Consider the following 57671-nt stretch of genomic DNA (forward strand, 5'->3'; position numbering starts at 1 on the left):
GCGCCGATGGTAGTGTGGGGTCTCCCCATGTGAGAGTAGGGAACTGCCAGGCATTAAATAAGACGAGAAAGCCAACCCACTGGGTTGGCTTTTTTGCGTTTGGAATTTAGTATTTTTAGAGAATATTAGAGCATTTTTACTGTCAAAAAATTATATAAAGAATAAGACTTAAATAATTCCTTTACTCCAACGTGTAAATTGACTAATTCCCATATGCTTTAATATATAGCAAAACCATACGCTATAATGAGATGGATTATCTTCAATATCTTGATAAAGCGAGTCGAGAGATATCCAACGATAGTCCATAACTTCATCTGGGTTGCATTGCGGTAACTGATCACTGAAACCAAGATACAGATGATCAAACTCATGCTCTATCAGATTATCTGTCACTTTTTCATTATAGAGAATTGTGCCAATGGTCTGCATTTTGTCACATTGCATTCCTAATTCTTCATCTAAGCGACGATGAATTGCCTGTGAAAGTAACTCATTAGGGCGTGGATGGCTACAACATGTATTTGCCCACAAACTTCCTGAGTGATATTTAACAGCAGCTCTTTGTTGGATTAATAGTTGATGTTTTGAATTAAAAATAAAAATTGAAAAAGCTCGATGTAAGGCGCCTATAATATGAGCTTCTAATTTAGGCATTGTACCTAGCTCATTATCATTTATATCTACAAGAACGACAGCGTCTTCCACAAAAATCACCTTAGTAAAATAATATGTAGTTATAGCGGAAATATAGCATGTCTGTATATCAAATAACGATTTATTCTGTCGCGTTTTTTAGGACATCACAATTTTATGATGCCCTATTTTTATATTGTCACCTTTATGGCGTATAATATTGCACACCGATCTTAATCAGCTCTCGACCTTGAGATTTGCGGTATTTATTTGTATCCCGCAATGAATAAATACAGCCACAATATTCTTGTTGATAGAACTTTTCACGCTTACTAATTTCTATCATTCGAGCTGAGCCACCTTTTTTGCGCCAGTTATAGTCCCAATAAGTTATATTTGGATAAACTGATGCCGCTCTTTTTCCACATTCATTTATTTGATTCATATCTTTCCAACGAGAGATACCTAATGAGCTTGAAATAATGGAAAAGCCATTTTCAGCAGCATAAAGCGCGGTTCTCTCAAAACGCATATCAAAACACATCGTACAGCGTATTCCTCGTTCGGGCTCTTTTTCCATTCCTTTGGCTCGTTCAAACCAATTATCAGTATCATAATCTGCATCGATAAAAGGAATATTATGCTTTTCCGCAAAGCGGATATTCTCTTCTTTACGAATTAAATACTCTTTCTGAGGATGAATATTAGGATTATAAAAAAAGACAGTATATTCAATGCCTGAAGCCTGTAATGCTTCCATTACTTCACCAGAGCAAGGTGCACAACATGAATGTAATAATAATTTAGTTTCATTTGCAGGTAATGTTAGTTTTTATCTTATAAGTGTCATCAATATTCCTAGGCTGTTTCTAGATAAACTTATTATTTTTCATTATAAGTAAAAGTGCGTAATTTTTCTGACAATTTATTTTTAATTAAATGAAATCAACTCATTGTTTTATTTAAGTTAAATTTAAATGATAATAATGATTAGATTGATAATATCTATCAGAGAGTTTACTAGATTCATATTCTGATGAGAGGTAAGATGAAATACTAATTCTGCTGCTATTTGTAGCAAAATCTAAAATAAAGGAATTTAGTTATGTCGTCTATATTACCTCGTTCTGTAACCTCTCCAAAAAAATTCTTTATTGGTAGCCAACTACTTGCTTCTGTTGGTAAATACGTTAAAGATTTTGGTAATAGTGCTTTTATTATTAGTGATGAGTTTTTCTTAGACAAAGTAAATAAAGAAGCTATTCCTTCTCTAAAAGAGAATGAAATATCTGCCCTTGTTGAAAAATTTAATTACGAATGTACAGAAGCTGAAGTTAATCGCCTTGGTAAAATTGCGGTTGAGAATAAAGCGAATGTTATTATTGGTATTGGTGGCGGTAAGACATTAGATGTGTCTAAAGCTGTTGCGTATTACCAACATATTCCTGTTATTTTATTCCCAACAATTGCCTCAACAGATGCGCCTTGTACGGCTCTTTCTGTTCTTTATAAAGAAAATGGCGAATTTGATAAGTACCTATTCTTACCACAAAACCCAGATGTTGTTATTGCAGACACAGCGATCATTGCCTCTGCACCACAACGCTTTTTCTCTGCGGGAGTCGGTGATGCGTTAGCGACCTATTTTGAAGCACGTGCTTGTTATCAAGCTGATGGCTTAAACTTAGTTAACCAACGCCCATCACGTACAGGTCTTGGACTTGCACAGCTATGCTTTGAAGTATTAAGTGAAAATATTGATAAAGCAATGGATGCCATTCGCCATAAAATTACAACACCGGCACTAGAAGAAACCATTGAAGCTACCATCTACCTTAGTGGTGTTGGTGCAGAAGCGGGTGGTTTAGCTGCTGCACACGCAGTTAATAATGGTATGTCTGCGGTTGAATCATTGCATCGCGTTCAGCATGGCGAAAAAGTTGTTTTCGGTTTATTAACTCAGTTAGTACTGGAAAATGCACCGCAAGAAGAGATTGATGAAGTTATCCGTATTATTAAAGCGGCTGAATTACCATTAACACTAGAAGATATGGGCATGGAAACGTTCATTGAGAGTGAATGGCGCATGGTAGCGAAAATTGCTTGTGCAGAAGGTGATACTATGGGGAATATGCCAATGAAAATCACTGAAAATGATGTTTATAATGCAATGATTGCAGCTAATGCTCTAGCCCATCGTTATAAATAATATCAGATAAATATATTGTGATATCAAACCCCAAAGTTGTTTTGGGGTTTTTGTTTATTCTAGTGTTGGTTTCATTTCAGCAAGATCAAACGGCGTTATTTGATAAACGTAGTAATTTAGCCAGTTTGCAAATAGTAAATGCCCGTGGCTACGCCATGATGCAATGGGTTTTTTATCTGGATTATTATTAGGAAAATAGTTTTCAGGTAACTGAGGAGCAAGTCCTGCTTTTACATCTCGATGATATTCATCTGCTAATGTATTTGGATCATATTCAGGATGCCCGGTAGCAAATACAACCCTTTTATCTTTCGAAGCAAATAAATAAGCACCAGCATCTTCAGATGTTGCTAGGATTTCTAAATCAGTATTTTGCTTAATATAATCTATTGGAAATCCAGCATAGCGAGAATGAGGTGCAAAGAATGTCTCATCAAAGCCACGAGTTAATAAAGCAAACGGAGAGCATGTTGTATGGCTATATACTCCTGATATTTTTTCTTTTAAGGTATACTTAGGTAGATCATATAAAATATTAAGCCCCGCTTGAGCAGCCCAACAAATAAAGAGTGTTGATGTTACATGCTCTTTAGCCCAATTAATTACCTCACTAATTTCATTCCAATACGCAACATCTTCAAATTCAACTAATCCTAATGGTGCACCAGTCACAATAAGACCGTCAAAATTTTGCGTTTTAATTTGGTCAAAATCGCAATAGAAAGTATCAAGGTGCTCTACTGGTGTATTTTTAGGAACACGGTCGTCGATACGCAATAATTGAATATCTATTTGAAGAGGGCTGTTAGAGAGCAAGCGTAGAAATTGATTTTCTGTTTCTATTTTCTTCGGCATTAAGTTAAGTAACAGCACTTTTAACGGGCGAATATCTTGAATACTTGCTCGACTGGATGGCATCACAAAAACATTCTCTTTTTGTAAAAAGCTCACGGCTGGGAGTTCATCAGGTACTCTAATTGGCATTTCTACAACCTCTACTAAAACATCTGGACATCTAGAAGCCTAAATTTAGCTAATAACCTTTGGAATGTCGAGGTCTTCATATTGTTAATGAAGAATATTCATATAAGTAAAAGCTATATAGATAAAACCCGCAATCCAAATAATCTTTCGTTGATTAATATTTGATCTATTCAGGGTTCCTCTGGTTATTACTGCAAGACTTAAATTTGTACAATAAAAAAACGTCTATGTAATCACATTGTTAAAAAATATTTAAATAAAAATGGAATTCATTTTTGATTTTTGTAAAAACTGCATTAATCTTAATCAGGTGTGTAAAAGATTTTAGGGGAATACAGAATGGCACAAATGTTAACAACAGAAGAATTAAACTTTACTCAATCTTTTGGTAAACAAGAAACTATTATTATAAATCATGATGTTAGGTCTTTTTTGACAGACTTGGTGAATCATTTTTCTGGAAGAAGAGACATTTTATTAAAGGAAAGAAATAATTGGAAATATAAAATTGATAATGGTTCGCTTCCTAATTTTATTTCGGAATCTAATTCCATTATTAATTCAGAGTGGAAAGTAAACCCAATTCCCAATGATTTACAAGACCGGCGTGTAGAGATAACTGGACCCGTTGAACGCAAAATGGTGATTAATGCATTAAATGCTAATGTAAAAGTTTTTATGGCTGATTTTGAAGACTCACTAGCGCCGACATGGGAAAAAGTTATTGATGGGCAAATTAATCTACGAGATGCAGTTAAAGGCACGATTTCTTATACCAATGAACAAGGTAAATGCTATCAGTTAAAAGATTCTCCAGCCGTACTTATTGCTCGTGTAAGAGGATTACATTTACCAGAGAAACACGTGTTATGGCAAAACGAGCCAATCGCTGGTTGTCTGTTTGATTTTGCACTCTATTTTTACCATAACTACAAAGCCTTATTAGCAAAAGGAAGTGGTCCCTATTTTTACATTCCTAAATTGCAAACATGGCAAGAAGCTAAGTGGTGGAGTGATGTTTTTCATTTCGCAGAAAAACGTTTTGGTTTACCGATAGGTACCATTAAAGCAACGGTTTTAATTGAAACGCTACCTGCTGTTTTTCAAATGGAAGAGATCTTATTCCATATGAAAGAACATATTGTAGGTCTTAATTGTGGTCGTTGGGATTATATCTTTAGTTATATCAAAACATTAAAAAATTACCCAGATCGTGTATTGCCAGATAGACAAGGTATCACGATGACTCAACCATTTTTAAGTGCTTACTCTCGCCTATTAATTCAAACCTGTCATAAACGTGGAGCCTTTGCAATGGGAGGAATGTCGGCATTTATTCCAAGCCGAGATCCTGAACAAAATGGCGCTATCTTACAAAAGGTTTATGACGATAAAGAACTTGAAGCGAGTAATGGACATGATGGTACATGGATTGCTCATCCAGGACTTGCAGAAACAGTTTTAGCGGCTTTTGATGCAGTATTAGGCGATCGTCAAAATCAGTTAGATGTACAGCGCAATGACAACATTACGGCTGAAATGCTGTTAGCACCTTGTACTGGCGAAAGAACAGAAAAAGGTATGAGAGCGAATATTCGTGTTGCTGTGCAATATATCGAAGCTTGGATCTCAGGAAATGGCTGTGTGCCTATTTATGGCTTAATGGAAGATGCCGCTACTGCTGAGATATCACGAACCTCAATTTGGCAATGGATCCGCCATCAAAAAACCTTGTCTGATGGACAAGTCGTTACAAAAGATCTATTTCGCAAAATGTTAAAAGAAGAACTAGATGTAATTTGCCAAGAGCTAGGTGAAGAACGCTTCTTGTCAGGTCGTTTTAAAGAAGCTGCTGTATTGATGGACAACATCACAACCCAAGATGAACTGGTCGATTTTCTGACCTTACCGGGTTACCAACTTTTAAATTAAAAAAGATACGTAAACGTATTTATAAACTGCAAACACTATCACTACCGTATTTATAGGAGCTGTTTTTATGACTATTAGTAGATCAGAGCAAATCGCCCAATTAGAGAAAGAGTGGGAACAACCTCGCTGGAAAGGAATTACTCGACCTTATAGCGCTGAAGATGTGATTAAATTAAGAGGCTCGGTTAACCCAGAACATACCTTAGCAAGACGTGGCGCACAAAGGCTTTGGTCATCATTGAATGGAAAATCTAAAAAAGGCTATGTCAACGCACTTGGTGCACTAACTGGCGGACAAGCATTACAGCAAGCAAAAGCTGGATTAGAAGCGGTTTATCTTTCTGGTTGGCAAGTAGCCGCTGATGCAAATACTGCTGCAAGTATGTATCCAGACCAATCTTTATACCCAGTAGATTCTGTACCCAATGTTGTACAGCGTATTAATAATACCTTTAGACGAGCAGATCAAATTCAGTGGTCCAATGGTATTGGTCCGCAACATAAAGATTATATTGATTTCTTTTTACCTATTGTTGCTGATGCAGAAGCTGGCTTTGGTGGTGTGCTTAACGCGTTTGAACTAATGAAAGCGATGATTGAAGCCGGTGCCGCAGGCGTTCACTTTGAAGATCAGCTCGCGGCAGTAAAAAAATGTGGTCATATGGGGGGGAAAGTTTTAGTTCCGACTCAAGAGGCGGTACAAAAATTAGTTGCTGCAAGATTAGCCGCTGATGTCTCTGATGTGCCCACTTTATTAGTTGCAAGAACAGATGCTGATGCTGCCGATTTATTAACATCCGATTGTGATCCTTACGATAGCGCTTTCTTAACAGGGAAACGAACCTCAGAAGGTTTCTTCTGCACTCACGCTGGTATTGATCAAGCGATTAGTCGTGGTCTTGCTTACGCCCCTTATGCCGATTTAGTGTGGTGCGAAACATCAACACCCGATCTGAAAATGGCAGCTAAATTTGCTGAAGCTATTCACGATAAATATCCCGGTAAAATGTTGGCTTACAACTGCTCTCCTTCATTCAATTGGAAAAAGAATTTAGATGATCGCACCATTGCTCATTTCCAAGAAGCGCTCTCTGCGATGGGCTATAAATTCCAATTTATTACCTTAGCCGGTATTCATAGTATGTGGTTCAACATGTTTGATTTGGCACATGATTATGCTCAAGGTGAAGGGATGAAGCACTATGTAGAAAAAGTGCAGGAAAAAGAGTTCGCCTCACAATCTAAAGGTTATACCTTCGCCTCTCACCAGCAAGAAGTTGGTACAGGCTATTTCGACAAAGTTACTACGATTATTCAAGGCGGAACATCTTCAGTAACAGCATTAACAGGCTCTACCGAAGAAGAACAATTTTAGTCTTAGGAATGTGTAGTTATACCTTTTGTGGTGATAATTAAGGAGCAGGATGCTCCTCTTTTTATGAGATTATTTAATGACATCAGAAGATTTGATTGCTCAAACTATTTTACAAGGCTTTGATGCACAATATGGTCGTTTTCTTGAAATAACGGCGGGTGCTCAATATCGTTTTGAGCAAGCAGATTGGTATGGTGTACAACTTGCAATGAAAGAACGTATTCGTTTATACGATAACCATGTTGGTTTAGTTGTGGAGCAATTAAAATGTATTCGACAGGATATTGATAAAGACACGCTTTTTCTGCAAGAAGTTAAAGAGCATTACACTCAACTGTTGCCCAATTATCCCCGTTTTGAAATTGCAGAAAGCTTTTTTAATTCAGTCTATTGTCGTTTATTTCATCACCGTGAGTTGAATAAAAAAAATCTTTTTGTTTTTTCTTCTCAACCAGCGTATCGGTTTACCCATTCTCCAAGGCCCTTATCAAAACAGTTTGTGATACAAACTGATTTATCAACATTATTGCAAGATATTGTCTCGCGCTTACCTTTGCGTCTACCTTGGCAAAATAGAACTCGAGATATCCACGCTATTTGCCAATCACTTAATACTCAATTTTCAGAACAACAGTTAAAAAGTGCAACGTTTCAAATCGCTAATGAGCTTTTTTATCGGAACAAAGCAGCGTGGTTGATTGGTAAAATTATTATTGATGGAAACTACTCGCCATTCTTATTACCTATTCATAATGTTGAACAACAACTCGTTATTGATACCTGTTTAACCACCGCAGATGAAGCCAGTATTGTGTTCGGATTTGCTCGCTCATATTTTATGGTTTATGCCCCATTTCCCTCTGCGCTGGTGGCATGGTTGCGAGATATTTTACCGGGTAAATCTATTGCAGAACTTTATATGTCTATTGGTTGCCAAAAGCATGGTAAAACGGAGTATTACCGTGAATATCTAGCTTTTATGAATTTCTCATCAGAGCAATTTATAGAAGCGCCGGGAGTAAAAGGTATGGTGATGTTAGTATTTACCTTACCAACTTATGATCGTGTTTTTAAAATTATAAAAGATAAGTTTGCCCCGCAAAAAACTATCACTGCAGAGCGAGTCAAAGAGTGCTATCAATTAGTTAAAGAGCATGATCGTGTAGGGCGAATGGCAGATACGCAAGAATTTGAGAATTTTATTATTGAGAAAAAACGGATCAGCCCTGAATTAATGACGATCTTTCAACAAGAGATCCCCAATAAGTTAGAAGATCTTGGTGATAAATTACTGATCCGACATTTATATATGGAAAGGCGCATGACGCCATTAAATATCTATATGGAACAGTGTAATGATAACCAACTTAAAGCGGTGGTTGATGATTATGGTCAGGCATTAAAAGAGCTTATTGCTGCAAATATTTTTCCTGGTGATATGTTATTTAAAAACTTTGGTGTTACTCGTCACCATCGCGTTATTTTTTATGACTATGATGAAATTAGTTATATGACAGATATGAATTTCAGAGCTATTCCACCTGCTCGTTATCCAGAGGATGAATTGGCTAGTGAACCTTGGTATAGCGTGGCGCTAAATGATGTATTTCCTGAAGAATTTCGTTATTTCTTATGTAGTGATAAACAAGTCTGTCGCTATTTTGAAGAGCGTCACAAAGATCTCTTATCTGCCGAATATTGGCAGCAGCAACAGCAAAGAATTAAAGAAGGTTATATTGAGGATGTTTATGCCTATTCACAAACTAAACGATTTAATTGTAATTATAGTGAATAGCTTAAGATTCAAAAATAAAAACAGGTGCAAAGGGTGCACCTGCTTTTTTATAAAATAGTTATTACTTAATAACGTAAAGCGGTTTCTCGTACTACTGAGTAACCAAACAAGTGAATAAAAAATATTAACGTTGAGCGCCAGCAACCGCTTCTTTTGCCAACTCAGTGATACGCTGATAATCGCCCGCTTTTACTGCATCGTTAGGTACTAACCATGACCCACCAATACAAAGTACACTTTCAAGAGCAAGATAGTTACGGTAGTTTTCTGGTGAAATACCGCCTGTTGGACAAAAGCGAATTTGAGAGAATGGTCCAGCGATAGCTTTTAATGCTTTAACACCGCCATTCGCTTCAGCAGGGAAGAATTTAAACTCTTTTAAACCGTAGCTAATACCTAGCATTAATTCAGAAACCGTCGAAACACCCGGAATTAACGGAATAGCGCCTGCAACTGCCGCTTTTAATAATGCTTCAGTTAAACCAGGGCTGATTGCAAATTGTGCTCCAGCTTCAGTGATTTGAGCCAATTGCTGAGGATTGATAACAGTACCAGCACCAACAATAGCGTCAGGGACTTCTTTAGCAATACGTCGGATTGCTTCAATGGCACACTCTGTACGTAGTGTGACTTCTAATACTCTTACACCACCCGCGACAAGTGCTTTAGCAACAGGCACTGCATCTTCAATATTATTAATTACAATAACAGGAACAACAGGACCTGATTTCAGTACAGACTCTGCACTTGTATTCCAATGATTCATCATTTGTATTCCCTAATTATAGAGTGAAAAGCGAACGCTATTCATTCGCTCTTAGTTAGTCGTTAGGCATTAAAAATCGATACAGCAAGCGCCTTGCTCTGCACCTGATAAATGGCGACGTAAGTTAACAAACAACTCACGACCACAGCCAATATTATTAGTACTAAGATCAACGTTAACCTCTGGGCGTGAATTAAGCTCTTGATAATCTACAAGAAGTGTTAATTCACCCGTTTTACCATTAACTCGGATAATATCGCCATCACATATTTTTGCTAATAATCCGCCATTAACGGCTTCTGGTGTGACATGAATTGCTGCAGGTACTTTTCCTGAAGCCCCTGAAAGACGCCCATCAGTAACTAATGCAACTTTATAGCCTTTATCCATTAATACTCCTAATGGCGGCATCAATTTATGCAACTCAGGCATACCATTAGCTTGTGGACCTTGGTAGCGAACGACCACCACACAGTCTTTGTTTAATTCACCAGCTTCAAATTTTGCAGCAATATCATGTTGACTATTAAACACCACCGCGGGTGCTTCGATTATTTTATTCTCTTCTGGTACTGCGGAGGTTTTCATTACCGCACGACCTAAATTACCTTGCATTACCTGAGTGCCACCATGAGGTGAAAACGGTGTATTGATATCAGCAATGACATTTTTATCTAAAGAGCTTATTGCGCCTTCTCGCCAAGCTAGTTTACCATTATTTAACCATGGCTCTTGGGTATAACGTTCAAGACCAAAGCCCGCAACGGTATTTACATCACGGTGGATTAAGCCTTTTTTCAGTAATTCGCGAATAATTAATGCAATGCCGCCTGACGCTTGAAATTGGTTAATATCAGCAGGACCATTAGGATAAATTCTAGCGATTAATGGAATAACTTGGGAGAGTTCAGAAAAATCATCCCAATTAATAATAATGCCTGCAGCTCTTGCCATTGCAACTAAGTGCATCGTGAGATTGGTAGAACCTCCTGTTGAAAGTAACGCGATAATGCCGTTCACAATCACTTTTTCATCAACAAGATGACCAATAGGTAAATAGTTCCCTGAATTCTCTGTTAAACGAACAATTTGGTGCGCTGCGGCTTCAGTTAACGCATCACGCAAAGGTGTATCAGGATGAACAAAAGAAGCGCCCGGTAAATGCAAGCCCATCATCTCCATCACCATTTGGTTAGAGTTAGCGGTGCCATAAAAAGTACAAGTGCCAATGCTATGGTAAGATGCTGCCTCTGCTTCTAACAATGCATCTCGGTCTACCTTGCCTTCGGCATAAAGTTGTCGAATACGCACTTTTTCTTTATTAGGTAAACCACTAGTCATTGGACCCGCTGGAATAAAAATAGCAGGAAGATGACCAAAAGAGAGTGCTGCCATAGCCAAACCGGGAACGATTTTATCGCAGATCCCCAAATAAAGAGCACCATCAAACATATTATGAGATAAGCCAATTGCTGCTGACATGGCTATTACATCGCGACTTAATAGCGATAACTCCATTCCATCTTGACCTTGCGTTACGCCATCGCACATAGCTGGTACACCACCAGCAACCTGACCTACAGCACCAACGGTATGCAATGCTGATTTGATTTGTTGAGGATAAGATTCGTAAGGCTTATGTGCTGAAAGCATATCATTGTAGGAAGTGATAATAGCGATATCATTATGAACCATGTTTTTCAGACGATTTTTATCTTCACTCTGACAAGCCGCAAAACCGTGAGCCAAATTACCGCAAGCGAGTTGAGCACGATGTACGGTCTGGCTTTTTGCTGCTGCAATTTTTTGTAGATATGCATGACGAGTAGGTTGTGAGCGCGCAATGATACGCTCTGTAACTTGTTTTACGGTTTCATTCAGCGGTGCAAAATCGGCATGAAAATTATCTTGGTTTTTCTGGCTCATAGTGATGCTTCCTTTGTTTACACAAGGGAGATGAGCTTATTGATATTTCTCCAACTCATCTTTTGAAACCCTAGCTACAATATTTGTTACCGGTAACATTGTTACGGGTAACAAATAGAGTTGCAATACTATTGACAGTGCAAACGTAACATCTGTGATCAACATCAATTTTTTAAAGCTGAAACGTAACAGTTCTTCAACATTCAATAAAAATTGGCTGATGAATACTTAAAGTGAGTAAATAACGAGAAATAAATAAGGGCAAAAATAGTTTGCAGCATACCTTCCTTACTATTTTTATCGCTATGATAATAAGGAAGGCAATCAATATCAGTCTGTTATACCGCCATATTCACGGCTTATCTGTTTTGCTGCTTTAATAACAAGTGCACCCAATTCAGTAATACGAGAGTCTGTCATGCGCGAGACTGGACCAGAAAGTGAAATTGCAGCAAAAGGCTGGTGGTGTTCATCATAAATGCAGGCTCCAATACAACGCAAACCTAACGCATGTTCTTCATCATCAAAAGAGAAACCTTGTTTGCGAGCTTGTTCTAAATTTTCTTTCAATGATGACGGCAAGGTTCTCGTGTGAGGGGTATAAGCCACCAACCCTTTTTTCTGTAGTAATGGCAGTAATTTATTTTCTGGCAAGGTTGAAAGAAAAGCCTTACCAGCACCGGAGGCGTGCATAGGCAATTTTCCGCCAATAGGTGCAGACATCCGCATTAACGCATTGCACTGTACTTGGTCTACAATAACAGCATCGAATTCAATTTGATCAAGAATTGCCAAATTAACGGTTTCGCCCGAATCTTCCATTAATTGGCGTAAAATAGGGTGTACCATCACGAGCAGGTTCCGAGTTTGCAGAAAACTACTACCGACAATAAAAGCGTGTGTGCCTACAACCCAAAGCCCTAAATCACCTACTTGGCGTACAAAACCGTGTTGTTGAAGTGTGGTTAATAAGCGATGCGTTGTTGAGTTAGGTAACCCAGCTTGGAAAGCAAGATCAGTTAGTGCAATACCGCCCGGAGATTCGGAAATATATTCCAATAATGTCAATCCACGGCTTAATGATTGAACGGGTCCTCCTTGTGCAGTACTTTGAGTAGCAGCTGTTTTCGTCTTACGAACTTTTTTATTTGTAGGGGAAACTGTCATGCATACACTCCAGAAATGCTGTCCATATTAATACCTATTATGAACTATATAGCGTAATAAAACTCCTCTGATCTGTGCACTTTTCAAAACAAAATGTGTGATAAGAAACATTTATGTAATGGGCTTATCGTTAAGTGAAAATCTCTCATCTTTGTCTTCGAAATCTTTATAAAAAGATATGGTAGGATAAAAAAACAACTAAAAGCGAAATAAAAATAACAAAAGCATTCTCTGTTAAGAGGAAACAACGTGGCAAACATAAAGCAACAGCTGACGCAAGCATTAGAAAAACGCATCTTAGTACTTGATGGTGCTATGGGTACGATGATCCAACAATATCAATTGAGTGAAGCTGACTATCGAGGTGAGCGATTTGCTGATTGGTCTTGTGATGTTAAAGGCAACAATGACCTTCTTGTTTTAACACAACCTCAAATTATCAGTGATATTCACGATGCTTATTTTAAAGCGGGAGCGGATATTATTGAAACCAATACGTTTAATGCCTCATCAATTGCCATGGCTGATTATCAAATGGAATCGCTATGTGCTGAAATTAATGAACAAGCCGCTCGTTTGGCAAAAAACAGCGCAGATAAATGGAGTGCATTAACACCAGAGAAACCGCGTTATGTTGCTGGTGTTCTAGGACCCACAAATCGTACAGCTTCTATTTCGCCGGATGTCAATGACCCCGCTTATCGTAATACTTCTTTTGACAAGCTGGTGGTTGCTTATCGAGAAGCAATTCGCGGATTAGTGAAAGGCGGTGTCGATTTAATCATGGTAGAAACCATTTTCGATACGCTTAATGCTAAAGCTGCTATTTTTGCGATTAAATGTGAGTTTGAAGCGCTCAATATTGCGCTACCTATCATGATTTCTGGCACTATCACTGATGCTTCAGGAAGAACATTAACGGGACAAACAACAGAAGCGTTTTATCACTCCTTGCGTCATGCGGATGCACTCTCTTTGGGTTTAAACTGCGCTTTGGGTCCAAAAGAATTACGCCAATATATTCAAACGCTCTCACAAATATCTGAAAGCTATGTTAGTGCTCACCCTAATGCGGGATTACCGAATGCTTTCGGTGGTTATGACTTAGATGCTAAAGAGATGGCAGAGCAAATTAAAGAGTGGGCTCAAGCGGGTTTTTTAAATATTGTGGGGGGCTGTTGTGGAACAACACCTGAACATATTTATGCTATTTCACACGCTGTAAAAGATATTCCACCAAGAAAATTACCAAATATTAAAAAAGCCTGTCGTCTTTCTGGTCTTGAGCCATTAATCATTGATGAAAATTCGCTATTTGTAAACGTAGGTGAAAGAACCAACGTAACGGGCTCAGCAAAATTTAAGCGCTTAATAAAAGAGGGGCAATATCAAGAAGCGTTAGATGTGGCACGTCAGCAAGTTGAAAATGGTGCACAGATTATTGATATCAATATGGATGAAGGCATGCTTGATGCTGTTGAAGCCATGACCCGCTTTCTTAATATGATTGCAGGCGAACCTGATATTGCCAAAGTACCTGTAATGATTGACTCCTCAAAATGGGATGTTATCGAACACGGTTTAAAGTGTATTCAAGGCAAAGGAATAGTGAACTCCATTTCAATGAAAGAGGGGGAAGCGCTATTTCTTGAACATGCAAAATTAGTACGCAAATATGGTGCTGCAGTTGTTGTTATGGCTTTTGATGAAGAAGGGCAGGCAGATACACGAGAACGTAAAATAGAAATTTGCCGTCGAGCTTACCAACTTCTTACTGAACAAGCCAAATTTCCACCTGAAGATATTATTTTTGACCCTAATATTTTTGCAGTTGCAACAGGTATTGCAGAACATAATAATTACGCAGTTGATTTTATTGAGGTTTGTGCAGATATTAAAGCACAACTTCCTTACGCCTTGATTTCTGGTGGTGTCTCTAACGTCTCATTCTCTTTTCGTGGTAACGATCCTGTTCGTGAAGCGATTCATTCTGTCTTTCTCTATTATGCGGTAAAAAATGGCATGGATATGGGAATTGTAAATGCAGGGCAATTGGCAATTTATGATTCTCTACCTGATGACCTACGTAATGCAGTAGAAGACGTTATTCTTAATCGTCATGAAGCGAGTACCGATAATTTATTAGCATTAGCAGAACGTTATCGCGGAACCAAGAGTGATGAACAAAACCATCAGCTCGCAGAGTGGCGGCAATGGGATGTGGAAAAACGTTTAGAATACGCTTTAGTAAAAGGTATAACTGAATTTATTGTTGAAGATACTGAATTATGTCGCCAGCAAGTTCCAATGCCTATAGAGGTAATTGAAGGACCATTGATGAATGGTATGAATACCGTGGGTGACTTGTTTGGTGAAGGTAAAATGTTTTTACCTCAAGTGGTCAAATCAGCAAGGGTAATGAAACAAGCCGTTGCTTATCTTGAACCTTATATTCAAGCATCAAAGCAAGCAGGAAGCTCAGCAGGTAAAATTTTATTAGCTACCGTAAAAGGGGATGTTCACGATATTGGTAAGAATATCGTTGGTGTCGTTTTACAGTGTAATAATTATGAGATTATTGATTTAGGCGTAATGGTACCTTGCGATAAAATCTTGCAAACAGCGATTGATGAAAACGTTGATATCATTGGGCTTTCGGGATTAATCACCCCTTCGCTTGATGAAATGGTTAATGTTGCCAAAGAGATGGAAAGGCGTGGATTTTCACTTCCTTTAATGATTGGTGGAGCAACCACTTCTAAAGCGCATACCGCAGTAAAAATAGAGCCTAATTACAGCCATCCTACGATTTATGTACAAAATGCGTCACGTACTGTCGGTGTTGTTGCGGCACTATTATCTTCAGCACAAAAAGCCGATTTTGTTGCTAAAACTCGCCGTGAATATGAAACCGTGCGCCAGCAACATGCAAGGAAGAAACCACGTACACCACCTGTATCATTGGAGATCGCAAGATCTAATGCATTAAAAATTGATTGGCAAAACTATACGCCACCAAAGCCAAATCAATTAGGTGTTCAAGAGATAACAGCAAGTATTGAAATATTACGTGAATATATCGACTGGACGCCATTCTTTATGACATGGTCGTTAGCGGGAAAATACCCACGTATATTAGAAGATGATGTTGTTGGTGAAGAAGCCAAACGCGTATTTGCAGATGCCAACGCGATGCTTGATAAATTAAGTTGTGAGAATTTATTAACACCAAAAGGTATTGTCGGGTTATTCCCAGCTAATCGTGTCGGTGATGATATTGTGATTTATCGCGATGAAACTAGACAACAACCGCTGTTATATAGCTGTCATTTACGTCAGCAAACAGAGAAAAAAGATTTTCCTAATTACTGCTTAGCTGATTTTATTGCCCCAGTAGAAAGTGATATTGCTGATTACTTTGGTGCTTTTGCAGTAACCGGAGGATTAGAAGAAGATACCTTAGCAAATGCTTATGATAATGCGCATGATGATTACAATAAAATTATGGTCAAAGCATTATCCGATAGGCTTGCAGAAGCCTTTGCAGAATATCTTCATCAACAAGTTAGAACCAAAATTTGGGGCTATAGTCCTGATGAAAATCTCTCTAATGACGAATTAATTAGAGAAAAATATCAAGGAGCAAGACCTGCGCCGGGGTATCCAGCTTGTCCTGAACACACTGAAAAAGCCAAAATCTGGCAATTGCTTGATGTAGAAAATCGTATCGGTATGAAATTAACAGATGCTTATGCAATGTGGCCAGGGGCTTCTGTTTCGGGCTGGTATTTTAGTCATCCTGATAGCAAGTATTTTGCTGTGGCTCAGATCCAAAAAGATCAAGTAGAAGATTACGCTAAGCGTCGTGAAATGAGTGTTACTGAAGTCGAGCGGTGGTTAGCCCCTAATTTAGGCTATGAGACCGAATAATCTAATTAATCATTTAAGTCATTATATAAACCATAGGGATAATAATCGCCCTATGGTTTTTTCTCTGGCAGTTGCGATTAAACCTGTTTAAGCTGTGAGTCTGTATTAGAAAAAAGGATATTATGATGAGCTATACGTTATATCTTCAGCAAACCCCACCTGCTGGCACTGTGTTTCCTTTCCCTGCCTTAGCTAAAGGTACTTATCCATTAAACGAAGTACTCATTAATGCCTTTTTAAATCTGATGCAGTTAACGGGTGCTTTAGATACGGATGCCATTATTGATGAACAAAGCTTTGATAAAATTTGGTTGAAAGCAGAAATGACACCCGCTCGAATAGAAGAAGTTGGTAACTATATTTATCATAAAACACCAACCTCACCCTTGCCTGTTGAAGAAGAGATTCAGTTATTTAAACAAGCAATGAAAGAAGAAGAAACGTTATTAGCCAAAGAGAGTGACAAAGAAGGTTGCATTCCAATTTATAAATTTACTACCAATGATGGTTGGATTGTCACTTCTAACGAGTGTGAAATTATCGCATCCACACTGACAGCTAAACGACTTGAAGAGAACCGTGTTTTTGTTGAAAAAATCGCGAAAATGTCTCATTTAGCACATCGTTCTTTAGAAATTGCCTTAATTGATTTCGGCAAATTTAATCAGTTTGCTAAGAAATGGGGCGGTTATCGGGTTTATTAAAAAATAGAAGATAGGCTTCTTTAAGAAAGAAGCCTATTAGACAAAATTTAGTTAATTTCCGAAGCCATTATTTTTATTTTATCTAGATGATAACCTATCATATTTAGATATTTATCATCGGTTAATTTTAAATGACTATCATTAAGTAAACTTAATTCTTCTTTATATCTATGAGTGGTGTTTTTCATATCATCAATAAACTTATTTAGATTTTTGTCATATATTTTAATTTCTTCTATATATTTTCTAATTTCGGCAGAGTTCATTATACTCTTGTCTTTAATATCATAACTATTGATTTTATTAAGAATGCTAGATTCGTGATTTTTGTATATTTCTTTTTTTTCAAGAAGGTTATTATCTTTTTTGTTGTTGATTTTTTCTATTATATTGTTGAAATAGACTGAATGATTGCTGATTGCTATTTTTAATATCTCCCCAGCATCTTTTATCTTATTAAATAACATTTCATTACTTGCTATAAGATTTTCTTTTGTATTTACTTCACTCTGTTGGCTTGTTTTGTTGATATGCTCTTTTTCAAGTTTATTTAACATAGTGTTATAATGTTTTATCGCAGTTATATTTTTATCTTTACACATGTTATTTATTTTCATTATTGATTCAATACATTTCTCATCTAATAAAGTGTTGTTTTTTATATCATGAGAAAAGGATTTATTGACCTCAATGTTTTTTAAAAAAGAAATAGTGTTTTTTTCTGCTGTTGTATAATTTTGAACTGTATTCTCGATAAAGTTAAGCTGATGTCTTATTTTATTAAGAATAGAATCTGCTTTGCTGGAAGTTATTTTTTCTGCATAATTTTTAATAAGATTACAAACATTATCATGTACTTTCATTTTAATTACTCCATTTAATAAAATTGGATTGTAATTAATAATTAATAAAGTTCTTTAAATTTTGCGTCTTTTATTTAATTAAGATTAAATTTTGAGAGAGATGAAATTTATCTCTCTCTTATAAAGGATGATTATTTAAAACAAGGTTTCATGCAGTTTTTTCACAATATTATCCGCATCTTTGCCATCAACTAATAAGCATAAATTGTGAGTACTTGCCCCATGAGTGATCATGCGAATATTGTAATTTTCTAATGCACCAAAGATTTTCACCCCTAAACCATTTACTTGCGATAAATCATTACCAATCACAGCGACTAAGGCTAAATCGTCTTCAACTTCAACACGGCAAAGCGCTGAAAGCTCAGTTAATAACGCATTAGTTAATAAGCTGCCTGAAGAACTCGTTGTACCGGTTGTATCGAGCGTTAAAGCAATACTCACTTCAGAGGTTGTAATTACATCAACCGAAATATGATGGCGCGATAAAATAGTAAAGATCTCAGCTAAAAAACCACGAGCATGGAGCATTTTTAAGCTATGTAGTGTTAATAAAGTCTGTTTTCTACGTAGTGCAATAGCACGGAAAACGGGTGGATTTTCTGTTTGCGCGCAAACTAATGTCCCCCCTTCTTCAGGGGCTTTACTTGAACCGACAAAAACAGGAATGCCACTACGTACTGCGGGTAGTAATGTGGCTGGGTGCAAAATCTTAGCACCAAAGGTTGCCATTTCGGCAGCTTCATCAAAGGCAATTTGATTAATACGATGTGCTGCTGGCACTATTCTTGGGTCGGTACTGTAAATGCCCGGTACATCCGTCCAAATATCAACTCGGGAAACACCTAATGCCTCGCCAATTAATGCTGCAGTATAGTCGCTACCTCCACGACCTAGGGTTGTGGTTCTGCCTTTCGGCTCTTGACCAATAAAACCTTGTGTTACAATCACCGTTTCTTCTAAACGCGGCTGAATAAGGTTTTGTGTGAGTTCGGTGAGCTGTGCCATATCAGGTTCAGCATGGCAGAATAGATCATTTGTTTTCATTACTTTTCTAACATCAAACCAGTCCGCTTGTACGCCTTTTTCACGCAGTAACTCAACAAATAATAGCGTTGACATTACTTCGCCATGACTCACTAGTTCATCAGTCAATGCATCGGAAGTAGCTAATGCCGCCGCTTCTGACAACATCTCAATATTCTCAAGTAGTCGATTTATTTCTTGAGAGATAATTTCAGGCTGAGATAGTTGGTTGATGATGGCATACTCAATATCACGTACTTGTTTGAGTAATATTTCTCGTTGTGAAGGTTCAGCCCCTGCGGCGAGTTCAATCAGCAAATTGGTAATGCCCGCTGAAGCAGAAAGAACCACGACACGAACTGACTTTTGTTTCAGGATAATATCTGCACATTTTTCCATCGCAGCAAAATTGGCAACACTGGTGCCACCAAATTTCGCAATAGTATATGAAGATGAAGGGAGTGAGGTAGTTGCAGTATTATCAGCCATTGTCGTATTCCTTTAGGCAAAAATGAGATATTGAACACAATTAGGAATATCGGTTATTAGGTAGAGAGTCAATGCAGAGTGAAGAATAATCAATTTAATTAATAATCACTCGATTATTATCGTTTTTACCTATGTTAGTAATTAATACTAGAATTGCTGAATGCTTTTGACCAATATCATTAAATGAGAAAGAATTGACCGTAATTATCAAAATGTCAGGCTACAATCTGATGATATTAGATTGAAACCTTAAGAGAGTATTGTGAATGAAAAATGTAAACCCAACTCATACCTTGGCATGGAAGGCATTAGAAGACCATTTTTTAGTGATCAAAAACACTGAAATGAAAACGTTGTTCTCTCAGGATACATCACGCTTTGAGAGTTTTTCTAGAACGTTTTCAGACCAAATTCTAGTGGATTTCTCAAAAAACCGTATTACGAAAGAAACATTAGAAAAATTGCAGGCTTTGGCTAAGGAATGTGATGTTGCTGGTGCGATAAAAAGCATGTTTGCTGGTGAAAAAATTAACCGCACTGAAGATCGTGCTGTGTTGCACACTGCATTACGTAATCGTAGCAATACCCCAGTTATTGTTGATGGCAAAGATGTGATGCCAGAAGTTAATGCAGTACTGAATAAAATGAAAAAATTCAGTCAGCGCATTATCAGTGGTGAATGGAAAGGCTATACAGGTAAAACAATTACCGATGTGGTCAATATTGGTATTGGTGGTTCTGATTTAGGCCCTTATATGGTAACAGAAGCACTACGTCCGTATAAAAATCATCTCACCATGCATTTTGTTTCTAACGTTGATGGTACACATATCGCTGAAACGCTGAAAAAATGTGACCCTGAAACAACACTTTTCTTGATTGCCTCTAAAACCTTTACGACGCAAGAGACCATGACAAATGCACACTCTGCCAGAGATTGGTTTTTAGCATCAGCAAAAGAGAGCGCTTTTGTTGCCAAACACTTTGTTGCGTTATCCACTAACAGCACTGAAGTTGAAAAATTTGGTATTGATACTGCCAATATGTTTGAGTTTTGGGATTGGGTCGGCGGTCGTTATTCATTATGGTCGGCTATCGGTTTATCTATCGCACTTTCTGTTGGTTATGATAATTTTGAGCAATTGCTCGAAGGTGCTCATGCAATGGATAACCATTTCCAAACGACAGCAGCAGAAAATAACCTCCCTATGATCCTTGCCCTGATTGGCATTTGGTATAACAATTTTTTTGGCACAGAAACTGAAGCGATTCTGCCATACGATCAATACATGCATCGTTTTGCTGCTTATTTCCAACAAGGAAATATGGAATCAAATGGTAAGTATATTGATCGCGATGGTAATGAGGTTAACTATCAAACGGGTCCTATTATTTGGGGTGAGCCAGGGACAAATGGTCAGCATGCGTTTTATCAATTAATTCATCAAGGAACCAAAATGATCCCTTGTGATTTTATTGCGCCTGCGATTAGCCATAACCCATTAAGTGATCACCATGCTAAGTTAATGTCTAACTTTTTTGCACAAACAGAAGCGTTAGCTTTTGGTAAAACGCGTGAACAAGTTGATGCAGAATTTGCCGCTGCAGGAAAAGATCCCGCAACCATGGGTTATGTTGCACCCTTTAAAGTTTTTGAAGGAAATCGCCCAACAAACTCTATTTTGCTCAAAGAAATTACGCCTTATTCACTGGGTGCATTAATTGCTATGTATGAGCATAAGATTTTTGTTCAGGGAGTGATTTTTAATATTTTCACCTTTGACCAATGGGGTGTTGAGTTAGGTAAACAATTAGCTAACCGTATTCTTCCTGAATTAAAAGGTAAGGAAAGTGTTAACAGCCATGATAGCTCAACAAATAACCTAATTAATCGCTATAAAGCATGGCGTTGATAAAATAAACCGAATATATGTAATAGGTTAGATAGAAGGAGGTTTATATGACCTCCTTTTTTTCTTGCCGGGTGTGATTTGATAACTTTTCTTTCTTAACGATTTTTTAGGTTATTTATGCGAAATGTTATCAGCTTTTAACTTCCGATAGTCACATCATGATATCCTTAAGGCATAATGATTCACAAAGTTAGGTCAATCAACACTTGATGATGAAATAATGTTCAAAAATTCAATAATTACCCATGCACCTATCCATTGGTTATCAAATGAGGAACAATCTAATGTCGAACAAGAGACATTAAGTTGGTTAATGGAATTAGGGTCAATGACACGACGTTTTGAGCAGCATTGCCAAAAAGTTACGGTAATGCCTTATCAAGAGGGATTTATCGATATTATTGAACCTGACGATGAAAAAGCCTGTTTACCTCAGAGTCAGCGCTATTGGTTAAGAGAAGTGGTGTTGTGTGGTGATGATGTACCTTGGTTATTAGGACGTACTTTAGTACCAGAAGAGACACTAACAGGTGAAGACCGTAAACTTGTGAATTTAAGAACAGTCCCTCTAGGGCGCTATCTGTTTCAGGAAACAACCTTAAGCCGTGATTTTATTTATATCGGGCAACAAAATGACTATTGGTTACGTCGTTCTCGTTTCCAGCTTTCAGATAAACCTTTATTATTAACCGAGGTGTTTTTACCTGCATCACCAGTGTATGAAAAGTAGTTAGGGGGAGCTAAAAAGTGGAGGGAAGTATGACGCACAATAAATGGCAGGCATATAGCCGTTTAATGCGTATAGATAAGCCTATCGGAGCGCTATTATTACTTTGGCCAACTTATTGGGCTTTATGGATTGCCGCTAAAGGCTTTCCTGATTGGCATATCCTGATTGTATTTACTATTGGTGTGTTCTCTATGCGTGCCGCTGGGTGTGTAATAAACGACTTTGCTGACAGAAAGATCGACGGCAGTGTTGAACGAACTAAAAACAGACCCTTACCTAGTGGAGCCGTAACCGAAAAAGAGAGCAAAATCATTTTTCTTGTTCTGGTTCTTTTCTCATTTGGATTAGTTCTAACATTAAACACGATGACAATTTGGTTATCGGTTGCTGGGTTGGCACTTGCGTGGTTTTACCCGTTTGTAAAAAGATTCAGTAATCTGCCACAACTTATTTTAGGTATGGCATTTGGTTGGTCAATTCCAATGGGTTTTGCTGCTGTTTCTGAAAGCCTACCCTTTGTGTGTTGGTTGCTATTTTTAATCAATATTATTTGGTCGGTAGTTTATGATACGCAATATGCCATGGTTGACCGCAATGATGATTTAAAAATAGGCGTAAAATCTACCGCGATTTTATTTGGTCGTTACGACAAAATAATTATTGGTAGTTTGCAATTGGTGATGTTGGCGTTATTAGTGGCTATTGGTATTATTTTAAACCTAAAAGGTATCTATTATTGGTCACTTTTATTGGTTACAGCACTGTTTATTTATCAACAGAAACTTATTGCAGAACGTGAACGCGCCCCTTGTTTTCAAGCTTTTATGAATAATAACTATGTTGGTTTTGTTCTATTTGCGGGTATTGTATTTAGCTATTTCTAAGATGATTTTTCTGTTAAATATTAGCGTATTGTAAAATTAAAAAGGGATAAGCCATGGCTTATCCCTTTTGTTTTTCATAAGATTGATGTTGTAGACAATATCAATTATCTAAACAATAAATGATCACTCATCAGCTTGCTTAGTAATCTCTTTATCTTCAGGGGTTACTGTGTTGTTATCTTCAGCAATTCCCACACTTTCAATGGTTAGGCGAATTTCAGGTGACATCAATTTGGCAATCACTTGGTAAAGTGCTGAAGCATCTGCTTTTAGGATATCTTCATTATCATTGAGATAGCCTTCTTCACGTAGCGTTGAAACTAATGTTGAGAACACTGCCTTATCAAAGAACTCAGGCGCATTAATACCATGCAACACGGAAAGACGCTGTGCCAAAATACGACTCTCTTTTTCTAGTAATGAACGACTAATTTCTGGTGCGAAGTTCAGTAAAGAGAGTGTAATGCCATAGCGTTGTAAGGTTTCTCTTACGCTTGCAGCAAGCAGTTGTAATGGACGAATACGTGCTGGATTGATACGTAATAAACCATCACTATCACAACAAATAAGACGCTGACGACATAACTCGGCAATCAGTGTGTTAATCACTTCAGGGAGTTCTTCTTTTTCATAACGGATAAATAACTCCGCTTTAATAAGAGGGAAGATTAACTCAACCTGTTGCATTAAATCATCACGATGAATGCGTTCGTGGTGCAGAATAATACTGGCAATCAACGATGGGGTTATCATCAAGTGAATTGTATTATTACGATAGTAAGTCATTAATACTGCGCTTTCACGAGGAAGTACCACAATATCACCTAGACTGTCTTTTTCCACTTGGAATTTATCTGATTGCAGTGCGTGTTCTAATAACGCTTCTGCACTCTTATCAGAGACAATCATATCGGTTGAATAAGGAACGTTGCGCAATAGTTGAAGATAACTATCGACTTGCTCTAACAGTTGTTCTCTGGTGAGTGCGCGCTGACGAGATGCAAGCAGTGCTGTTGAAACGAGGTTAATCGCATTAATAGACGCTGCGTTGTTAATATTTACCATAATGTTATCAGCCAATGAGCTTACCGCTGGGTTTAACCAGCTTGGGCGCTGTGGCTCGATAGGATCAATATCATCACGCCATTGTGGCACGACCTGATTTAGGTATTGTGCAACAGAAATAGGCTCACCAAAGTTAACATAACCTTGACCCAGATTACGTAGTTTACGCAGACCTTTGATCATCTGCATAAAGCCTTCTTTCTCTTTGGTCGCACCACGTAACTCTTTGGCATAAGTTGCCACTTCCATCACGTGTTCATAACCAATATAAATAGGCACGACAGAAATAGGGCGGGTTTCACCACGTAACATGGCTTGAACTGTCATTGAAAGTGTTCCTGTTTTAGGATCTAACAATCGACCAGTTCGTGAACGACCACCTTCAACAAAGTATTCAATAGAGTATCCACGAGAGAATAACTCACCTAAATATTCGCGGAAAATGGTGGAATATAACTTATTACCTTTAAAGGTTCTTCGTATAAAGAAGGCACCTAAGCGGCGGAATATCGGACCTGCTGGCCAGAAATTCAAGTTAATACCCGCAGCAATATGTGGTGGCACTAATCCTTGGTGATAAAGCACATAGGAAAGCAGCAGATAATCCATATGACTACGGTGACAAGGTACATAGACAATTTCATGTCCATCTTGCGCCAATTGGCGAACACGTTCAGCATTGTAAACGTTAATACCTTGATAGAGTTTATTCCATGTCCAACTTAATACACGGTCGCTAATGCGCACAGCTTCGTAAGAGAAGTTGGCTGCAATTTCTTCCATAATATCCGTGGCATTTTTGCGAGCTTTATCCAGCGAGATTTTTTTCGCTTTTGATTCATCTTCAATGGCTTTTTCAATGGCTTTTGATGCCAATAGCTTATTAAAGAGATCTTGGCGTGCTGGCAGTTTAGGACCCACGGCTGCAAGGCGTTGACGAGAAAAATGAATACGAGCAACACGTGCGAGTTTTCTCGCTATGCTGGTATCTGTGCCATGTTCATTCGCCATCTCTCGCATTGAGACTGTGGGGGAGAAACGAACAAAGCTATCTCGACCAAGCCATAGGATCGCCATAAATTTCTGGATCCCATTGAGCAATCTTAGGTGAGGAACGCCATTATGACCTTCTCGACCAGGAGATCGACCAAACATCACAGAAACTGGCAACATCTCAATATCAAGATGTGGGTTATTGCGATGCGCATCGAGATATGCATGGAATGTTTTTACCGAGTCTTTACGCGGATCGGGTGAGTAATAGCGAAAGAGCCTTGGGCCATCGTCGATAAAGACATAGGCAGGCAATTTTGTTCCACTAATTTCGATAGGTTGCAGTGGATCAGGCAAGCCTAAAGACAAACATTGCTGTCGTAATGTAAGTAAGTCAGCCTTAGAATGATAAGGCAGAACATAAAGGAAAGATCGCGACGTATCTAACCCTAATTCTGTGATAGGATCAGTCGGAACTCGTTTGCTTTTTACCAGTAATTTTAGTGGTAAATTCAATGTGTTATAATATAGTTTACGCCAAGCTGACATAAATAGTTGTAGCCTCTTATTAGCAATACTTTGAAAGCATAACAGAAAGTCTTTCTGAGATCTGTGGTGCTGTGACAATATTAATAGAGAAAAGTGGCAAAATAATAGTGTGTTTTCGATAGAGTTTATTATGGCTAATCAAAATAAAGGTTTTACCCGTATCATAAAAGCGGGTGGTTATTCATACAAAGGCATTCGTGCAGCATGGATCAATGAAGCTGCATTTAGACAAGAAGCCATTGTGATGTTGGTAGCAATTATCCTTGCATTCTTCATTGATGTCAGTGGTCTAGAGCGCATTTTACTCATCGGTTCCGTCGTGCTGGTGGTAATTTTGGAACTTGTTAATAGCGCAATCGAAGCCGTTGTTGACCGCATTGGTCCAGAACACCATGAACTATCAGGTCGAGCTAAAGATATGGGCTCTGCCGCTGTTCTCATTGCTATTATATTGGGATTATTTACTTGGGGAACTATTCTTTGGGGACATTTCTTCTCTTAACGATGAAAAAATCAGTTTCAGCCCAAAAATAATCCAAAGATGAGTGTTTTATATTCATTTGTGGTTTCAAATCTGCATATACCTGTATATACTCACAGTCTGACTGTATAAACAAACAGGGGGCGGAATGAAAGCATTAACTGCAAGGCAGCAGCAGGTTTACGATTTGGTTCGTGATCACATTTCGCAAACGGGTATGCCACCAACACGGGCTGAAATAGCTTCCCAACTTGGGTTTCGCTCACCAAATGCGGCAGAAGAGCACTTAAAAGCTCTTGCTCGTAAAGGCGTGATAGAAATTATCTCTGGTGCATCTAGAGGTATCCGTTTGCTACTAGAAGAAGAGCCAGATGGCTTGCCATTAATTGGGCGAGTTGCTGCTGGTGAACCACTTTTAGCGCAAGAACATATCGAAAGCCATTATCAAGTTGATCCTGCATTATTTAAACCGAGTGCAGATTTTTTATTACGTGTTAATGGTATGTCGATGAAAGATATCGGTATTATGGATGGCGATTTACTTGCTGTACATAAAACTCAAGATGTTCATAACGGACAAGTTATTGTTGCTCGCATCGAAGATGAAGTAACGGTAAAACGCTTTAAGAAAAGCGGTAATAAAATTGAACTTCATGCCGAAAACCCTGAGTTTTCACCAATCATTGTCGATTTACGTGAGCAAAGCTTTACTGTTGAAGGTTTAGCGGTTGGCGTTATCCGTAATGGTGAATGGCTGTAAGTTTTACCAAAGTAAGTCAGAATAATTCGTTTCGATAGAATGCAGATGATGTGATAATTCACAAAATCATCTGCATTTTTTATTTCTAATTTGTATGAAAAAACACCATCGCACTACAAATGTCATTACAATATGATGAGTTTTAATTACGGAGGTGCTTATGACAACAATACAAGTTAGAGTAGACGACGAGCTAAAAAAGAAGCTTATCAAGTGTTTGAAAAAATGAACCTATCTCCTTCAGATGCTATAAGATTGTTTCTACGTTATGTTTCTGAAAATGAAAAGTTACCTTTCTCTGAAGTTTCTGTCGTTGTTGGTGAACAAGATGAAGATGAGGATATTTTAGCTGTTGTACGTGAACGTTTGAAGAAACCATGTAAACGTATAAGAGTAAATATTGATGATCTTTAATATTGAGTTTGATAAGCGTGCATTAAAAGAATGGCAGAAACTCGATCAAAGCATTAAAGAACAATTTAAAAAGAAATTAAAAAAATTACAGGAAAACCCTTATATAGAGTCTGCTCGCTTAAAAGGTGATCTCTCGGGTTGTTATAAGATTAAATTACGAGCATCTGGTTTTCGATTGCTTTACCAAATTATTGATTCAGAAGTCGTTATTTTAGTTATTGCTATTGGTAAGCGTGAATAAAGTAAAGCTTATTCATTAGCTGAGATAAGAATTAAAAAGTACAACACATATTAGCCAGCAATTAGCTGGCTTTTTGTATTTTATAAGCTCAACGAGGCTTATAGTCGCCGGTTTTTCTCTGCTTGAGATTCTCATCCATACTATGGTCATGATGACAACCTTCAGGATGTGTACACTTTTGGGCTTCTTGGCATTGTGAACATAAGCCGTGGATCTCAATTACGCTATGGCGCAAATGGAAGCCACTCTCTTTTGCCAATATCTCAATGGCATTTTCAATATGATGGCTGTTTTTTTCTGTAACAGATAAACAGCGATCACAAATCAGCATCACTGAAGTGTGTTCTATATCATCGAAATGATGACAAAGCACATAACTATTGGTGGATTCTATCTTATGGATAAATCCCTGTTCTAATAAAAACTCTAATCCACGATAAACCGTAGGTGGTTTAGCTTGCGGTTCAACTTGTCTGAGTAAATCTAGCAAATCATAAGCGCTGATAGCACTAGGTTGCTGCACTATAAGACGCAATACTGCCAGACGTTGTGACGTCAGGCGGACACCTCGTTTCTGGCAGATCTTTTCTGCCTGAGCGAGCAATTTCTCTTCATTCATGGGGATAAGATGCTCTCAGACGTTATTAATAACAGTGATCCTACCATATTTTCCAAGAGTAAACCTTTGTGGAAAGTGGGGTTTTGTGAAAATAACTTTGCTAATTTAATTTCCTGTAATGCCTTTCTGATGACGATTTCATTGAGATAAAAGTAAGTATTTGTATCTGATTTTGATGACGCATTTAAGTTGAGTGTATCTATTTTTAAATACACTCTATTATTTAATGTATCTTATTTAAGATACATTAATGGTTGTTAACTCGCTATGAAAGGAGAAGGTAATAATGAATTTCTTCAAAACTACAAATGATAAAAATATTGTAAAACATATAGTTATAAAACAATATCAAGCCATCGCTAATTCCTTTCTTGGTTGCAAGTTACCACGTACGCCTAAAGAAGGGTGGGTAAGAACTATTCGTAAAGCACTTGATATGTCTGGTGCTCAATTGGCGGAGAAACTAGATTCAAGCCGAAATAGAATATCTATCCTTGAACGTAGAGAGATAGAGGGTGATATCACGCTTAACCAATTGAAATCACTTGCTGAACAACTAAATTGCGATTTCACTTATGCTTTAGTCCCTAAAAAGCCTGTAGAAGAAATTATTGAAGATAGAGTGACAGAAATTGCGATTCAAAGCTTAGATAGCAATGCTCAAAATATGTTTTTAGAAGCACAGTCTATTGATAAAAAAGCTCAAGAGCATCTACTTGAGCAAGCAAAAAAAGAAATTATTGCCTCTGGTGGTCGGATTATTTGGAAAAAATATTAAGGAGGATATTTGCTTAAAATAATTGATGAACCAGAAGGTGTAACACCTTTAACGCCAGATAATATGCAGGGCTTAAGATATCAGCATCTAGAGACTCGTGCTCAGCTCAATGAATTAGTTATACACAGTAAAAAAAAGTTTATTTATCATCATATAAAGTGTTTTTCTCATATGTAAAGCAAGGTGGTTTACATGGGAAAAAACAGGTTTACATGATAAATTCGGTTAGAACAAACCACAAAAAACCCAGCCTAGGCTGGGTTAATTTTTTATGTCTGTTTTATATATTCCAATTAGAATGGTTCTGCTTACCTGATAAGTGTAAGCCTAAAACTAAATAAATATTAATTTAATATATCTCAATGAATTGAAGTGCCTATCCACCTATAAAAAAACATAATTGTAAGTTTTTTAGTAAAATATTCATAATTATGACCGTTAAACATTACACTATTGCCTACAACTACTATGCCGATGTTTAGTCAAGAATCCAGTTTGAATGGAGCAATTCTGTTTTCGGAAGATTGCCGTCTGCCTCTAAACCTCGACCGGTAAGCTATGGACCAACCCTGTGGCAAAACGCTGGAAGCCAACAAGCTCAGCCGCAATAGTGAGTTATAGTTTGAACTGGTAGAAAACGCGCCAGATGTGTTTTACGATACCGAAGCGGAACTAATTGAACTTGAATTGAGGGCCATTGATTTCCCTAGCAAGTGAACCGTGAATCATGCTAAGGATCTGCATAAACTGATACAGGTATTATGATTGAAGATAAAATGATAATTAAAAAGAAGGATATAAATGTACTCGACACCTTGTAAGTATTTTACTTATGAGGACTGAAATGAGCACCTTTAACACTCGAAAGGACCGTAATCCTGACGGCACTCCAAAAGCGCATAATCTTAAGCAGTATGACCGCTACCCCAGCATGCGAGCTTTTTACAACAAGTCGCCAGCGTGGTGGAACCGCATGTATACCACCAAAAGGCGTAGAGCAAACGACCGGCAAAATATCTATCTAGTAATAGATGGCCAAGACCCAGAAAGTTTGCTGTGGTTGCCTGACAGTTTTCCGCAAATTTTTTACTGGTAACGATATAAAAAAATTGAAGATTATGTATGAAAAAGTAAAGCCGGGTAGATGCCCTGCTTTACTTTTATCGCTGTGGATTTTCTGTTGGTTACCTACGCCCCGTTGATTAATACACCGAGAGTTGTAGGGAAATTTCACCGAACGCCTTGTTCATGTTCTTATTATATTTGTGATAATCAACCATGGTGAAAACATTCCAGAACTCCGTGAAAACTCATGGTATAATGATTAGTTAACATTAAGTTTTTAAGAGAATTGCCAAGCTAGTTTTGACTGGTGTATCTAATCCGATGTGTATTCAAGCTGGAAAGAATGGTACCTAAGTCACCTTAGTCTCGACAACCCCCTACTACATAGGCCAAAAGCTCTGTAGTAGGGGGCTACCTCAACGGAAAGGCTCAGACGAATCTTTCCAAACACGATCCCCATGCATAGGGCAATCATGCCTGTTAGCGCTGGTGTGTGCGGCTGCAAACAGCCATTAAGGATGCCTGATGCGCTTCCTCTTAGTATACAGCGTTGCTAAGTTTCGCGTCCAGTTCCTTCGCAAAATCAAAGTCATTCCATTTGGTAAACCAATATTTATTTAATGATATGATTCTTTTCACATACGATTCTTCAATACCATAACGTGAAAGAAGAGCCTTTTTAAAAGAAACTGGTATGTATGGGCAAACAACTAGATCCAACGTTAAGTGAACTAGTTCAGACTCACTTAAAAGAGTGTCAACCTTCATGCTATAAATATTTTCAATATGAAGCAAAAGATGCTTCCTGACGCCATCAAATCTTTTTTTGTCACTCATGTAAAAAATCAAGGAAGTAATAGAGAAGTAATTTAAATTTTCATCAAATGAATAAACACCACCATCACAGTCAATACTAAAATACTTCATTAAGCTTTTTTCACCTAACCAGTAATATTTACCAAGCTGCCTCATTAGCACTAATAAATACAATGTTTCGATAGGCGTTGTTTTATCAACAGAATACTTATCTAAAATAGAGCAGGAATTATCGAATACACATTTAAATACAACGTGTTGATATTCCTCGCCTAGTTTCTGATCTCTAACAAACATAATTACTTGCTGAATTATTCTGCATAATTTTATGGTGCTATTTACTTTAGGAGCAACTGCATATATAAAATATGTAAAATTAACCACAGATACGATCGCATTAATTAGTTGGCGATCACCACCTTCATCTTTTTGAAGTTTTTTAAAATCTTTAAAAAGCTTCTTAATCTTCCTTTCAATTATAGACAATGAATAGTTTAAGATATCAGAATATGTTATTCCTGAAACAGAAAGTATAGATTTAAAGTCGGTAGATAAGCTATTTTGATGTATGTAGACATTACCTTTCTTGGAATCTTCGTTTAAAGAACCATCATCCGTAATATTATAAGATATTCTCTCCGATATCAAATTCGCTATTTTTTTCTTGGCAATAGTTATTGACGTTATTATTGGGCGAGAAAACTTCTCCTCTTTATATTTATTTAAACTTAGCTTATAAGTTTTTAGATTTTTCTGAGCGCTTATTTTTACCTTATTAAACACATCATCATCATTATAAAAAATGAAGAAGTCATCGACATAGCGATATACTTGATAATCCTCCCCAAGAACTAAACCATCTTTATTAAGATCATTGATGATATTGTTATCCACTGACTGCATTATTATCTCGGCAAAAATTCTCGATAACTCCGGCCCAATTATTATTCCATTTGTTTCATTATAGTTAGACCTCTGCATTAATTGATCAAATTTAAATGGGAATGTCGATTGCGTTTTACTTAACTGTTGCTTTGCATAATTTTTTTGCAAAACAGCCCATGAAATTGAATGGGTGTAAATTGAATCAAAACAATTCGACACATCTAATTTAGAGAGGAAATTAAAACGCTTTTCACACCAATGATGATCTTCAGACTCATAAAACTCAAAAATATTTCGGTATTTCTTATAAACAAAAAAAGATTTTAAATTTTCATAATCCTGACCTTCAACCTCAATACTTAAGTCTTCTTTTTCAAAACTTTCAATAAGAGACTTTGAATCAATGTAAGTACAACCAGCGACCCTTTTTGCTGATCTAAGACTAAATGGACTAACATTAGAATAGTATGTTATCAAATCTTTGTAATTTTTATAGAAATCAACACCTAATAACTGACTCTTAGGATGCATCAGAGACAAATATCTGTATTCTTTATGTTTATGCGAAATTGGAAAAGTAAAGGCAATGCTAGGCAGTTTAGCATATTTGATATTTGTTATAGTATAACTAATGCCCTTGACAACTTTATCGAAAGTTGCAGTATCCTGTTCCAGACCTAATAAAAGTAGAATTAAACTATTTAAACAGCCATCTTTCTTCAACCATATGAAATTCAATCCGTCATGTTTTATTTGATGCTTAACAATAAAATTGTAGAAATGTCTGTTTGAAAAAATAATAGGTACTTCATATGGTAAAAAATCGGAAAGGACTACCCGCTCTATGGGAAAATTTATAGATAACGCTTTTTTAGACATGTGACCATCCCTTAGATATATCTCTAAATTCGATAAAGCTAAACTTCCTGAAGATTTTATCTTCAAAACCTTTATTAAATGAAAATCTACTAATTTTCTTCTTTAGTTTCTGATCTTGCAATCCATTTATTTTATTTGACAAATAAAAATCCAATCCATTTAAATCAGACAAATCAGTTATGAATCTATTGCTAAAATATATGCCAACAAAGGCTTTTGACTTACTATTATAAAGCCGAGTGTTTCCGGTAAGGAATTTCATCCTGAGTATAATATTTTTTGCTGCTCTCTTTGGTGTTTTACTAAAACTTTTATTATATTCGTCAAATGTTTTATCAATTCTACTTCTAATCTTTTGAACTTTATTAGAACTCATCTTTATACTACAACCTCCAGCTGTCAGTTGGAATTTATAGCCCAGATACTCAAAGTTCTTATTAGATTGTGTAAACAAATCCAATTCTTCTGTTTTATTATTAAGACACAATCCACGATTATTTATAATGCTAGTGATTTTGGGAAGATAGTCACATGTATTCCCCCCCTTATTTGGCGAGAAAATTATTATTAAATCATCTACAAATCGCTCATAATAAGTAACATCTGGCAAGGACCTTATTTTATCATCTACAACGCTCATGTACAGCTCAGACAAATAAGAACTTATGCCTACACCACGAGGCACTCCTTTATCCAACCCAGTTAAATTCTGATATTCTCTAATTAACTGAGTAATCACCCGGCGTGGTGGAACAGATAATTGAGGTGATGAATGCAACAATTCCAATAAGGACTTATGATTTATGGATTCATAAAAACTTTCAACATCCGCCCTAATTATATATTTTGGACTCATTTCCTTAGCCAAAGCGCTCAGGCGACTGACGATCAAATCCCTATTATTTGATTTTATTGTATATAATGAGCTCAAAATGTGTTTTATTTGCCGAGATACAAATAATGCTTCAACTGTATTCCCAATTGAATATACACTTTTATTCTTTACTTGGTTTGGCAATAAAATCAAAGGTAAAGTGTACCCTTTTGCACTGACACTATTTGCAATAACACTCAACTTACTATTCACTTCAATATTATATTGTTCTTTTCTTAGTTTAATGTGCTCATTAATTATACGCCTCCTTTCTTCAAATATATCCATGCTAATCTGACCACTTCTCTGCCTTCTTGCCAACCAATAAATAAAACCTTTTAACTTTGTAATTTTCTTACTGACTTTATAGGCGTCAGGAAAGTATTCAACCTCTAAAGAACCTTTATTTTTCCTATCCAGGTCGTAAATTATTCTAAAATTTCTCGCTGAAAAAGACTGGTCAATCATTTTCAATCCCCCTTATAAAATTTTACGGATAATTTCACTACCGAGATTATCATCGATATTCACCGTCAGAACGTTCCCGGTCAATTTTTGTCAACTGCGCATTAAGTTGATGTTCTGTCATTCCATGTTTGTATGCATTGTATTGCCAGATCACAAACTGCTGTTTATACTTCCGATTCTGTTCCCTGAGCTCTTCAATTTCACTTTCAAGATTCACAATTCTGGCTGCTGCAATATTCAAACTAGCTGGTCGTGGATTTTTTTGCCCCCTGCCTTTAAGCGCCTCTTTCTTTGTTTTATAGGCAGTAACTATTGCCTCGTGTGCATTGAGGGACTGCCTTGAAGGCAACTTTCCAACTAAAGGCTCCGCGGCCTCACAGATCGCTGACCAAGACAGTTTTGGTTCCTGCCATCCTCTAATTAGGTTTACGATGGCATTAATGCCTCTGTTATCAAGATGCTTAGCCAAAACCACCCCCTAACAAAGTTGTCAAATCATCTAACATCACGGCTTCTTCACTTTCTTTGCCTTTTTGCTCAATGGTCTCAATGGACTTCTTTTCAACTACGCGGCGAAGATGACTAAAATCATTGCCCCGAAGCTTAATCTGGGCACCTTTTTCAGTATCTGTATCCTCTAAAATAGCGACTAGTTCACGAAGTCGTGTAACTGTTTTTTTATGGTACTGATACCAGCGATCAGCACCCATCTCGCCGCTTTTCACCGCTGTTTCAGCAAGCAAAAACAGTCGCTCTGACTTCACCAGACGCTTTTTAATCCGATCAAACTTTTCAGTATCATCGCCTTTGATACAAACCTGCTCGGTACAATTAACGCAATCTCGGAACTTTTCGCAAGGACTCATGGTGTAATCATGCACGCAGTAGCCATACTCCGTTACATGGACTGCGGCATGCTCTAATGTATTGAACTCCTGCATAGTCACGGGTAGATGCTTTGCCACCACGCCGACAGGCCCAAATAGCGCTTTCGTGGGGTCAAGGCGTTCAGCCATGCCAACCAGTTCGTATTCAGTCATGTGGTTGTAGGTTCGATTCTGCTTCACGTCTGCCCGTCCAGACCACTTGGCAATTTCCAAGTTTGACAGTCCTCCACGCTGGGCAATGGTGTTGAGCAGGTGTCTAGCCTGATGCGAGGTCAATTTGACCCGTTCTCCATTTTCAGTACGATAACCATGACGATCAAAGATACTGGCATGTTTTCCATCCAGAGCCTCGCGAGGAGCCAGATCATTGTTAAAAAAGTTATTGATTGGCTTATGTAATTCAACCGGAAGGCATCCTCGGTTTCCGTGGAACTGATTAACATTCAGTGCAAACAAGGCATTGCTATACTTAATCCCCTTGTCTTTATCAAACCACGGGAAGCCTTCTGGCAAACGTTCCATAGTGTGTTGCCACAGGCTATTTAGCGTATGCACACCATCTTCCTTAGCTAAGCCCCGGCTACCAAGACACGACCTGCACGTCTTTTGAGAGTCATGTGCAAAACCGAGCGCCATACAAGTCTGAACCATCGTCAACGGCACATCATCAGCAACATCAGGGCAGTTAGCATGGCGGTAAAATTTATCCGGGTGTTTCTCTATCCACTTAGCCAGCTGCCGGGCATTTTCAGAGAGCACTCTAACTCTAGCTACGGCTGTTTTAGCGATGTCGGCCATCACGGTTGGTATCCATTTGATATCACCCTCATAGCCTTTCCCTGCAAAGAAACGCCAGCCATAACGTTCTATACCTTCGCGATCAGTTTCAAATACCTCACAATCGACAGGTAGAGCCAAAACTTCAGTAATGCGTGATGGTGCTGACATCAACATCGCAAACACCGATGATGTGAATATATCCCTCTCATTAATTGGATTAGTGGCAAAAATTTCGGCCAGCGCATTGAGAGCAATATCACAGGGCAGTTTCTCCTCTCTATTTTTCTTAGCCTCTCTGCCTGTTTTATTCTTATCACTAGCACGCTGAATTGGATTGACCCAGTCTTGTATAGCGTTTGGTACAAGCTGGTTTTCAACTACAAACTTAGCCAGCCGCTCAATCTCACGGCCGCAACTATATGCTGAGCCATCTGAGTAGTGCTGCCTTGCCAATTCAGCTGCTTCATCAAGCACAGTAATTGACAGGCCATCAATATTTGCACTCCCGTTTACTTGAAGCAAAGACGCCTCAACCGCTCGGAGGGCCTTACTTTCATTTTTTGTCCCCGTGGGATGATGCCCCTGCTGGTAACGGAAATAAGCTTTAGCGAAATCGATGAACTCTGGATCTTGCACCTCTTGGGGTTTTGGTTTGCGAGTAGTAACGCCCAACTTGGCAAACACAGTTATGTTTGGCCACACAGGAGCATCCCAATTGAGTTCGGATCCGAATACAGTCAGTTGATCCCGGCACTTGGCTATGAATGCTCCAAGGTTTTCTGCTACCGTCAGAATAGCCTTTGGCTTGAACTGGAAAATCTCAGCCATTGGTAATTAATCCCTCTTTATCAAGCTCTTCACGACGTTTAGCGCAACGCATAATCACATCTGCCACCGCGATGATGCTACGATCAAGCACAGCAGCAATCTGGATGTCGCCAGTTATCTCTTTCACCCGCTCACGCTCATTAAGCAAGCCCTGATAGACATCTTCATGTGGGCCATCCAGCCATGGCTGAAAATGCATGCAGGTGTAGCAAGGAATAGGAACATTGGCACCACAAAAGCCATGTTCGCCACAAGTTCCAACACCTTGACCCATTTCGGTCCGAATACGGCTGATTGGGTCGTCACCTCGATGCGCATTCTTCTCTGAATCTACAAGTACCCCGACAAATACCTGAGCGTATGGTGCCAATTGAAATCCAACCGCCTCATCCAGCTTTTTCACATGCTCGGGTATATTCTTGATATAAACACCTGCGTTTTGGGTGTCCGTATGGTCCAGCAGTTCCGCTATTACCAACTCGCCAAAACCTTCACGGGCTGCCCGTGTGCCCGAGGTATACCGAAAGCGGCGAGCATTGATATGCAATAGATCACCAGTACGTTCTGACCGGATATCTGATTCTTCTACGATTAAATGGAGTGTTTTAGTTATCACTGAAGCGGCGATGTGGAGTTTGTCAGTGGCAAGCAGGTGGCGAAATTCATAAGGGGATTTGATGGTCGCTAGCACATCAAGATCAGGAAACAGAGGGATCTGCTGCCGGTCAGCTTCCTGCAATTCAATCCCGAGACGATTCTCAACCAGAGTAACAGCATTCCTTGCCTGAGCACTCAGGACTGCCCATAGTTCGAGAGTCATCGCATAGGGCTTGAAGCTTTCGCGAAAAAAGCTGTTACGTTGCTTCGCTCGCGGCACATGCAACACATAGAAGGGTTCACCCTTTTCATTTTCTCCGCAGACAATATCAACCACGCGCAGCTGCGAGATCTGGATTGAGCGACGCCCCGTATGACTGACGCTAAGAGCCATAGCCAACTGAGCGATGGTTATTATGCTCCTTTCATAAGCTCGCACAACCGCCTCGTTAAACGCTTGAAGTTCATTATCCGTCAACGGCCCCTCTAGAGGATCCAATCGCTTAACCACATCCCCCTTACGCCCCCCTTTTAACCTCCACCCCTTCAGCAAACACGCCACGTTCTTGCTAACACCGGGATAGCCCAGCCTGTGCCACTGTCGCAGGAAGGTGCTAACAACACCTAACCGATATTCATAAGCCGCATCCAAAGAAGACCTGTAGCCAATCAACATGATATCGTCGATGCAAGTAGCTTTAGTTGCTCGAATCATTGCTAAGAAACACCAGAAAATACTATGCGTGTAACCAGCAGACATGTTCCTTGCATAGAATGACAGTGTATAAAGAGCTCCCTTCAGAGACTCTGATTCCAGAAGCCCATGTAGCAATCCAACCGGAATAGTGGTGTTTTTATCTAACCGCCATTTTTGATCATGCTGCATAAAATAGTACCCGTTCGCCCTTGCCGGGATTCGCTCGGGAACTAATGCTGGTAAGATGTTATTCGTCATCATTCTTCAAGTCCTCAGGCAAGCGAGTACCGTTAGCTTTTTGTAATGCCAACGCGGCCTCAAACCCTTTTTGCTGAATGAAACGCTTGTTGTAAGTCGCTGCGGTTCCTGAGCTCTCCCTCCAGCCCATTAAGTACGAGCGGACTTGCTCTTGGCGTTCCTCGCTGACTTGCTCATCCATGGCATCCATTCGCTCTGAAAACTTACGATTCCAAGTGTGACGGAGCGAGTGTCCTGATGCAGCATACAATTGCGGCGAGACGGCTCTGACCACGGAAAATATTTTATGATACCCCGCCTTGGAGATAGGGTTTCCCACAGTTGGCCCACGCTTGTAAGTCACAAACAGGTAGTCATTTTTCTTCGCATTTCGGACATTACGACGATCTTGGGTGATATAACCATGCAGTTCTTGAACTAAGGACTCAGCCAACGGTAATAGCCGATCTCGAGTTTTAGTATTAGGCTCATTAGTTCTCGAGTCAGCTCGTTCATCTGCTCGCCTCACGATATGAATCCTGTTAGTGCTAAAGTCGATATCCTGTATTCTGATGTTTAACAATTCGCCACCTCGAATACCAAGATAAAACAGAAGCAAGATCATCAGCCGATTGCGACGCTGGACATCTATTGAAAAAGGGTTCGACGCTGATCTAGGCTGGATGAGTTCAAATAACGCATCTAATTGAACATCACTCAATGACTTATCTTGCAAATCGCCGTTTCTGCCCTGTTTAGACGGCCGGCGCATCTTTATCTGCTCCGCCATTGCATTGATCTGTTCAACAACGTCCAGCTCAGACATCTTTAAGATATGCATCGCATACCAGCGTAAATAGTTGGCAAACGTTGTTAAGCGGGAATGTTGTGTTCCGTTATCCACGATATTAGTCAACTCATCATCCAGCCAAGGGTTGGAGAACGCTTTTGATGGCATCCTGCCTTGCTTGCGCTGAGCAAAATCTCGCAGATCGTCCAGCTCATGTGGCTTGAAGAAATCCTTGGTCAAAAACCGCTGTTCAAGGTTAATGTCACGGCTCTCTAGAAAGCGTAACAACAAGACTAGGTTGTTAGCAGCAGCTAGCTTTGTTGAGAAAGCATTGCCTCTATTGCGGATTTGGGTTGTTAAAAACAAAGTTGGGTAATACATGGGAAGGCCAGTAGCACGATCCACCACCATGCAGTAGCGCTCGCCACTATCCATCACAAATGTTGTAACTCTGTAGTTCTTTTCCATGCGCCCACAACCCATAAACATTACATAATTACAAGGTACACTACATGTTAAAAATCACCAATTTATACAAGACACTTTCTTCCGGCATTAGAAACAAAAACCCCCTGTTTTAACAGGGGGATATTCGTAAATTCTTTACATTTTGTTCTAAGGTCAATCTCAGAACGGAATATCATCATCAAAGTCGATAGGTGGCTCATTGCTTTGAGCAGGTGCTGCTGGTTGTTGAGCTGGGCGAGATTGCGCGCCACCGCTAAATTGTTGTGATGCTTGTGGCTGTTGTGGTTGACCCCAACCGCCTTGACCACCTTGTGAAGGTGCGCTGTCTTGACCACGACCGCCGCTACCTAACATCTGCATGGTGCCACCGATATTTACTACCACTTCAGTGCTATATCTGTCTTGACCACCTTGGTCTTGCCATTTACGAGTTTGTAATTGACCTTCGATATAAACTTGTGAGCCTTTACGCAGATATTCGCCTGCAATTTCCGCTAATTTGCCGAAAATTACCACACGGTGCCACTCGGTTTTTTCTTTCATTTCACCGGTTTGTTTATCGCGCCAGCTTTCTGAAGTTGCCAATGTTAGGTTTGCTACTGCACCACCACTTGGCATATAACGGATTTCTGGATCCTGCCCTAAATTACCGATAAGAATAACTTTGTTTACGCCTCTGCTCGCCATGTGCGGTACTCCTGCGAAAGTAAATTTTTTGAAATCATAAGCGAATAAGTTTACCACGTGCACTAAAATTTGAATATGAACTTGATGAATTTCTCATGTTGTGAACATTGCCGAGCTTTTTCTGTCTCAAAAGGGCATGTTTACATTACCGTCTAATATCACTTTATATACTGTATATCCATTCAGTTAGTTTTGTGTAATAATAATCCGATTATTTCTTTTTCGGCGACTCTCTCAATCCGGGATATGTTCATGGATAAAATCGAAGTACGGGGCGCTCGCACCCATAATCTAAAAAATATCAATTTGGTCATTCCTCGCGATAAACTTATTGTTATTACGGGACTTTCTGGTTCAGGTAAATCTTCTTTAGCTTTTGATACCCTCTATGCAGAAGGTCAACGACGTTATGTTGAATCGCTCTCAGCCTATGCGCGTCAGTTTCTTTCATTAATGGAAAAACCTGATGTTGATCATATTGAAGGTTTATCACCCGCTATTTCGATAGAGCAGAAATCGACGTCACATAACCCACGTTCTACTGTGGGTACAATTACAGAAATTCATGACTACTTGCGTCTGCTATTTGCGCGAGTTGGTGAACCACGTTGCCCTGATCATGACATTCCACTCGCTGCACAAACCGTTAGCCAAATGGTAGATAACGTACTTGAGCAACCCGAAGGCAAACGCTTAATGTTACTTGCCCCTGTTGTTAAAGAGCGAAAAGGTGAGCATGTAAAGCTGCTCAATAACCTTGCTGCACAAGGTTATATTCGTGCGCGTATTGATGGTGAAGTGTGTGATCTTTCTGATCCACCTACTCTAGAACTACAGAAAAAACATACCATTGAAGTGGTGATAGATCGCTTTAAAGTGCGTGACGATCTGGCACAGCGTTTAGCGGAATCTTTTGAAACCGCATTAGATCTTTCTGGCGGTACTGCGGTTATTTCTGATATGGATGACAGCAATACAGAAGATATTATTTTTTCTGCTAATTTCGCTTGTCCGGTATGTGGTTATAGCATGAGTGAGTTAGAGCCTCGCTTATTCTCATTTAATAATCCAGCGGGAGCTTGTCCTACTTGTGATGGCTTAGGGGTACAACAATTTTTTGACCCAGAATTAGTTATCCAGAATCGAGAAATCTCCCTTGCCGGTGGTGCAATTAAAGGTTGGGATCGTCGAAATTTCTATTATTTTCAGATGCTACGATCTTTAGGTGAACATTATCATTTTGATGTTGAAGCTCCATTTGATTCACTACCTGATAATATCCAAAAAGTGATTTTAACGGGCTCTGGTAAAGAGAATATCGAGTTTAAATATACCAATGATCGTGGAGATGTCGTGGTTCGTCATCATCCATTTGAAGGGGTATTAAACAACATGGAGCGGCGTTACCGCGAGACAGAATCAAGTGCGGTACGTGAAGAACTTTCTAAATATATTAGTAATCGTTCTTGTACTTCTTGTGGTGGTACACGTTTACGTCGCGAAGCGCGTCATGTGTATGTTGAAAACATTACATTGCCTGAAATAGCTGATTACAGCATTGGTCATGCAATGACCTTTTTCCAAAATTTAAAACTAAGTGGTCAACGCGCTAAGATTGCGGAAAAAGTACTAAAAGAGATTGGTGACAGACTTAAATTTTTAGTTAACGTGGGTCTAAATTACTTAACGCTTTCGCGTTCTGCGGAAACACTTTCTGGTGGTGAAGCTCAACGTATTCGCTTGGCAAGCCAAATTGGTGCGGGTCTTGTGGGTGTTATGTATGTATTAGATGAACCTTCAATTGGGTTGCATCAACGAGATAATGATCGCTTACTTGAAACACTGATCCACTTACGTAATTTAGGTAATACCGTAATAGTGGTTGAACACGATGAAGATGCTATTCGTGCTGCTGATCATATTATTGATATCGGTCCTGGTGCGGGTATTCATGGCGGTGAAATTGTTGCTCAAGGTACATTAGAAGATATTCTAAATAATCCTAATTCACTTACAGGTAAGTTTTTAAGTGGTGAACGTCGTATTGAAATACCAAAACAACGCGTACCTGTTGATCGCGAGAAAATGCTCACTATTTTAGGGGCGAAAGGCAACAACTTACAAAACGTCAATTTGAAGTTGCCAGTTGGATTATTCACTTGTATTACAGGGGTTTCAGGCTCAGGAAAATCAACGTTAATTAATGATACGTTATTTCCAATAGCACAGCGCCAATTAAATGGTGCAACCAATATCATTCCTGCACCTTATTTAGATGTTGAAGGCTTAGAGCATTTCGATAAAGTTATCGATATTAACCAGAGCCCAATAGGAAGAACGCCTCGTTCAAACCCTGCAACTTATACTGGAGTATTCACACCTATTCGTGAGTTATTTGCTGGTGTACCCGAATCGCGTACCCGTGGTTATACGCCGGGTCGCTTTAGCTTCAACGTAAAGGGTGGTCGCTGTGAAGCTTGCCAAGGTGATGGTGTTATTAAAGTAGAAATGCACTTTTTACCCGATGTGTATGTGCCTTGTGATCAATGTAAAGGTCAGCGTTATAATCGTGAAACCCTTGAAATAAAATATAAAGGAAAAAATATTCACGAAGCGCTAGATATGACCATTGAAGAGGCAAGAGAGTTTTTTGATGCAGTGCCCGCATTAGCGCGTAAATTGCAGACATTAATCGATGTAGGGCTCTCTTATATTCGTTTAGGGCAATCAGCAACAACGCTTTCTGGCGGTGAAGCGCAGCGCGTTAAATTAGCCAAAGAGCTATCAAAACGCGGTACAGGGCAAACGCTATATATTCTGGATGAACCAACAACTGGTCTTCATTTTGCAGATATTGAGCTGTTACTCGAAGTACTTCATCAGCTACGAGATCAAGGTAATACCATTGTGGTGATTGAACATAATCTTGATGTGATTAAAACCGCTGACTGGATTATCGATTTAGGACCTGAAGGTGGTAGCGGTGGTGGTCAGATTTTAGTATCTGGTACACCTGAAAAAGTTGCCGAATTTGAAGGCTCACATACTGCGAGATTCTTGAAGCCAATATTAGAACGCGGTTATTAATAGTAACCCAGTTATTCCTTTATAATCTAAGCGCTACGGAGTGTAAGTGATTTACATTTTGTAGCGTTTTTTTTCCAACAAATAAATCAAACTAATGCCATAGAATTTAATTCTCCTAGAGGGAGCGCTTTTTTTGTCGATAATACTTTCTATATATTTTTTCCGTCTAAATGAGCTTTTTTTTATGAAAAACAAATTAAATAGTTAAATATTCTATTTATTAACTATATTTTAACTAAATACGGTAGAAAGATGTTAAATGGAAAGGATTATCATAGAGTATCGTGATAGACAGCACAGTTTATTTAGGGATTTGTTTCAATTGTTATACTTAACTAATATTGTATAACAATAGCTGTTTTTATATGATTATCAGTTAGTTGTGTAATTATAAACATTACGCTTACGGGAAGGTTATTATTTACTCTTCTCTTTGAACAGATAATCCTACTTTTCTCCTTACGGGAGAAAACTTTTCCAAATCATTTCTGCCTATCACGATTTATAACAACTTTTTTCTCCGCAATATTACCTATCATTTAGCCATAATTAAAAATACCTGCAAGTTGTAAGGTTATTACGTCATCGTGATATGAAATACCTTTTTACCCCCAAATTTCGTTTTGCTATTTACAATTACAATATAAAAAGTGAGTACTAATATGGAAACGGCTTCCTCAAAAACAGAGACAACAAGCTATCCCGCAACTAGTGCTGGCGCACGCCGCGCAGGTATGACTGAAGAACAATGGCGCGCAGCAATTAAATTCAACAGCAATGATGTGGGCTGGGTTATCATGAGTATCGGTATGGCTATCGGTGCAGGTATTGTGTTCTTACCTGTTCAGGTGGGCTTAATGGGATTATGGGTTTTCTTACTCTCATCCGTTATCGGTTACCCCGCAATGTATTTGTTCCAACGTTTGTTTATCAACACGTTGGCTGAATCTCCAGAATGTAAAGACTACCCTAGTGTTATTACAGGTTATCTCGGTAAAAACTGGGGTATCTTGTTAGGTGCACTCTACTTTGTGATGTTAGTGATTTGGATGTTCGTTTATTCAACGGCTATCACCAATGACAGTGCTTCTTATCTACAAACCTTTGGTGTAACAGAAGGTTTATTATCAGAAAACCCATTTTATGGTCTGATTTTAATCTGTGCATTAGTGGCTATCTCTTCTCGTGGTGAACAATTACTGTTTAAAGTATCGAGCTTTATGGTACTGACTAAACTGTTTGTTGTTGCTGCATTAGGGATCTCGATGATTGGTATGTGGCATCTTTATAACGTTGGTGCATTACCACCAGCAGGTCGTTTAATTAAAGAAGCAATCATTACACTGCCATTTACACTGACCTCAATCTTGTTTATTCAAACATTAAGCCCGATGGTTATCTCTTACCGTAGTCGTAATCCAAACCGTGAAGTGGCTCGTCATAAAGCATTACGAGCGATGAATATCGCCTTCGGTGTGCTGTTCTGTACAGTATTCTTCTATGCAATCTCATTCACATTAGCAATGGGTCATGATGAAGCGGTTAAAGCTTACGAACAAAATATTTCTGCTCTAGCAATCGCTGCCAAATTCTTCCCTGGTGGTTGGGTAACCGTAGTTAGCGTTATGCTGAACATCTTCGCAGTAATGACGGCATTCTTTGGGGTCTATTTAGGTTTCCGTGAAGCAACGCAAGGGATTGTGATGAACATCCTGCAACGTTATATGCCAGCGGAGAAAATTAGCCAAAAATGGGTACAAAACGGCATCATGATTTTCGCTGTGTTATTAGCTTGGGGCGCAATTATCCTCAATGCACCCGTACTCAGCTTCACTTCAATCTGTAGCCCAATCTTCGGTATGGTAGGTTGTCTTATTCCTGCTTACTTAGTTTATAAAGTACCGATGTTACATAAATACAAAGGTACTTCACTTTACCTAATTATCTTTACAGGTTTACTGCTCTGTATCTCTCCGTTCTTGGCATTCTCATAGTCGCCAACTTCGGTTTTATCAGGAGTTGTTTTTAGAAACTACAATTAATCCAAGGTGTTAGATTATGAGCCAGAATAAAAATTCTCATTTATGGTCACAGTTTGTTCGTCAATTACGTGAAGGTGTTAAACCCGCAGTAGGTTGTACTGAGCCAATTTCATTAGCACTTGCAGCAGCAAAAGCGACTGCTTTGTTAGGTGAGCCAGTTATACGTATTGAAGCATGGGTTTCACCAAATCTAATGAAAAACGGAATGGGCGTGACAGTGCCTGGAACGGGAATGGCTGGGCTGCCTATTGCAGCTGCGCTTGGTGCAACAGGTGGAGATCCAGAAGCGGGACTTGAAGTTCTGTTAAAAGCCTCTCCCGATGCAGTAGCTCAAGCTAAAACACTGGTTGCTCAAGGTAAGGTTACCGTTGGTGTTAAATCACCGTGTGAAGACGTACTTTACTCTGAAGCTAAAGTGTATGGTCAATCTGGTTATGCAATCGTCAGTATTGCTAGGGAGCATACACATGTTGTTCGTTGTGAATGCAATGGTAACGTTGTTTTTGAAGAAGATAAAACATCGCTAACAAATGATTGTCAATGTACTGGTGATAAACCTTTTACTGATGTTTGTGCAGAAGATATTTATCAATTTGCACTGAATGTTCCGATTAGTGATATCGAATTTATGCTCGATGCTGCTCATTTAAACGGTGCATTATCAGAAGAAGGGCTTCGTAATGCCTATGGGTTAGCAATCGGTCGTACTTTGATTTGCCAGCAGGAAAAAGGCTTCTTAGGTAAGGATTTACTTAATGAAATCATGATCCGTGCATCTGCGGCATCTGATGCACGAATGGGGGGCGCTGTATTACCCGCAATGAGTAACTCAGGATCGGGTAATCAGGGTATTGCAGCGACACTGCCTGTCATGGTTGTTGCCGAGTTTATTAAGGCGGATGATGAAACTTTATTACGTGCGTTAGTTTTATCTCACTTAATGGCGATTTATGTTCATAGTCATTTCCCGCCACTTTCCGCACTTTGTGCTGCAACCACTGCTTCAATGGGCGCAGCAGCAGGAATGGCATGGTTACTAACAAAAGACTTTAACACGGTCAGTATGTCTATCAACAGTATGATTGGTGACATTAGTGGCATCATTTGTGATGGTGCTTCTAACAGCTGTGCAATGAAGGTATCTAGCAGTGCGGCTTCAGCTTATAAAGCGGTATTAATGGCAATGCAGAACCAAAGTGTTGCAGGAACTGACGGTATTGTGAGTGACGATGTCGATAGCTCAATAGCGAACCTCTGCGCATTAGCAACTCATGCAATGCAACATACAGATGTTCAAATTATTGAGATCATGGAAGAAAAAGCGCGTCGTAATGCCGGGGAAAATAAGCAAGCTGCCAGCATATAATAGGTTAAAAGCCTAAAGTGGCAGTGAACATTGTGATGTAGTAAAAAGAGAGACCTGCTTATGTAAATAAGCAGGTCTCTCTTTATTTTGGCAATACTAATGTGGGTGATTAAACACTCACGGCTGCAAATGCTTGAGCAATACGTTGTACGTTGTTGGTATTTACACCCGCCATACAAACACGACCAGTGCCGACCAAATAGATACCAAACTCATTACGTAATCTATCAACTTGTGCTTGGCTAAAGCCTGTGTAGCTAAACATGCCACGTTGCGTTAATAAGTGATCAAAGTTCTTTTCAGGCAGGGCAGTTTTCAGTGCATCAACAAGTGTCGTGCGCATCTCTTTAATGCGATCACGCATATGAGCAACTTCTTTTTGCCATTGTGTTGTTAATACTTGATCTGACAGCACTTGATTGACAACTTGAGCACCATAATTTGCGGGGCTTGAGTAAATACGACGCACACCAGCTTTAAGTTGACCTAAAACGTGTTCACACTCAGTAGTATTATCACAAACAATAGATAAACCACCCGCACGTTCACCGTAAATACCAAAGATTTTTGAAAAAGAGTTACTGATTAACACGGGTAATCCTGCTGCTGCCATAGTACGAATGGCATAAGCATCTTCATCTAAATTCTCAGCAAAACCTTGATAAGCAATATCTAAAAATGGAATTGCTTGGCGAGATTTTAATACTTCAGTGACTTGATCCCACTGTTGTGCTGTTAAGTCTGAACCTGTTGGGTTATGGCAACAAGGGTGCATTAGTACAATGCTTTTTACTGGTAGATTTTTAAAGCAATCTAACAGTGCTTCAAATTTAACGCCTTTGGTTTCAGGGTCGAAATAGGGGTAGTAATTTACGTTAAAACCAGAGCCTGCAAAAATAGAAGCATGATTATCCCATGTAGGATCACTAATCCAAACTTGTGATTCAGGGAAATAGCGATGTAGAAAATCAGCACCCACTTTTAATGCACCAGATCCGCCTAACGTCTGTATTGTCGCGATTTTTTTCTCGGCGATCAGCGGGTTATCAGCACCAAAGAGTAACGCCTGTATTTCACTGCGATAAGGTGCGAGCCCTTCCATTGGTAAATAAAGTGTTGCGGTGGGTGTCATGGCATTAAGTTGCTGACGAGCAACAGAGACAGTCCCTAAAATAGGAGTCTTGCCTTCTTCATCATAATAAAGACCGATGCTTAAATTAATTTTATCCTGACGCGGGTCTTTGTTATAAACATCCATCAACGAGAGAATCGGGTCTCCCGGAAACGCTTCAACCTGTTGAAACACGGCTTAATCTCCAATCACTTTTTGTGTGTCAGATTTATACAATATCTTGTGTGCTATTGTTCGTCTAGGTATTCCATAATGACGCGAGAGGTTAATTTGGTTATCAACTCATAGGCACTAATACCACTATATCTGGCAATTTCTTCAACAGGCAGAACATCACCCCATAAGATAGCTTCATCACCCACATGATCGATAAGTTCAGTACCCAAATCGACACTGATCATATCCATAGAAACTCGACCTACAATAGGCACTTTTCTACCGTTAATCCAAACGGGGGTGCCTGAAGGTGCACTACGTGGATAACCATCACCATAACCTATGGCAATAACACCAAGATAAGTATCCTTATCACTTACCCATGTGCCACCATAACCTACTGATTCTCCTGCTTTATGTTTACGCACGGCAATTAAACTGGTTTTCAGTGTCATTGCTGGGATTAAACCAAAATCAGTTCCTGTCTTTTCATCACCTGTCGGTGAAATACCATAAGTGATAATGCCAGGGCGAACCCATTGGTAGTGGACTTGTTGCCAAAATAAAATACCAGCAGACGCTGCGATAGACTTCTCGCCAGCTTTATTTTGAATAAATTTTTGGAATAGATTGATTTGATTAAGTGTGACTTCTGGAATTTCAGGCTCGTCTGCGCGACTAAAATGGCTCACAATATTGACAGGTTGTTGCACATTTTTACAGGCACAAAGGCGCTGATAGAAAGTCTCAGCATCTTCAGGGCGAACGCCCAAACGATGCATACCTGTATCAAGCTTCATCCACACTTTTACTGGTTCTTCTAACTCTGCGTGTTCTAAAGCTTCAAGTTGCTCAATACTATGGACTACCGTTTCTATATGATTAACAACTAAAATAGGCAGATCACCAGCATCAAAAAAGCCTTCTAGCAATAATATAGGTTTAACAATACCGCCACTGCGCAGTATTAAGGCTTCTCCTATACGTGCAACACCAAAACAATCAGCGTTATCCATTAAGGTGAACGCTGTTTCTAGTAACCCATGGCCATAAGCGTTTGCTTTCACGACAGCTATCAGGCGGCTATGTGGTGCATAGTCTCTCACATGCTGAAAATTGTGACGCAGAGCGCGGCGGTCTATCACTGCGGTTGCCGCTTTCATATTATTCTAAAATTCCTTCTAATCTAGATACGGTAGGTCACTATTCTTCATCGTAAGAAGGACCAGCATAGTTATCAAATCTCGACCACTGACCATTAAATGTCAGTCGTACTGAACCGATAGGACCATTACGCTGTTTACCAATAATTATCTCTGCAATACCTTTTAAATCACTATTTTCGTGATAAACCTCATCACGATAGATAAACATAATAAGGTCAGCATCTTGCTCAATGGAGCCTGATTCACGTAAGTCAGAGTTAACTGGTTTTTTATCAGCGCGTTGTTCCAAGCTACGGTTTAATTGTGATAGCGCAACAACAGGAACTTGCAGTTCTTTGGCTAAGGCTTTCAATGAACGTGATATTTCAGCAATTTCTAGTGTGCGATTATCAGAAAGTGAAGGTACTCTCATTAACTGCAAATAGTCAATCATAATAAGGCTTAAACCGCCATGTTCACGATAGATTCGCCGAGCACGAGAGCGTACTTCAGTTGGGGTTAATCCTGATGAGTCATCAATATACATATTGCGTTTTTCAAGCAAAATACCCATGGTGCTCGAAATACGTGCCCAATCTTCATCATCAAGCTGACCTGTACGTATTCTTGTTTGGTCAACTCGAGAAAGGGATGCCAACATACGCATCATAATTTGGTTGCCGGGCATCTCTAAACTGAAGATTAATACTGGCTTATCTTCCGTCATTGCTGCGTTTTCGCATAAGTTCATGGCGAAAGTGGTTTTACCCATAGAAGGTCGAGCGGCAACAATGATTAAGTCTGATTTCTGTAATCCTGCGGTTTTTTTATCTAAATCCTGGTAACCACTTGAAACACCAGTAACACCATCATGGGGTTTTTGATAGAGCTGCTCTATTTTTTCGACAGTCTCTTCTAAGATGGCATCAATGGCTTTCGGACCTTCATCTTTATTGGCGCGAGTTTCTGCAATTTGGAAAACTCTTGATTCAGCGAAATCAAGGAGATCTTCACTAGTTCGCCCTTGAGGATCAAAGCCTGCATCTGCAATTTCATTGGCTACTTTTATCATATCGCGAACAACAGCACGCTCTCGGACGATATCAGCATAAGCATTGATATTCGCCGCGCTTGGCGTATTTTTTGACAGTTCTGCTAAGTAAGCAAAACCGCCCACATTTTCTAGTTCGCTATTTTGTTCTAATGCTTCTGATAAAGTGATTAGGTCAATAGGTTTGCCTAATTCAAGCAACCGTTGCATCTGCATGAAAATAGTACGATGAGGTCGGCTATAAAAGTCTTCAGCGGTGACACGCTCAGAGACATTATCCCAACGTTCATTATCTATCATCAGACCGCCTAACACGGACTGTTCGGCTTCTAGCGAATGGGGAGGAAGTTTCAGCCCCTCCATTTGTCGGTCTCTAACATCAGACATCAGCTTGTCAGTGGTCTTATTTCTGGCCATAAATCCTGCGCAAAGTCGAAAAAGAATCAATCAGCGCATCAGTATACGCTAACCCAATTATCTGTGCCTTGTAGAAATAACTTTCATTTGTCATTATCTCTTTAGGTCTTTAGAACGCTTGCTTATTTTATCCTAGAAAAATATTGGAGATCACGATGGCTAAACGCATTCAATTTGCAGCTCATGGTAGTGCAGATGTTCTTGAGCTAGCAACATTTACTCCCGCACCGCTTGGCGATAATGAAGTACAAGTTGCCAATAAAGCAATTGGCATTAATTATATTGATACTTATGTGCGTAGTGGGTTATATCCTGTGAATCACTTCCCAAGTGGATTAGGGACAGAAGCTGCAGGTGTTGTTATCAAAACGGGCGCTAATGTCACTTCACTAAAAGAAGGGGATAGAGTTGTTTATGCGCAATCTCCACTAGGGGCATATAGCGATACCCATAATGTACCAGAAAATAAAGTTGCTCGCCTGCCTGATAATATCTCTTTTGAACAAGCTGCCGCCTCTTTTTTAAAAGGGTTAACCGTCTACTATCTCTTTAATGAAACCCATAAATTGCAAGCAGGGGAAACCTTCTTATTTCATGCAGCTGCTGGTGGTGTTGGACTCATTGCTAGCCAATGGGCAAAAGCGATAGGTGCCAAAATGATAGGTACAGCGGGCAGTGATGAAAAAGCGGCAAAAGCTAAAGCTGCGGGTGCATGGGAAGTGATTAATTATCAAACAGAATCTATTGTTGAACGCGTACTAGCACTAACCAATAATCAAAAAGTGCCTGTTGTTTATGACTCGGTAGGTAAAGCAACGTGGCTAGATTCACTAAATTGCTTACAACGCCGTGGTTTAATGGTGAGTTTTGGTAATGCATCAGGTGCAGTAACGGGGGTTGATTTAGGTATTTTAAATAAGCATGGTTCTTTATATGTAACTCGCCCATCCATTTCGGGTTATATCACAACGCGTGAAGAGTTAGATAACGCGAGTGCCGCACTCTTTGATTTAATTGGTAGTGGAAAAATTGATGTCAGTGTCCCTGATAATCAGAAATTTGCTTTAGCTGATGCTAAAACAGCGCATCGTTATCTAGAAAGCCGCCAATCTCAGGGCTCAAGTTTACTAATTCCTTAAGTAAATAACGAAGTAAAATAAAACAACCACCTAATTAACTATTAGGTAGTTGTTTATTATTGTTTTCTTAATTTAATAATATAAAAAAATTTAATATTTATATTTTATATTCTTCATTTGATTGTAATAAAATAGCCGGAATTTTTATTTTAAGTTTATTTTTATTTTTTTTAATTTATATTTTCTGTGGTTTTTTAATTAATGTAGGAGAATGTTATGCAGAAAAATGAATTAAATGATTTTATTGATTTTATCTATGAAGATAATCGTATAAGTAATGTTGAGTTACAATTTATTCGTGATGTTGCAGATGAAAAAATTGAAGCGCTATTTTCTCGATTAGGTCAAAATAATAATTTGTCAGCATTTCAAAAATCAATGGATGTTTCTGTTCAACTAATGCAAGGTGCATTTTTTGATATTAAGAAAAAAGAAGGAAGTGAACAGGGTAAGCAAGAGGTCAAAGAAGCTTTTGAATTTCAAATCGCTTATTTAGTCGCTAATTATAATCGCTTCTTTTCTCAACTTTAATTGATATTAAAATAGAAGATAAATAAAGCTAGAGAGTTAATTTCTCTAGCTTTATTTTAATTGGTATTATTTTTCTGTAACGAATTCTAGCGCACTCTCTAAAACAGATAAATCAGCACCTTGTTTATGGGCATTTTCACTTAAGTGGCGACGCCATTGTCTGGCGCCAGGGATCCCTTGAAAAATACCTAACATATGACGAGTGACATGACCAAGATAGGTTCCTTGTGATAATTCTTTCTCAATATAAGGATACATTGCTCTTACTGCAGCAACAGCATCGGCAATAGGTAATTGATTATCAAATAATTCATGATCAACATGGGCTAATATTGCAGGATTTTGATAAGCCTCACGCCCTACCATTACACCATCCATATATTTTAAATGTTCTTTTGCTTCTTCTAATGACTTAATACCGCCATTAATTGCCATCGTCAGCTGTGGGAAGTCGCGTTTTAATTGATAAACACGCGGATAATCCAGTGGTGGTACTTCACGGTTTTCTTTAGGACTTAAACCAGATAACCACGCTTTACGAGCATGAATAATAAAAGTATCACAGTTATTATCACGGCTCACAGTACCAATAAAGTCACATAGAAACTCGTAGCTATCTAGCTCATCAATACCAATACGTGTTTTAACCGTAACAGGAATGTCTACGACATCACGCATCGCTTTTACGCAATCAGCAACGAGTTGTGCTTCTCCCATTAAACAAGCACCAAAACGTCCATTTTGTACGCGATCAGAAGGGCAACCCACATTTAAGTTAATCTCATTATATCCACGCTCTTGTGCCAGTTTTGCACATTGTGCCAAAGCTTGTGGATCGCTCCCCCCTAATTGCAGAGAAACCGGGTGTTCTTCTTCACTGTATTTTAGGTAGTCACCTTTACCATGAATAATGGCGCCCGTTGTGACCATTTCGGTATAAAGCAGGGTGTTTTTACTCAGTTGACGAAAGAAGTAACGGCAATGGCGGTCAGTCCAATCCAACATCGGCGCAACGGAAAAGCGATTTAAGTTATATATGTTTTTATCGCTATGAATATTATGATTTTCTGTTGTTTTATTGAGTTCTCTATTTTCGGACATGCTGTGATTCTTTCGTCTACTTAGGCGGTGATAGAACCCCCTATTTTAAATAGGGAGATAAAATGAGCGCGCATTATAGCATAGAGAATAACTAGCGCATGAGTGTTCTCGCACTAGAAAGCGTAGGTAAGTAGTAAAATAGTTTCATAAAACCATTAATTTTACGAATGTTTTTAGACGGATTCAATGAATATAACTCAATTTTTTGCTTCTTTTATTTTTAATATACTCTTTAACTATTGGTAAATGTTAAAGAGTGGCGGGTTATTGATTGTAGATAAATCCTGGTTTAATTTTATATTACCACTATCAAAAATAAAAGTAGGCAATGCTCAACCCATTACGTTATAAAAATAAAAATAATAAAGGGAATTTGAGTATGAAAATTCAAAGAAAAATTTTAATAAAAACAAAAAATATAAATCGACCTGATAATAATAAAAGATTTTCATTAAATAATTATCGTAATAATCATCACTCTTTTCTGTCGGTTTTGTTATTAACACCTGTCATTTCTAATGCGTTAAAACTTCCGCCTAAAATAAATTCAGCATTAATTTCAATTGATTTTAATAATTTGAATAATTTTTATTATATTACTCCGCCCCACAATGAAAAATATACACTAGATAAAATAGTGGATATTTTAAAACAACACCCCGATATTGAATATATACAAACCATTCCTATTCAACCTGTTGAGCCTCCCAATATTACGCCGGATTTTACTCATTATCAGCACTATTTAAAATCACCTCAAAAAACACTAAATAATAATCAAATTAAGGGACTAGGAATAATAGAAGCATGGCAGAAAAAAGCCTATGGTCAAGGTGTACAACTAGCGGATATTGAATGGGATTTTAATCTCTCCCATCATGATTTAGCCACAAGTAATATTACGTCTTTACTTCCTTTCAATAAGAAGACAAACCAAGCTGATCATGGCACTGCTGTCGCAGGATTGATAATGGGAAAAAATGATGGAAAAGGGATCACAGGTTTAGCCTGTAAACTAGATATGTTTTATGCCATATCAGAACTTACTTATGGGCGAATTAGTGCCATTATTGCAAGTAAAAGAATATTACATAAAGGAGATATTCTTTTATATGAAATGCAAACTATCTGTGAACAGCAAGCCTTTGTGCCTGCTGATTATGAAATGCATATTTGGGAAGCAACAAAAGCATTAACTGATGCTGGCATTATTGTCATTATGGCAGCAGGAAATGGAGGCGTTAATCTTGATTTACCCGCTTATGCCAGTTATCGACAACGTAATGATAATTGCTCAATACGTGTAGGTGCTGGTTCTCCCTATACATTAAATAGATTACCATTCTCAACTTACGGCTCACCTATCCATGTACAAGCGTGGGGTGAAGAAGTCGCAACAGCAGGTTATGGCGATCTGTTTCATAGCGATAATAACCATACTTATACCGCTAACTTTAGTGGAACATCATCAGCCAGTGCACTCGTCGCTGGTGCAGCTGCAATTATTCAGTCATGGTATAAAAATAAAACACAAAATGTTTTAAGCCCACTACAAATGCGTGAGTTATTAATTAAAACAGGAACTTTTCCGCTATTAAAAGATAAAATAGGCCCTTTACCTAATGTGAATAACGCTATTTTACACTTAAAAGAGCTTATCAAATTGAAACTATAATAAAGACAATAGCTTTGCAAAATAATAGAAAAAATAATGCAATAACCCTTTAAATAGTATGCTGTTTTTATGACTTTCATAGTGAACTAATTAAACGATTTAGCTACATTTTAGTTAAAATAGACCATTATTGTGCTGTTTAGGCGCTAAGAATTAATTAATCATAAAAATGAATGGATTGGTTTAATGCATAACAAATACTAGCTTTATGATTTTATTCTGTTTTTTTCTTATAAATATAAAAATATAATTTATGAGGAAATGCCTAAATATGAATAGTTTTTCATAACTAAAGTGCCTTTTTGCTTTCAATTTAACGTCGCTGCGTTTATCATTTGCCCCTTGTACTATTATACATACGGCGTTGCTGGTTTTGGGCTTCTGTGGAGCATAATGCTCCGGCAGCTCACACAGTCTTTTCCGGCGGCGGTTCTATCTGCATTATTCTTCGGGATAGAGTATTACCTTAAATGACTGAGAAAACATCTCTGATACCACTTGTCGAATTAAAATCCTTAAGTAAAGGTTTCGACGGAAAACAAATCATTTCCCGCCTCGATCTCACTATCAACCATGGCGAGTTTTTAACCATACTTGGTCCTTCGGGTTGTGGTAAGACGACGGTTTTACGCTTAATCGCAGGTTTAGAAGACGTTGATGATGGTCAAATCATCCTCGATGGGCAGGATATTACCCATATCCCAGCTGAACAACGTTTTGTAAATACTGTATTTCAAAGCTATGCACTTTTTCCCCATATGACCGTTTTTGAAAATGTGGCATTTGGTTTACGTATGCAGAAAAGACCGGCTGACGAAATTAATAGTCGCGTTGAAGACGCATTGCGTATGGTGCAACTTGAGGATTTTGCTCAACGTCGTCCCGCACATCTTTCTGGTGGACAACAACAGCGAGTGGCAATTGCGCGTGCTGTCGTGAATAAACCAAAGGTCCTATTGCTTGATGAATCATTATCTGCACTGGATTACAAATTACGTAAACAGATGCAAAATGAGTTAAAAGCCTTACAACGAAAATTAGGAATAACTTTTATTTTCGTTACTCATGATCAAGAAGAGGCACTGACAATGTCAGACCGCATCGTGGTTATGCGTGAAGGGCGTATTGAGCAAGATGGCACACCTCGAGAAATCTATGAAGAGCCAACTAACCTGTTTGTTGCACAATTTATTGGTGAAATAAACATTTTTGAAGCGCGAGTTCTGCATCGTATTGATGAGACACGTATTCGTGCTGATGTTGAGGGGCATGAGTGTGATATCTACACCACATTGTCCGTTAAGCCTAATCAGCAACTCAAAGTACTACTACGACCTGAAGATCTTCGTGTTGAAGAGATTCATGATCTGGAAAATCTCCCCGGACTGATTGGTTATGTACGTGAGCGTAACTATAAAGGGATGACGTTAGATTCTGTCGTTGAAATGGAAAATGGCAAAATGGTGATGGTCAGTGAATTCTTTAATGAAGATGACCCTGATGTTGACCATTCATTAGATCAAAAAATTGCAGTGACTTGGGTTGAAAGCTGGGAGGTCGTACTGGCTGATGAAGAAAACACGTAAACTATTTCAAAACATCGTAATTACGGGTGTTGTGGGTTGGTTGATGGTGTTCGTCTTCTTGCCGAATATCATGATCATTGCGACCAGTTTTTTAACCCGTGATGATGCAAACTTAGTCGAGATGGTCTTTACACTCGATAACTACTATCGCTTATTTGATCCCATGTATGCAGAAGTTCTGTTGCACTCTATCAATATGGCGTTAGTGGCGACATTGGCTTGTTTATTATTGGGTTACCCCTTTGCTTTTTTCCTAGCAAAAATGCCTAAAAAACTACAACCGCTGATGTTGTTTTTATTGATTGTACCGTTTTGGACTAACTCATTAATTCGTATTTATGGATTAAAGATTTTCCTAAGCACCAAAGGCTATTTTAACGAATTTTTGCTGTGGATTGGACTTATTGATAAACCACTAAGAATTATTTATACCCCAGAAGCTGTTGTTCTTGGGTTGGTTTATATTCTATTACCTTTTATGGTACTGCCTTTATATTCCAGCATTGAAAAGCTAGATAAGCCTTGTTTAGAGGCAGCGCGTGATTTAGGTGCCAATAAATTACAAACCTTTATCCGTATTATTATTCCACTCACTATGCCGGGTATTATTGCTGGTTGTTTATTAGTGATGTTGCCAGCAATGGGATTATTCTTTGTCGCAGATTTAATGGGTGGCGCGAAAAATCTACTCATTGGTAACGTGATTAAGAGTCAATTCCTGAATATTCGAGATTGGCCATTTGGTGCAGCAACCAGTATTTGCTTAACGCTAGTGATGGGATTAATGCTATTTGTCTATTATCGAGCCGTGAAGCTACTGCATAAGAAGGTAGAAATAGAATGATAGGACGGTTATTGCGTGGTGGATTTATGTCCATTATTTACGCGTATCTTTATATCCCGATCATCATTCTGATAGTTAATTCATTTAACTCATCACGCTTCGGGATTAACTGGAAAGGTTTTACCACCGATTGGTATACCATTTTATTTAATAATGACAGCCTGCTCCAAGCTGCCGGGCACTCATTAACAATGGCAGTAACATCAGCCACC

General features: G+C 38.6%; 42 protein-coding genes and 2 pseudogenes (1 of these 44 running past the window's edge). 23 read left to right on the forward strand and 21 right to left on the reverse strand.

All coding sequences use genetic code 11. The annotated features are described in order from the left end of the window. Positions 1-168: 168 nt before the first annotated feature. The gene (gene idi / locus ABN099_RS12265; protein ID WP_432807512.1) at positions 169-717 is read right to left on the reverse strand and encodes an isopentenyl-diphosphate Delta-isomerase; all 549 of its coding nucleotides are present in this window, start codon (positions 715-717) and stop codon (positions 169-171) included. A 124-nt stretch (positions 718-841) separates the two neighbouring features. Beyond that, a pseudogene (locus tag ABN099_RS12270) lies at positions 842-1465 on the reverse strand (epoxyqueuosine reductase QueH); the annotation flags it as partial. Positions 1466-1741: 276 nt separating this feature from the next. On the opposite strand from ABN099_RS12270, the gene ABN099_RS12275 reads away from it, so the two are divergent. Beyond that, positions 1742-2845, forward strand: coding sequence for a glycerol dehydrogenase (locus ABN099_RS12275; protein WP_349464093.1), 1104 nt, complete (start codon positions 1742-1744; stop codon positions 2843-2845). Between the two features lie 54 nt (positions 2846-2899). On the opposite strand, the gene metA is transcribed toward ABN099_RS12275, so the two are convergent. Beyond that, positions 2900-3829, reverse strand: a complete 930-nt coding sequence (metA, locus tag ABN099_RS12280) for a homoserine O-acetyltransferase MetA (protein ID WP_349464095.1) — start codon at positions 3827-3829, stop codon at positions 2900-2902. A gap of 339 nt (positions 3830-4168) precedes the next feature. Between metA and aceB the strand changes: the two genes are divergently transcribed. The 3 genes from aceB (at position 4169) to aceK (ending at position 8931) form a co-directional block, all read left to right on the forward strand. Further along, complete coding sequence (gene aceB, locus ABN099_RS12285) at positions 4169-5761, forward strand: malate synthase A (protein ID WP_349464096.1); 1593 nt, start codon at positions 4169-4171, stop codon at positions 5759-5761. A 67-nt stretch (positions 5762-5828) separates the two neighbouring features. Beyond that, complete coding sequence (gene aceA, locus ABN099_RS12290) at positions 5829-7136, forward strand: isocitrate lyase (protein ID WP_349464097.1); 1308 nt, start codon at positions 5829-5831, stop codon at positions 7134-7136. A gap of 76 nt (positions 7137-7212) precedes the next feature. Then, complete coding sequence (gene aceK, locus ABN099_RS12295; protein WP_349464098.1) at positions 7213-8931, forward strand: bifunctional isocitrate dehydrogenase kinase/phosphatase; 1719 nt, start codon at positions 7213-7215, stop codon at positions 8929-8931. 124 nt (positions 8932-9055) lie between these two features. Here the strand turns inward: aceK and ABN099_RS12300 are convergent, their stop codons facing one another. The 3 genes from ABN099_RS12300 to iclR all read right to left on the reverse strand — a co-directional run bounded on the left by ABN099_RS12300 (position 9056) and on the right by iclR (position 12790). Beyond that, positions 9056-9697, reverse strand: a complete 642-nt coding sequence (locus tag ABN099_RS12300; protein ID WP_349464354.1) for a bifunctional 4-hydroxy-2-oxoglutarate aldolase/2-dehydro-3-deoxy-phosphogluconate aldolase — start codon at positions 9695-9697, stop codon at positions 9056-9058. Positions 9698-9766: 69 nt separating this feature from the next. Beyond that, positions 9767-11623, reverse strand: coding sequence for a phosphogluconate dehydratase (gene edd, locus ABN099_RS12305; protein ID WP_349464099.1), 1857 nt, complete (start codon positions 11621-11623; stop codon positions 9767-9769). A 330-nt stretch (positions 11624-11953) separates the two neighbouring features. Beyond that, positions 11954-12790 (reverse strand): glyoxylate bypass operon transcriptional repressor IclR, encoded by an 837-nt coding sequence (iclR, locus tag ABN099_RS12310; RefSeq protein ID WP_349464101.1) that lies wholly within the window; start codon positions 12788-12790, stop codon positions 11954-11956. A 249-nt stretch (positions 12791-13039) separates the two neighbouring features. Between iclR and metH the strand changes: the two genes are divergently transcribed. Both metH and ABN099_RS12320 read left to right on the forward strand, forming a co-directional pair. Beyond that, a complete protein-coding gene (metH, locus tag ABN099_RS12315; RefSeq protein ID WP_349464102.1) occupies positions 13040-16720 on the forward strand; it encodes a methionine synthase in 3681 nt (1226 codons plus the stop codon). Positions 16721-16842: 122 nt separating this feature from the next. Further along, positions 16843-17424 carry a hypothetical protein gene (locus tag ABN099_RS12320; RefSeq protein WP_349464103.1) on the forward strand — a complete coding sequence of 194 codons (582 nt, stop codon included), beginning with the start codon at positions 16843-16845 and terminating at the stop codon, positions 17422-17424. A 47-nt stretch (positions 17425-17471) separates the two neighbouring features. Here the strand turns inward: ABN099_RS12320 and ABN099_RS12325 are convergent, their stop codons facing one another. Both ABN099_RS12325 and lysC read right to left on the reverse strand, forming a co-directional pair. After that, on the reverse strand, positions 17472-18287 hold the full coding sequence (locus ABN099_RS12325; RefSeq protein ID WP_349464104.1) for a hypothetical protein: 816 nt from the start codon (positions 18285-18287) through the stop codon (positions 17472-17474). Positions 18288-18422: 135 nt separating this feature from the next. Then, positions 18423-19802 carry a lysine-sensitive aspartokinase 3 gene (gene lysC / locus ABN099_RS12330; protein WP_349464106.1) on the reverse strand — a complete coding sequence of 460 codons (1380 nt, stop codon included), beginning with the start codon at positions 19800-19802 and terminating at the stop codon, positions 18423-18425. Between the two features lie 266 nt (positions 19803-20068). On the opposite strand from lysC, the gene pgi reads away from it, so the two are divergent. The 3 genes from pgi to ubiA all read left to right on the forward strand — a co-directional run bounded on the left by pgi (position 20069) and on the right by ubiA (position 23329). Continuing rightward, positions 20069-21715 (forward strand): glucose-6-phosphate isomerase, encoded by a 1647-nt coding sequence (gene pgi, locus ABN099_RS12335; protein WP_349464107.1) that lies wholly within the window; start codon positions 20069-20071, stop codon positions 21713-21715. A gap of 220 nt (positions 21716-21935) precedes the next feature. Next, positions 21936-22445, forward strand: coding sequence for a chorismate lyase (gene ubiC / locus ABN099_RS12340; RefSeq protein ID WP_349464108.1), 510 nt, complete (start codon positions 21936-21938; stop codon positions 22443-22445). Positions 22446-22474: 29 nt separating this feature from the next. After that, complete coding sequence (gene ubiA / locus ABN099_RS12345; protein ID WP_349464109.1) at positions 22475-23329, forward strand: 4-hydroxybenzoate octaprenyltransferase; 855 nt, start codon at positions 22475-22477, stop codon at positions 23327-23329. Positions 23330-23452: 123 nt separating this feature from the next. Here the strand turns inward: ubiA and plsB are convergent, their stop codons facing one another. Further along, positions 23453-25936, reverse strand: a complete 2484-nt coding sequence (plsB, locus tag ABN099_RS12350) for a glycerol-3-phosphate 1-O-acyltransferase PlsB (RefSeq protein WP_349464110.1) — start codon at positions 25934-25936, stop codon at positions 23453-23455. Positions 25937-26066: 130 nt separating this feature from the next. On the opposite strand from plsB, the gene ABN099_RS12355 reads away from it, so the two are divergent. The 4 genes and pseudogenes from ABN099_RS12355 to ABN099_RS12370 all read left to right on the forward strand — a co-directional run bounded on the left by ABN099_RS12355 (position 26067) and on the right by ABN099_RS12370 (position 27832). Beyond that, positions 26067-26438: a diacylglycerol kinase gene (locus ABN099_RS12355; RefSeq protein ID WP_349464111.1), complete on the forward strand. Its 372-nt coding sequence runs from the start codon at positions 26067-26069 to the stop codon at positions 26436-26438. Between the two features lie 127 nt (positions 26439-26565). After that, on the forward strand, positions 26566-27177 hold the full coding sequence (gene lexA, locus ABN099_RS12360; RefSeq protein ID WP_064721284.1) for a transcriptional repressor LexA: 612 nt from the start codon (positions 26566-26568) through the stop codon (positions 27175-27177). 160 nt (positions 27178-27337) lie between these two features. Continuing rightward, a pseudogene (locus tag ABN099_RS12365) lies at positions 27338-27591 on the forward strand (type II toxin-antitoxin system RelB/DinJ family antitoxin). Further along, the gene (locus ABN099_RS12370; protein ID WP_349464112.1) at positions 27581-27832 is read left to right on the forward strand and encodes a type II toxin-antitoxin system RelE family toxin; all 252 of its coding nucleotides are present in this window, start codon (positions 27581-27583) and stop codon (positions 27830-27832) included. The pseudogene ABN099_RS12365 and the gene ABN099_RS12370 overlap by 11 nt, the downstream one beginning before the upstream one ends. An 88-nt stretch (positions 27833-27920) precedes the next feature. On the opposite strand, the gene zur is transcribed toward ABN099_RS12370, so the two are convergent. Continuing rightward, positions 27921-28451: a zinc uptake transcriptional repressor Zur gene (gene zur, locus ABN099_RS12375; RefSeq protein WP_349464113.1), complete on the reverse strand. Its 531-nt coding sequence runs from the start codon at positions 28449-28451 to the stop codon at positions 27921-27923. A 286-nt stretch (positions 28452-28737) separates the two neighbouring features. Here zur and ABN099_RS12380 point away from each other — a divergent pair, with 286 nt between their 5' ends. Continuing rightward, entirely contained in the window at positions 28738-29229 is a 492-nt protein-coding gene (locus tag ABN099_RS12380; protein ID WP_349464114.1) for a mobile mystery protein A, read from the forward strand. A 1602-nt stretch (positions 29230-30831) separates the two neighbouring features. On the opposite strand, the gene drt3b is transcribed toward ABN099_RS12380, so the two are convergent. From drt3b to ssb1, 7 genes are all read right to left on the reverse strand, one after another. Continuing rightward, entirely contained in the window at positions 30832-32874 is a 2043-nt protein-coding gene (drt3b, locus tag ABN099_RS12385) for an antiviral reverse transcriptase Drt3b (protein WP_349464115.1), read from the reverse strand. After that, a complete protein-coding gene (drt3a, locus tag ABN099_RS12390; protein WP_349464116.1) occupies positions 32867-34216 on the reverse strand; it encodes an antiviral reverse transcriptase Drt3a in 1350 nt (449 codons plus the stop codon). The genes drt3b and drt3a overlap by 8 nt, the downstream gene beginning before the upstream one ends. Positions 34217-34265: 49 nt before the next feature. Beyond that, positions 34266-34685, reverse strand: a complete 420-nt coding sequence (locus ABN099_RS12395) for a hypothetical protein (protein WP_349464117.1) — start codon at positions 34683-34685, stop codon at positions 34266-34268. Further along, positions 34678-36711, reverse strand: coding sequence for an integrase (locus ABN099_RS12400; RefSeq protein ID WP_349464118.1), 2034 nt, complete (start codon positions 36709-36711; stop codon positions 34678-34680). The genes ABN099_RS12395 and ABN099_RS12400 overlap by 8 nt, the downstream gene beginning before the upstream one ends. Next, positions 36704-38266: a site-specific integrase gene (locus tag ABN099_RS12405; RefSeq protein ID WP_349464119.1), complete on the reverse strand. Its 1563-nt coding sequence runs from the start codon at positions 38264-38266 to the stop codon at positions 36704-36706. The genes ABN099_RS12400 and ABN099_RS12405 overlap by 8 nt, the downstream gene beginning before the upstream one ends. Next, positions 38253-39500, reverse strand: coding sequence for a tyrosine-type recombinase/integrase (locus ABN099_RS12410; RefSeq protein WP_349464120.1), 1248 nt, complete (start codon positions 39498-39500; stop codon positions 38253-38255). Before ABN099_RS12410 ends, ABN099_RS12405 begins: the two co-directional genes overlap by 14 nt. 159 nt (positions 39501-39659) lie before the next feature. Then, positions 39660-40187 carry a single-stranded DNA-binding protein SSB1 gene (gene ssb1 / locus ABN099_RS12415; RefSeq protein ID WP_349464121.1) on the reverse strand — a complete coding sequence of 176 codons (528 nt, stop codon included), beginning with the start codon at positions 40185-40187 and terminating at the stop codon, positions 39660-39662. Positions 40188-40439: 252 nt separating this feature from the next. Here ssb1 and uvrA point away from each other — a divergent pair, with 252 nt between their 5' ends. The 3 genes from uvrA to ABN099_RS12430 all read left to right on the forward strand — a co-directional run bounded on the left by uvrA (position 40440) and on the right by ABN099_RS12430 (position 46682). Then, a complete protein-coding gene (uvrA, locus tag ABN099_RS12420) occupies positions 40440-43274 on the forward strand; it encodes an excinuclease ABC subunit UvrA (RefSeq protein ID WP_349464122.1) in 2835 nt (944 codons plus the stop codon). Positions 43275-43936: 662 nt separating this feature from the next. Further along, positions 43937-45268, forward strand: coding sequence for a hypothetical protein (locus ABN099_RS12425; protein ID WP_349464124.1), 1332 nt, complete (start codon positions 43937-43939; stop codon positions 45266-45268). Between the two features lie 64 nt (positions 45269-45332). After that, positions 45333-46682 (forward strand): serine dehydratase subunit alpha family protein, encoded by a 1350-nt coding sequence (locus tag ABN099_RS12430; RefSeq protein ID WP_349464125.1) that lies wholly within the window; start codon positions 45333-45335, stop codon positions 46680-46682. 109 nt (positions 46683-46791) lie between these two features. On the opposite strand, the gene ABN099_RS12435 is transcribed toward ABN099_RS12430, so the two are convergent. From ABN099_RS12435 to dnaB, 3 genes are read right to left on the reverse strand one after another with little or no spacing between them, the layout of a single operon-like run. After that, positions 46792-47988: an amino acid aminotransferase gene (locus ABN099_RS12435; RefSeq protein ID WP_349464126.1), complete on the reverse strand. Its 1197-nt coding sequence runs from the start codon at positions 47986-47988 to the stop codon at positions 46792-46794. A gap of 53 nt (positions 47989-48041) precedes the next feature. Then, positions 48042-49133, reverse strand: coding sequence for an alanine racemase (gene alr / locus ABN099_RS12440; RefSeq protein WP_349464127.1), 1092 nt, complete (start codon positions 49131-49133; stop codon positions 48042-48044). A gap of 40 nt (positions 49134-49173) precedes the next feature. Continuing rightward, positions 49174-50583 (reverse strand): replicative DNA helicase, encoded by a 1410-nt coding sequence (dnaB, locus tag ABN099_RS12445; RefSeq protein WP_349464129.1) that lies wholly within the window; start codon positions 50581-50583, stop codon positions 49174-49176. Positions 50584-50738: 155 nt separating this feature from the next. On the opposite strand from dnaB, the gene ABN099_RS12450 reads away from it, so the two are divergent. Further along, positions 50739-51722: a quinone oxidoreductase gene (locus ABN099_RS12450; RefSeq protein ID WP_349464130.1), complete on the forward strand. Its 984-nt coding sequence runs from the start codon at positions 50739-50741 to the stop codon at positions 51720-51722. A 216-nt stretch (positions 51723-51938) separates the two neighbouring features. After that, positions 51939-52253, forward strand: a complete 315-nt coding sequence (locus tag ABN099_RS12455; RefSeq protein ID WP_349464131.1) for a hypothetical protein — start codon at positions 51939-51941, stop codon at positions 52251-52253. 66 nt (positions 52254-52319) lie between these two features. Here ABN099_RS12455 and dusA read toward each other — a convergent pair whose 3' ends face one another. Further along, positions 52320-53354: a tRNA dihydrouridine(20/20a) synthase DusA gene (gene dusA, locus ABN099_RS12460; RefSeq protein WP_349464132.1), complete on the reverse strand. Its 1035-nt coding sequence runs from the start codon at positions 53352-53354 to the stop codon at positions 52320-52322. Between the two features lie 637 nt (positions 53355-53991). On the opposite strand from dusA, the gene ABN099_RS12465 reads away from it, so the two are divergent. From ABN099_RS12465 to potC, 4 genes are all read left to right on the forward strand, one after another. Then, positions 53992-55029, forward strand: coding sequence for a S8 family serine peptidase (locus tag ABN099_RS12465; RefSeq protein WP_349464133.1), 1038 nt, complete (start codon positions 53992-53994; stop codon positions 55027-55029). 470 nt (positions 55030-55499) lie between these two features. After that, a complete protein-coding gene (gene potA / locus ABN099_RS12470) occupies positions 55500-56615 on the forward strand; it encodes a spermidine/putrescine ABC transporter ATP-binding protein PotA (RefSeq protein ID WP_349464134.1) in 1116 nt (371 codons plus the stop codon). Then, positions 56599-57459 carry a spermidine/putrescine ABC transporter permease PotB gene (potB, locus tag ABN099_RS12475; protein WP_349464135.1) on the forward strand — a complete coding sequence of 287 codons (861 nt, stop codon included), beginning with the start codon at positions 56599-56601 and terminating at the stop codon, positions 57457-57459. The genes potA and potB overlap by 17 nt, the downstream gene beginning before the upstream one ends. Further along, positions 57456-57671, forward strand: partial view of a spermidine/putrescine ABC transporter permease PotC gene (gene potC / locus ABN099_RS12480; RefSeq protein WP_349464136.1) — the start only. It continues 567 nt past the right edge of the window; 216 of the gene's 783 nt are visible here — the first part of the coding sequence; it begins with the start codon at positions 57456-57458; the stop codon falls past the right edge of the window. Before potB ends, potC begins: the two co-directional genes overlap by 4 nt.

The sequence above is a fragment of the Proteus hauseri genome, assembly GCF_040139125.1.
Taxonomy (GTDB): domain Bacteria; phylum Pseudomonadota; class Gammaproteobacteria; order Enterobacterales; family Enterobacteriaceae; genus Proteus; species Proteus hauseri_B.

What these genes read in the sequence shown, in the direction of transcription:
- ABN099_RS12405 (WP_349464119.1), bottom strand. Translation starts at nt 38,266, where the DNA reads ATGATGACGAATAACATCTTACCAGCATTAGTTCCCGAGCGAATCCCG.
- edd (WP_349464099.1), bottom strand. Translation starts at nt 11,623, where the DNA reads ATGAGCCAGAAAAACCAAGATAATTTTCATGCCGATTTTGCACCGCTG.
- ABN099_RS12455 (WP_349464131.1), top strand. Translation starts at nt 51,939, where the DNA reads ATGCAGAAAAATGAATTAAATGATTTTATTGATTTTATCTATGAAGAT.
- lexA (WP_064721284.1), top strand. Translation starts at nt 26,566, where the DNA reads ATGAAAGCATTAACTGCAAGGCAGCAGCAGGTTTACGATTTGGTTCGT.
- zur (WP_349464113.1), bottom strand. Translation starts at nt 28,451, where the DNA reads ATGAATGAAGAGAAATTGCTCGCTCAGGCAGAAAAGATCTGCCAGAAA.
- metA (WP_349464095.1), bottom strand. Translation starts at nt 3,829, where the DNA reads ATGCCAATTAGAGTACCTGATGAACTCCCAGCCGTGAGCTTTTTACAA.
- ABN099_RS12380 (WP_349464114.1), top strand. Translation starts at nt 28,738, where the DNA reads ATGAATTTCTTCAAAACTACAAATGATAAAAATATTGTAAAACATATA.
- ABN099_RS12370 (WP_349464112.1), top strand. Translation starts at nt 27,581, where the DNA reads ATGATCTTTAATATTGAGTTTGATAAGCGTGCATTAAAAGAATGGCAG.
- ABN099_RS12325 (WP_349464104.1), bottom strand. Translation starts at nt 18,287, where the DNA reads ATGAAAGTACATGATAATGTTTGTAATCTTATTAAAAATTATGCAGAA.
- dusA (WP_349464132.1), bottom strand. Translation starts at nt 53,354, where the DNA reads ATGTCCGAAAATAGAGAACTCAATAAAACAACAGAAAATCATAATATT.
- aceB (WP_349464096.1), top strand. Translation starts at nt 4,169, where the DNA reads ATGGCACAAATGTTAACAACAGAAGAATTAAACTTTACTCAATCTTTT.
- ABN099_RS12320 (WP_349464103.1), top strand. Translation starts at nt 16,843, where the DNA reads ATGATGAGCTATACGTTATATCTTCAGCAAACCCCACCTGCTGGCACT.
- ABN099_RS12355 (WP_349464111.1), top strand. Translation starts at nt 26,067, where the DNA reads ATGGCTAATCAAAATAAAGGTTTTACCCGTATCATAAAAGCGGGTGGT.
- ABN099_RS12400 (WP_349464118.1), bottom strand. Translation starts at nt 36,711, where the DNA reads ATGGCTGAGATTTTCCAGTTCAAGCCAAAGGCTATTCTGACGGTAGCA.
- lysC (WP_349464106.1), bottom strand. Translation starts at nt 19,802, where the DNA reads ATGGCTGATAATACTGCAACTACCTCACTCCCTTCATCTTCATATACT.
- ABN099_RS12425 (WP_349464124.1), top strand. Translation starts at nt 43,937, where the DNA reads ATGGAAACGGCTTCCTCAAAAACAGAGACAACAAGCTATCCCGCAACT.
- plsB (WP_349464110.1), bottom strand. Translation starts at nt 25,936, where the DNA reads ATGTCAGCTTGGCGTAAACTATATTATAACACATTGAATTTACCACTA.
- dnaB (WP_349464129.1), bottom strand. Translation starts at nt 50,583, where the DNA reads ATGGCCAGAAATAAGACCACTGACAAGCTGATGTCTGATGTTAGAGAC.
- drt3b (WP_349464115.1), bottom strand. Translation starts at nt 32,874, where the DNA reads ATGTCTAAAAAAGCGTTATCTATAAATTTTCCCATAGAGCGGGTAGTC.
- potB (WP_349464135.1), top strand. Translation starts at nt 56,599, where the DNA reads ATGAAGAAAACACGTAAACTATTTCAAAACATCGTAATTACGGGTGTT.
- ABN099_RS12410 (WP_349464120.1), bottom strand. Translation starts at nt 39,500, where the DNA reads ATGGAAAAGAACTACAGAGTTACAACATTTGTGATGGATAGTGGCGAG.
- ABN099_RS12450 (WP_349464130.1), top strand. Translation starts at nt 50,739, where the DNA reads ATGGCTAAACGCATTCAATTTGCAGCTCATGGTAGTGCAGATGTTCTT.
- aceK (WP_349464098.1), top strand. Translation starts at nt 7,213, where the DNA reads ATGACATCAGAAGATTTGATTGCTCAAACTATTTTACAAGGCTTTGAT.
- ssb1 (WP_349464121.1), bottom strand. Translation starts at nt 40,187, where the DNA reads ATGGCGAGCAGAGGCGTAAACAAAGTTATTCTTATCGGTAATTTAGGG.
- iclR (WP_349464101.1), bottom strand. Translation starts at nt 12,790, where the DNA reads ATGACAGTTTCCCCTACAAATAAAAAAGTTCGTAAGACGAAAACAGCT.
- uvrA (WP_349464122.1), top strand. Translation starts at nt 40,440, where the DNA reads ATGGATAAAATCGAAGTACGGGGCGCTCGCACCCATAATCTAAAAAAT.
- aceA (WP_349464097.1), top strand. Translation starts at nt 5,829, where the DNA reads ATGACTATTAGTAGATCAGAGCAAATCGCCCAATTAGAGAAAGAGTGG.
- ABN099_RS12300 (WP_349464354.1), bottom strand. Translation starts at nt 9,697, where the DNA reads ATGAATCATTGGAATACAAGTGCAGAGTCTGTACTGAAATCAGGTCCT.
- ubiC (WP_349464108.1), top strand. Translation starts at nt 21,936, where the DNA reads ATGTTCAAAAATTCAATAATTACCCATGCACCTATCCATTGGTTATCA.
- ABN099_RS12275 (WP_349464093.1), top strand. Translation starts at nt 1,742, where the DNA reads ATGTCGTCTATATTACCTCGTTCTGTAACCTCTCCAAAAAAATTCTTT.
- ABN099_RS12430 (WP_349464125.1), top strand. Translation starts at nt 45,333, where the DNA reads ATGAGCCAGAATAAAAATTCTCATTTATGGTCACAGTTTGTTCGTCAA.
- potA (WP_349464134.1), top strand. Translation starts at nt 55,500, where the DNA reads ATGACTGAGAAAACATCTCTGATACCACTTGTCGAATTAAAATCCTTA.
- drt3a (WP_349464116.1), bottom strand. Translation starts at nt 34,216, where the DNA reads ATGATTGACCAGTCTTTTTCAGCGAGAAATTTTAGAATAATTTACGAC.
- pgi (WP_349464107.1), top strand. Translation starts at nt 20,069, where the DNA reads ATGAAAAATGTAAACCCAACTCATACCTTGGCATGGAAGGCATTAGAA.
- ubiA (WP_349464109.1), top strand. Translation starts at nt 22,475, where the DNA reads ATGACGCACAATAAATGGCAGGCATATAGCCGTTTAATGCGTATAGAT.
- alr (WP_349464127.1), bottom strand. Translation starts at nt 49,133, where the DNA reads ATGAAAGCGGCAACCGCAGTGATAGACCGCCGCGCTCTGCGTCACAAT.